Below are 57671 nucleotides of genomic sequence, written 5' to 3'. Positions count from 1 at the left end.
AGGCTGTAGAAGTTGATGCTTTCGTACTTCGAGAGCCGGTGCAGCTGCTCCTCGCTCAGATCGCGCGCGACCTCGGTGCCGTACACGGTGGTCAGCTCGGGGCTCATCCACCACGTGTGCTCCGGGAGCGACTGCGGCCAGTCGAACATCTGGTACGGGTTGTAGTAGTCCTCGATGGACTTGGAACTGAGCCGGTCCAGGACTTCTCGGAGCCGCTCGCTGGTGTCGATGAGCGTGGACGTCATGATCGACATACCCTCCTGGTTCTTGCCGATTCCAGGGCCAGCCGGCCCAGCCGGTCCGTGCGGTCGTCAGTTCTCGTGTACTGGTCGAGTCGGCGGTTGAGCTGTGTGGTCGTGTACGCGAAGGCCAGGTTCTCGCCCGGTACGGCGAAGACCAGTGCGCAGTCCTGCCCGTAATGGCCGAACGAATCGACCGTCAGGCCCGCCTGCGGCAGGTGGGGGTCGGGCAGCATGAAGCCGAGCGCGTACGCGCGCTCCCGGACGAAGACCCGGTCCGGCCCGCGCCGCTGGAGCCGGGTGGCGCGCCGCAGGGTCGGCTCGCTCCAGAGGCGTACGCCGTCGACGGTGCCGATCGTGGCGGCGAAGATCCTGGCGAGCGCGCAGGCGGAGGAGACGGCGTTGCAGGCGGGCACCTCGGCGCGCAGGTACCGCAGGGAGTTCTCCACGCTCATCAGGTTCGGGTTGCGCTGGGAGCGGCTCAACAACGAGGTGCGGTCGCCGAGCAGGGCCAGGATGTCCGCAGCGGTGCCGGTGCCGGTCGGCTGCGTCTGGCGGAACGGCGCGAAGCGGGTCAGGTCGTCGATTCCGACGCGGACCTCGGCGCCGAGCCCCTCGCGGAAGTGCTCCCGGAAGAGCTCGTCCACCCGCTTGCCGGTGGCCCGCCGCAGGAACTCGCCGACGCCCCACCCGAAGGTCAGGTCGTGGTAGCCGTGGTCGGTCCCCGGCTCCCAGTAGGGCCGCTGCGCCGCGAGGGCATCGACGGCCGGATCCCAGTCGAGCACGTCGTCGACGGAGAGCCGACGGTCGACGCCGACCAGACCCGCCTGGTGAGCGAGGAAGGTGGCCAGCGTCAGCGAGGCCTTACCGGCGGCGGCGAACTCCGGCCAGACCTCGGCTACCGGGGCGTCGATGTCGATCACACCCCGCTCGTGCAGCGCGTGCGTGACGACGGCGAGCAGGGCCTTACCGACCGAACGTACGTTCTGCACCTGGTCGTGCGGGCGCTGCGCGGAGCGCAGCCGGACCCGCTCCTCGCCGTCCACGTAGACGCAGAGTTCGCTGTGCGAGTCCAGCCCTTCGCGGTGGATCCGGTCGAACTCCTCAGCCAGCGGGAGAAACTCTTCGGTGTGGGTGCCGACAATGTGCTCCATTCAGGCCACCACCCGGATCTGCCGCTCGATCTCCTCGGCCAGCTCACTGACGGTTGGCTTGTCGAAGCAGATCGAGGGTGGCAGCGGCACCGACAGGCGGCGCTGCAGCCGGTTGCGGATGGTGAGGGCATTGAGTGAGTCCATGCCCGCCCTCGCCAGGTCAAGCCCGCCGATCTCGTCGCCGTCGAAGCCCAGTTCCCGCGCTACGACCTCCGCACAGCAGGCCAACACGTTCTCCCGGGCCGTCGTGGGCGCTTCGGCGGCGAGCGCGGGCGGTGCACCGGTCAGGTCGCCGGTGAGCGGGTTCGAGGCGAGGTGGTGCTCCGGGTCGAGCTCCTTCCAACGGACCGCCAGCAACCCGACCTGTCCCGAGGACCGGCCGGCTATCACGGCGCGCAGCAGCGGGCGCCCCTCGGCGCTGGTGAACGTGCCGAGGCCCTGCTCGTCGAGCTGGCGCAGGAGCTCGGCGTTGCCGGCCAGGTAGCCGACGTCCGACCAGGAGCCCAGGTTGATCGACAGGCCGGGGAGTCCGAGGGCCCGGCGGTGCCCGGCCAACGCATCCAGGTAGGCGCAGGCCACCGCGTGCGACGCCTGCCCGGGATTGCCGAACAGCCCCGTGAAGGAGGACGTCATGACGAACAGGTCGAGGCCGGGCGCGTGCTCGGCGGCGCTGCGGTGCAGGTTCCACGCGCCCTGCGCCTTCGGCGCCAGCACCCCTTCGATGCGGTGCCAGTCCGTCCGGTCGATGATGGCGTCGTCGATGATGCCCGCCGCGTGCACGACGCCCCGGATGCCCGCGTCCGCGCCGCCGTAGCCGGCGAAGAGCCGGTCGACCTGCTGTGCCGAGGTGACGTCCAGCTTCTCGGCCCGGATCTCCGCGCCGAACTCCTCGGCCAGCCGCCGTATCCGCCGGGCCTGCTCCGGGCGGGGTGCCGACCGGCCACCGAGGACCAGCCGCCGGCCACCGAGCTCCAGCAGCGCGTGCGCGCACTCCAGGCCGACGCCGGCGAGCCCGCCGACGACCAGATACCAGCCCTCCGGATCGAGACGGGACGGCCCGGCCGGCTCCGGCACCGGGGCATGCCGGAGCCGGGGCAGCAGCACGCGGTCGCCGCGCAGCGCCAGCTCGGCGTCGCCGGAGCCGGCGGTGAGGGCGCCGAGGACGCCGGCGAGCCGCGGCATCGTCCGGGCCCACTGCTGCTTGGTCGCGGCCGCGTCGAGGTCGACGAGGACGTGCCGGACGGCCGGGAACTCCGTACGCGCGGTCCGGGCCAGACCGACGATCGCGCCCTGCGCGGGGATCACGTCGTCTGAGCTCAGGACGCGGCGGGCGCCGGAGGTCACGGTGCAGACGGCGGCGGGCACGTTCGCCCTTGACAGCGCCTGGAAGATTTGCAGGGTGACGGCTCCCCCGGCCTCGACCACGTCGTCGAGGGCCGAGACCGGGCCGATGGGAAGCGCGCCGAGGTCGGCCTGCCGCTTGCGCAGCACGGGCACGGCGTTGACGACCGTCGCTGGCCGGTGGCTGGTCAGCACCCGCACGGTATCCGCCACCGCGTCGTCCGTGTGCACGTGGACCAGGACCTCGGCACCGAGGCGCTCCAGCTCCCGGGTCAGCTCTGCGGCCGAGCATACGGACGGGGCGACGACAAGGACCCGGCCCGGCGCCTGGGTCAGGGGGGTCGCGGGCGCGTCGGCCCAGGTGACCGCGTAAAGGGCGGGACCGTCCTGAGCCACCTCGTCGGGGCTCTCCGGGAGGTCGTCGTCAAGGCACCCGGCCGCCGTGTCGCCGCCGGTCGGTGCCGCCTCGACCCAGTGCCGCCGGCGCTGGAAGGGGTAGGTGGGCAGGGTGACAGTACGGCCGCCGGGCGAGACGGACGACCAGTCCACCGCCATGCCCGCCGTGTACGCCCCGGCGAGCGCGAGCCGGGTGGAGGCGACGTCGTTGCGGTCCCAGCGCAGCGTCTCAAGGCAGGTCGGCTCGGTCTCCGGGTCGGCGCCGAGGGTGAGCTGGGACAGGCCGGTGAGGGTGTCGGCCAGACCGATCTCGAGCAGGACGCCGGGCATTTCCCCGGCGGCCGCGCGGATCGCGTCGACGAACCGGACCGGCCGGCGCAGCTGCCGCAGCCAGTAGCCGGGCGTCGCGATCTCCGCCGTGGCCGGAGCGCCGGTAAGCGTGGACACGAGCGTATGCACCGGCGGCCGCAGGTCGACGGCGTCCAGCACGGCGGCGTAGTCGTCAAGGATCGCGTCTACCTGCCGGGAGTGCGCGGCGCGGCCGATCCGCAGGGGCTTGCAGACGATGCCGCACCGCTCGGCCTCCGCGGTGGCGGCGCGGACGGCGGCGCCGTCACCGGAGATCACGGTACGGTTCGGCGCGTTGACCGCTGCGACGTCGACCTGATCATGCTCGGTCAGCAGCTCCCGCACCCGCCGCTCGTCGGCGAAGACGGCGGCCATGGCACCGGACTCGGGCAGGGTGCTGAACAGCCGGGCACGCTCGGACACGAGGTGGAGCCCGGTCTCGAAGTCGAAGACGCCCGCACCGTACGCCGCCGCGTACTCACCGAGGCTGTGGCCGACGTACCCGTCCGGCTCGATGCCCCAGTGGTGCCAGAGGGTGAGCAGCGCCGCCTGCAGGGTGTAGACGACCGGCTGGGCCAGCCGGAAGTCGGTGATCGGCATGCCCCGGCGCGCCTCATCCTGATAGAGGAACTCGGAGAGGCGGTGGCCGATGAGCTGCTGGTAGTGCGGGTCGGCACGTTCGATGAAGCTGCGGAACACGGGCTCGGTCAGGTAGAGGTCGCGGCAGGCCTCCAGGTATTCGGCGCCGTGCCCGGAGAAGAGCGCGGTCAGCCGGGGCGCGGTGCCGCGGACGACACCGGAGTGGAGCCCGATCTCGCCGTCGAACCCGTCCGCCGCGTCCGTCTCGCCGTTCGTCACGGCATCCAGCAGCATGGCGAGCGTCTTGCGGTCCGAACCGACAACCGCCGCCCGGCACGGGAAGTGCCGGCGCCCGGTGCCGAGGGTGAAGGCGGCGTCAGCGGCGCTCGGCGCGGCCTCGGCCAGCAGCGCTGCGCCGATCCGCGACGCCAGCTCGCGCACCGCGGGCTCGGACTCGCCGGAGAGGGGAAGCACCTGGATTCCGGCGTCCGCACCGGTCGCGGCGGGGCCGGGTGGCGCCTCCTCCAGGATCGCGTGCGCGTTCGTGCCGCCCAGCCCGAAGGCGCTGACCCCGGCCCGGCGCGGCCCTCCACCGGACTCCCACGCCGCGGTCTCGGACTGGACGAAGAAGGGCGACCCGGCGAAGTCGATGCCCGGATTGGGCTCCCGGTAGTGCAGCGAGGCCGGCAGCGTCCGGTGCCAGAGGGCGAGCGCCGTCTTCATCAGCCCGGCGATGCCGGCGGCCCAGCTCAGATGTCCGATGTTGGTCTTGACCGAGCCCAGGGCACAGGAGCCGGGTGCGACCTCCCCGAACACCTCGGTCAGCGCCGCGGCCTCGATGGGGTCGCCGGTCGGTGTCGCGGTGCCGTGCGCCTCGACGTAGGAGATCGAGCCGGGCTCGACGTCGGCGGCGGCGAGCGCCTGGTGGATCACCGCGGCCTGACCCGACAGGCTCGGCGAGCTGAAGCCCGGCTTGCCGGACCCGTCGTTGTTGATCGCGGTGCTGCGGACTACCGCGTACACCCGGTCGCCGTCGGCCAAGGCCCGGTCGAGCGGCTTGAGCAGGACCGCGCCGACGCCGCTGCCGAAGACCGTTCCGGTGGCCCCCGCGTCGAAGGCCCGGCAGTGCCCGTCCTGGGAAAGCACCAGACCGGGTTCCGGCTGATAGCGATCGATCTGCGGCACCGGTACGTGCGCCGCGCCGGCCAGGGCCATGTCGCACTCGCCCGCCAGCAACGCCTGGCACGCCAGGTGCAGCGCGTACAGGCCGGTGGCACAGGCGGCGTGGACGCTCACGCTGGGACCGTCGAGGTCGAGCTTGTACGACACCCGGCTGGTCAGGAAGTCGCCCCCGGCGGCCATGATCAGCTGTAGGTCCTGCGCCGAGTCGAGGAAGTTCGGCAGCGGCTTGCTCGCCTGCCGCCCGAGGTGGTGCATCAGATAAAGGCTGGTGCCGCAGCCGCCGTACACACCGACGTCCGGAGTGCCCCGCTGACCCGCCGCGCCGCCGTCCTCGAGCGCCTCCCAGCAGACCTCAAGGAAGAGCCGCTGCTGCGGGTCGAGCAGCGCCGCCTCGCGCGGGCTGTAGCCGAAGAATCCAGCGTCGAACCGGTCGATGCCGTCCAGGAGCGCCGAGGCGTGTATCCACCCGGCCGGCCCGTCCGTCACGGTGATCGACTCCACGCCCCCCACCAGGTTCGACCAGAACTGCCCAGGGGTGTCCGCGCCGGGGAACCGGCAGGCCATTCCGATGATCGCCACGCTGTCCTGGTAGCTCACTGACCGAATCCTCCCGTCGGTGGTGCCGCCTCTTCCTCCGTCTACCTCGCTCGCTGCCTACTTCGCCCGCCGGGCCAGACGTCTACGCTCCGCCGCGCTCGACGCGGCACCCGGGCGAACCCGGCCGCCCGCCCGGTGCGGTGCCGGCGCGGGTGTGCGCAGCCGTGCCGCCATCGTGGCGATGGTCGGGTGCCGGTACAGGTCGATCAGCTGCAGGCCCGCCTCGGGGACGGCGCTGACCAGTCGGGTGAAGACCGAGCCGAGCTGTGCCGAGTTGCCGCCGACGTCGAAGAACCGCTCGTCGGTGGCGAACTCCTTATCCGCGCCGAGCACCGCGGCCCAGGCCTCGGTGACAATCTGCTCATAGGAGCGTTCCCCCCGGCGGGGATGCGTTGGCCCGGGGTCGCTGCCGGCGAGCAACCGCTCCACCGCCCGGCGGTCCACCTTGCCGCTCACCGCCAGCGGCAGCGTGGACGTGATCCGCACCGCGTGCGGTACCACGTACCACGGCAGGGACTCGCCGAGCCGGGACCTGACCGTGGCTGCCGTGAGGCCGGGCACGGCGGGTTTCACCGCCGCGACCAGCCCGGTCACCCTGCCGGTGTCATCCCGGACGGGCAGCACGACGGCCTCCCCGACCTCGGCCATCGCGCGGATCGTCGCCTCGATCTCGCCGAGCTCGACCCGATAGCCGCGCACCTTGACCTGACCGTCAATGCGGCCGTGGTACCGGAGGATGGCGTCGGCGTCGGCGCTGACCAGGTCGCCGCTGCGGTACCAGCGCCGCCGGTCCTCTCCGTCGCCGAGGACGGGAAACTTGCGGGCGGTGAGCTCCGGGTCGTTGACGTAGCCCCGGGCGAGGCCGGCACCGGCGATCAGCAGCTCACCTGGTTCGCCCGGCGAGCATTCCCGCCCGGTCTCGTCGACGACGCGGACGGTGAAGCCGCTCAGGGGCCGCCCGATCGGTACGTACCCGACGTCACGGCCGGAGCATTCGTGCACCGTCGTCGCCACGGTGGCCTCGGTCGGGCCGTACGCGTTGTAGAGGTGCTCCACCGAGCTGAGTTGGCCGACCAGTTCGGGCTGGACGATCTCGCCGCCCAGGATCAGCACCCGCAGCCCGCGGATACCGGCGGCGATCGCGCGGTCCTGCAGCATCAGCTGAATCAGCGAGGGCGTCACGAAGAAGTGGGTGACCCGCCCGCTGGTCAGCATGCTGTTAAGGAATTCGGCGCCGTCGCTGCTCTTTCCGGCCAGGGAGTCGGAGGCGGCGAGTATGACGGGAATCCCCCGGGTCAGCGGCCAGAACAATTCCACGACCGACAGATCGAAGCAGATGCTGGCCGCGGCGAGCCAGCATTCTTCCGGCCGGCTGCGGGGGCCCGGCAACACCGCGTCCAACGCCTCGAACAGATTCTCGACACCACCGTGCTCGATGGCGACGCCCTTCGGCTCGCCCGTCGATCCGGAGGTGAAGATGAGGTAGGCCAGATCGCCACTCCCCGGCTCGGCAACAGCGGACCCGTCCTGATCCGGGGCGCATTGCGATAGGTCCAGGAGCCGGTACGGCAGCGCGGCGAAACGCTTCTCGGTTGATTCGTCGACGAGCACGCACCCCGCGTCGGCAGCGTCGGCGATGGAGCGGATCCGGGAGTCGGGGAAGTGCGGGTCGACCGGGACGTACGGCGCGCCGATCCCCATCACGGCCAGCATGGACACCAGCCGACTGACCGTCGGCGCCATGCAGATCGCGATCGGGCGGCCGGGCGCGCAGCCGGCGGCACGCAGCACGGCGGTCGCCGCCTCGACCCGGCGCCAGAGCTCCGCGCAGGAAACGGATTCCGTGGCGTCGACGACGGCCACCGCGTCGGGCGTGTCCACCGCGCGCCGACGGCACTGTTCGACAATCGACCGGCGACCGCTGTCCACAAAAGATGCCGATGGCATAGCGACTCCCCCCGTAGTCGACTAGAAGTCTCAGGCAACGCAAAGATCAACAGCAGCGATTCCCAAAGGCTGTCCCGACGCTAACAAGGGCTACTCTTTCGGTCAACAGCGATCAACTCGTCCGAAAGGATTACGGTCATCATTCTTTGGTAATCCTCGGCCGGCCGGCAGGTCGCCCGCCACGAACACCGCAAAGCCGGTTGGCCCGGCGTTTAGTACGCGGCCGCCAATTGCTAGCTGACCAGGGGGTAGTCCCTATTTCGCCATGTGTCTCGGTGGAACCCAGCGGGCGCGGGTCTGGTGACGGCATCGCCAGGTTGGCCAGTGCGTGTCCTGGCCGGGTGGTCTCGGGTGCTGGAGGTCGGTGGCGAGGATTCGCTTGGCCTCGGGGACGGTCAGCGGGATCAGCCCGGGCCCGGGTGGCGGCGGTTGGTCGGGCGTGTTCGGCGGTGCGGAGCCTCGCCCGTAACTGGTGCAGGCCGAGGTGGTCCTTCATGCCCTCTCCAAGTTCTGACATTGACCGCTGTCGTGGCTGAATCGCAAGCAACCGGCGGCTTGCCGCTGCCTTGCCCTTGAGGTGCCACGTCCGACTGCCACTGCCACTCGTGCGATCCACGTCGCGCTGCGTGGAGTCGCGCCCCGTGAAGGCGTACGCGCGGTCCCGCGTCGCCTCCGCTGGACATTCCCTAATGGAGGCAGGAGGCTGGTGCTGCTGCTTCGTTCCCATCGTCTCGGCGCGAACACGGGGGTCACGACAATGACGCAGGTCGATCGACACAAATTCACGTCGTCAATCGGAGCGCCCGGCGCGGCCCGGGCCGCAGGGCACACGGTGGTCATGGGACTGCTGGAGTCCCGGCCACTGGTTCAGGTGATGTTCCTCAGCCGTTTCCTGGCCGGGGCAGCGCTTACCGGCCAGGCGCGGGCCCACCTCGCCGCGGTCGCCGTCGGAGCCGTGGCGTGGTCCTCGGCTGCTGTCGCCGTCTACATCTTCAACGGGGTCATGGACGTCGCCGAGGACCGCGGCAACGGCTCGCACCGCCCCATCGCGTCGGGGCGGCTGCCCCGGTCGAGCGCGGCGGCGCTGGCAGGTGGGACCGCCGCACTGGCGCTCGGCGCCGGCGCGGTGGCGGGCATCGAGGTCGAAGTGTTGATCTTCCTGGGTCTGGGCTTCGTCTACTCCGGTCCTCCGTTCCCGGCCAAGCGGCAGGGGATGGCTGCCTCGGTCGTCGTCGCCGGCCTGGGCCTGCTGACCTTCCTGGGGGGCATGGGTGCCGCGCAGGGCTTCAGTGCCGCCGCAGTCGTGTTCGGCCTGGTCATGTCCGGGTGGATGGGGCTGGTGGGCGCCCTGGCCAAGGACCTGACGGACGTGCCGGGTGACGCCGTGGCGGGGCGGCGCACGTTCGCGGTGCGGCACGGTGTCGGTCCCGTCGCTCGATACACCGCCGTGCTGGCGGTCGGGGTCGCGGCGACGGGCCTCACGGCGGCCGCCCTGGCGGCACCGATTTTGCTCCCGTCCATGCTGGTGCTCACGGCGGCGGCATTCCGTCTCGCCGTCGACTGCCGCTCGCTCACCGGCAATGCGCTCGCTCAGCCCTACCGCAGCTTCATGGCCGGTCAATATGGGGCCGTCGCCGCGCTTGGACTTTCGCTTGTCGCCCGCAACACGTTCTGACACGACAAGCGGATACCGCGGCATGAGATATCATGGGGCGCTGTCTACAAGATCCCTAGCTGAACTTCATACGAGGCAGAGGGTTACGGGGCACAGGGTGTCGTTGGTCGACAATTTCCGGGCGTATACCGACGAGATCCTCGCCCGCTACGAGCGGGCTCTGCGCGACGCTGACAGCCCCCTCACCACCACGGCTGACCGCTGGCACCAGGCCCGCAGTCAAGCCGAAGAGATCCTGGGCGAGTGCCTGCACCTGCTCGACCCGATCGCCCAGGAACGACCCGACCCGCAAGCCGTCACCCGCGAACTCGGCATCGAACGGGCAAACCAGCAGATCCTCGTCGCCGACTCGATCCGCGCGGGCATCCTGCTGTGGCGTGCGGCGGTCCCCGTCCTGCGCGAGGTGGCGACATCGGAAGACGCCGCCCTCCTGCCCGACATGCTCGACCGCCTGCACGAGGCGATCAGCATCCGGCTCTACATCGGCAGCGTGGCGCACGAGCACGTCCGGCTCGCGAACCGCGCCGCCGTGGCCAAGGACGAGCAGCACAGCGAGCCCGAGGCGGTCACCTGCCCGGACAACATCACGAAGCGCGAGTGGGAGGTCCTCAAGTGCGTGGGCCGCGCCTTCTCCAACCGCGAGATCGCCAAGGAACTCGCGATCAGTGAGCCCACCGTGAAAGCCCATTTGCGCAAGATTTTTCGCAAGCTCACCGCAACCTCGCGCGTGGATGCGATCAACAAGGTGGGCCTCCCGCACCACTACGGATCAGAAGGCTAGGGGTTCGAGTCCCTTCGGATGAGGGTGCGGTCGAGTCGCCCTCGCGCATCACTCAGCGTCCACCACCGCCGGTTCGAGCCGAGCGGACCTGAGGCTGCGCCGACGTTCTGATCTCAGTGATCAAGAGGATGGTTTTCCGAGCGTGTGCAGGGCGTCGTCCATCTCGGCGAGCAGGCGCACGGCGGTGTCCTCGGTCATCCCGTCGGCCCGCCACAGCATGATCAGCGACCACGAACCGTCCGGGCGGGGAAACGCTTCGAACATCAGCTCGACGGCGGTGGTGGGGGGCCGGACCCGGATCCGTTCGACAACGACGTCCGCGCCCATCGTCACCGGTGGCGTCTCCGCCTGGAGCACCGCCCAGACCTGGCAGAAGGGATGCCGGGACCGGTCCGGGCGCAGCTCCCGGACCAACTCGTCGAAGGGGATCCGGGCATGCTCCAGAGCAGCGACCGTGCTGTCGCTGACCGCCCGCAGCAGCGCTCCGGGCTCGCTGTCCGGCACGTCGTACACCGGCACCGCGAGCGGGTTGACGAAGTACCCGATGATCCGCTCGGTCTCGGTGTCGAACCGGCCAGCGGTAACCGTGCCGATATACAGGTCGGGCACCCCGAAAACGGTGGCCACCGCCCTGCCGGCGGCGGTGATCAGGGCCGACACCGGCGGTCCCCCGTTCGCGGTGGCGGCCCGGTGCAGGGCGGCCACCGTCTCCGCCGCCACCTCCAGTTCGAGTTCCCGCCGCGGCGCCTCACCCACGGCCGACGGACGCGGCAGAAACGGGGCTGGCGCACCCTTGAGGTTGTCCCGCCAGAAGGGCAGTTCGGTACGCCGCCAGTGCTCCAGGTTCTCCTGCTCCCACACGGTGAAGTCCCGGTAGGAGACCGGCCCGCCCGGGGCCGGGCTGTCCTCTCCGGCGAGACGGGCCGCGTACGCGTCGGCGAGGTCCGCCAGAAAGACCGATTCGGACCAGCCGTCGAACGCGACATGGTGCACGTGCAGGCAGAGCAGGTGCCGACCCTCGTCGAGCCGGCAGATCCGGGCCCGGACCGGGATCTCGTCCTCCAGCTCGAACGGGCGGCTCCACCAGTCCATGGTCGCCTGCTCGGCGGCCAGCTGGACCGTGGCCGCCGCCGGGAGGACCACCTCCTCGACGCTGAGCACGACGGCGTCGCCGTCCAGCACCTGCTGGATCGGGAGGTCGTCGTCCCAGCCATAGGTGGTGCGCAGCACCGGATTGCGCCGTACGACGTCGGTCAACGCCTGACGCAGCACGTCCAGGTGCGGGGTGCCGGTCATCAGATAGGCCAGCACCAGCATGTTGTCGGCCTGGCCGGGCGCGGTCTGCTCGGCGAGCCAGAACCGGCGTTGCGCGTGGGAGAGCGGGGCCGGGCCGTCGGGGGCCACCGGCACCAGCGGCGTCGCGGCCCGTGGCGCGGTCGTGTCGAGCGCGTCGACGATGCCGGCCAGCGAGCGCCGCCGGTAGATGTCCGCGATCGTGCAACGGACACCGAGGCGGCCGGTCAGCCGGGCGGCGAGCCGGATCGCGTCGAGGGAGGTGGCGCCCGCTGCCAGCAGGTCGTCGGAGGCCGTCACCCCCGGCAGGTCGAGCAGATCGCGTACCTCCGCCACCAGCGGGTCCACGGCGTCGTCGCCGGCCCCGGCCGGGGCCGGCGACACCAGCCGGTGCAGCTCGGCCTGGTCCAGCTTGCCGTTCGGGGTCAGCGGTAGCCGGCTGACCTGGTGGAACCGGGTCGGGATCATCGCGTCGAGCAGGGTGCGCGCGGCGAACTCGCGCAGCGGCGCGAGCTCCACCGGACGCCCGTCGGTGGAGCTGAAGACGCAGGCCAGCTCCGCGTCACCGGCGCGCCGCGTCACCCGCAGCACCGCGCACGAGGCGATCGACGGGTACGACCGCAGCACCGCCTCGACCTCGCCCGGCTCGATCCGCACACCACGGATCTTGAACTGTCGGTCGATCCGGCCCCGGTACCGCAACTCGCCGTCCGGGCCGAGTTCGCCACGATCACCCGTGCGGTAGTAGCGGACACCGTCCCGGTCGAAGAACCGGCGCGCGGTCTCGTCCGGGTCGTTGAGGTAGCCCAGGGCCAACCCGTCACCGGAGAGTGCGATCTCCCCGGTGCCGTCGAGGAGCACCACCCCGGTCTGCGGCACCGGCCGGCCGATGGGCACGTCGTCGGTGCCGTCCACCAGGTCGGCGTGGGTCACCACGTGGGTGGTCGCCGCCATCGAGCACTCGGCTGGCCCGTAGAGGTTCACCAGGTGCAGCTCCGGTGCGGCGTCGAGAATCCGGCGCAGGTGCGGGGCGGACACCCGGTCACCCCCGACGACCAGGACCCGGATGTCGCGGAACAGCTCCGGGCACTCGTCGGCGAAGACGTTGCACAACGAGCTGGTCACCCAGAGGGTGTTCACCCCCCGGGCGATCCCGCCGCGCAGCGCCTCGGCGTCCAGGGCCGGCTGGTCGCGGTCCATCAGCACACAGCGACCGCCGTTGAGCAGGGCCCCCCACAGCTCCAACGAGTGCATGTCCCACGGCACCGGTACGGCCTGCAACAACACGGTGGTCGAATCCAGCGGGATGGTCGGCGAGTTGACCAGGACCCGGCAGGTGCCGCGGTGCGGGGAGAGAACGCCCTTGGGCCGGCCGGTCGAGCCCGAGGTGTAGAAGACGCTGGCCGGGGCGGCACCGTCGAGCCCGGGCCGACCGGTCGGCGCGTCGGGCACCACCGGCCGGGGTGACCCGGTGAACACTTCCGGCGAGAGGCTGACCAGGCCGGTCCCGGCGAAGCGCTGCTCGTCGTCGGTAACGACCAGGGACACGCCGCTGCGTGCCACCACCCCGTCGACGCGGTCCCTGGGCCACCGGGGATCCAGGGGCAGGTACGCGGCCCCGGCCAGCAGCACGCCGAGAAAGGCCGCCACCCGCTCCGGGGTGCGTTCCATGTGCACGGCGACGACGTCACCGGCCGATCCGCCGCCGGCTCGGACGGCCTCCCGGGCTGTGCACGCCTGCGCCCACAGCTCGCCGTAGCTGACCCGGCGTTCCCCCTGCTGGACCGCCGTCGCGTCGGGTCGCTGGCGGACGCGGGTCGCGACGACCTGTTCGATCCGGTCACCGAGGGCGTACGGGCTGTCCATCGGTCTCACTCTCCTGGTGGCGGGGCAGGGCAGCGGAACAGCGGCGGGATCGCCCGACTCGGACGACCCCCACCCGTCATCCCGGCTCGCCCTCCGCCACGGACTGGTCGATCAGGGCCGCGAGGTCGGCCAGGACGGTGTTGGACAGCATCGCCTGGAACGGCAGCTTCACCCCGAGGTCCCGACTGATCCGCCGGTGCATCTGGAACGCCTGGAGGGAATGGCCACCCAACGCGAAGAAGTTCTCGTTGCGGCCGACGTTCTCCACCCCGAGCAGCCGCTCCCACAACTCGACGAGGTACCGCTCGGTGTCCGTACCCGGCGGCAGGTAGCTGTCCCGGCGCTGGCGGTGCGCGTCCAGCAGTTCGCGCAGCGCCGCCATGTCCCGCTTGCCGTGGTCGGTGGCCGGGATCTGCGGCACCACGATGAAGTGACTGGGCACCATGAAGTCCGGCAGGTCGCGTTCCGCCTGCGCCCGCAGCTCCGCGACGCTGGGCGTGCCGTCGACCACCACGACGGCGATCAGCCGCCGGTCGTCGGCCGTACCGTCGGGCAGGACGGCCGCCTCCTGCACCTGCCGCTGGCGGCGCAGGCCCCGTTCCACCTCGCCCGGTTCCACCCGGTAACCCCGGATCCTCACCTGGTCGTCGGCCCGGCCGACAAACTCCAGTACGCCATCGGGCCGGCGACGGACCAGGTCACCGGTCCGGTAGGCCCGGACCGGACCACCGTCGTCGCCAGTGATCGTGCGGAACCGCTCCTCGGTCAGCCCCGGTTGGTCCTGGTAGCCACGGGCCACCCCCGGCCCCGCTACGAACAGCTCGCCGATCTCCCCGTCGGCGGTGGGCCGCAGGTCCGGCGAGAGCACGTGGGCGGTCACCCCGGACAGCGGCCGACCGATGGGGATCAGGTCGCTCTCGGCGTCGGCCATCGTCACCAGGTGCGAGGTGCAGGCCGTGGTGATCTCGGCCGGTCCGTACATGTTGTACAGCTCACCGGAGAACCGGCCGCCGAGCAGGTCGCGGCAGGCGGACGGCTGGAGCACGTCCCCGCCGACCCGGACAAGGCGTAGCGGGGCGAACGCGTCGCGGTCCGCCCGAACCACCTGGTTGACCACCATCGTCGGGACCACCATCACCGTGACCCCGTACCGCCTGAGCTGCCGCTGGAAGTCGGCCGCCAGCAGGTCCGGTACGTCGGGCAGCACGACCACCTCGGCGCCGACGGCCAGCGCCGTCCAGAGCTCCATGTTGAAGGCGTCGAACGACACGCTGGAGATCTGCCCGGACCGGTCGGCCGGGGTGAGCTGGGGCAGTCCCGGGTTGAGCGCGAGCGAGACCAGGTTCCGGTGTTCCAGGACGATCGCCTTCGGCTGCCCCGACGAGCCGGAGGTGAACAGGACGTTCGCCGCGCTGGCGGGTTCGACGGCCGGCATCGGCGCCGGCTCCGACCGGGTCACCTCGGCCAGGGTGACCACGTCGGCGGGGAACTCCCGCAGCCGGTCGAGCCAGCCCGGCGCGCAGATGATCAGTTTGGCGCCGCTGGTGTGCAGCATGAGGTCGCGCCGGGCGTCCGGGTAGCGGCTGTCCACCGCGACGTAGGCGGCGCCCGCCTTGAGGATGCCGAGGACCGCCACGAGCAGGTCGACGGACCGTTCGGCGTAGAGCCCGACCCGGTCCTCGACGGCCACGCCCCGGGCCCGTAGCCCGGAGGCCACGGCGTCGGACTCCCGGTCGAGTTCCGCATACGTCAGTCGGCGGTCGCCGTCGCTGACCGCGGGGCGGTCCGGATGCGCCCGTACCGCCGCCCGGAACAGCCCGGGCAACGTGTCGACGACCACCGGCGCATCCGCTGAACCCGTCACAGTGTCTCTCCCCTCATCGCCGGCGAACCTGAGCCGTTCCCGCCGTCCTCGGCCGCCGCGAGCGTCCGCACCAGCTCACACAGTCCGGCGATCGTCGGCGCCTGGACGAACTGCGGCAGGCGGAGCCGCACGCCGAGCCGGCGGCGCAGGTCCGCCAGCACGCGCACCGCGCCGAGCGAGTCGCCGCCGAGGCGGAAGAAGCTGTCCGTCCGGCCGAAGCCGTCATGGCCGAGCACCCGGGCCCAGGCGTCCCGCACCGCCGCCTCCAGCGGGTCGGCCGGCTGCGCGGCGCGGCCCCGCCGGGCCTGCACGTGTTCGAGCACCAGCCGCCGTGCGCGGTTCCGGTCGGCCTTGCCGCTGGGCAACCGTGGCAGCGCCGGCACCGTGACGATCACGTGGGGCACCAGGTAGGGCGGCAGGATCCGGCGCAGCCGCTCGATCGCGTCCTCCGGATCGAACCCGGCTGCGGGGGACCGCCGTGGCTCGCTGACCAGTGGTCGGCCCGGATCCACCGTGGCCTGCGCGGCGTCCCACTCCGCGTACCGCCGGGCGGCTGTGGCGGACCGGTCGAGGTAGGCGCAGAGCAGAGTGGCGTCCTGCGGGTCGACGCGGAGCACAGCGACGCAGCCGTGGGCGCGGGCGAGATCCACCAGCGCCGCCGGGGTCACCGGCACCCGGGGCTCCGGGGCCGGGAGCCACGCCGCGTTCTGGGCGTTCGGAATCCCCCGGACCACCGCCGGGTCGAGGCCGTCGCCCACCCGGGCACAGATCCCCTCGAACGACTCCGGGGTCTGCCAGGCGTGTTCACCGGGGGTACGGTCGGGCGCGGTCGGCGCCCCGGCCCTGGTCAACACCGCGTCGAACCGGAACGCGGACATCTCGCTCCACTCGCCCAGGTGCTTGGGCCGCAGGGAGACCCGCAGGTCACCCCGGGACCCGGCGAGCCGGTACAGGTACCCCGGGTCGACGAGCAGTTCCCGTTCAGCGTCGGCGAGTTGGTCGGCCGCTGCAGCCAGTCGCGGCCCGTCCGCGTCCGGATGGTGTGCCTCTGCCATCGCCCGGTAGTGTGCCCGCGCCAGCGGCCACGAGCGGAGATCACCGAGGAAGATCCGGCCACCGGGCGACAGGTGGTCCAGACACGCGCCCAGCACCTGGTCGAGGTACTCCCGGCTCGGGAAGTACTGGATCACCGAGTTGAGCACGATGAGGTCGAACCGGTCCGGCAGGCCGTCCCATTCGTCGGCCGACCTCAGCAGCGCCGCGAAACCGGGGCCCAGCGTCTCCCGGTCCGCGTTCAGCGCGTCCACCGACCGGGCCGAGATGTCGGTGGCCAGCCAGGTCGCGGCCTTCCGCGCGAGCGGCCGGGTCACGATGCCCGACCCCGCGCCGATCTCCAGCACATGCTCGAACCCGAGGCGGGTGAGCGCGTCGAGTGTGTGGCCGGCCCACTCCCGCATCACCCCGTCCGGGTACCGTTCGCGGGTCAGGCTGCTCGTCCAGCCACTGAACTCCGACCGGTCGAGGTCGGTGTAGACCTCTTCCCACTGGGTGCGCCAGTCATCGACGGCGCCGCCCGCCCCGTCGCGCTCGGTGGGCACCACAAGGGCCGCGAGGCTACGGTTGTCGTCGACCTCGACCGCGACGACCGTGGAACCGTTCACCCCCGGCAGCCGGTTGATCGCGCTCTCCACCTCGCCCGGCTCGATCCGGTAGCCGCGCAGCTTCAACTGGTCGTCCACCCGGCCGCGTAGCTGGTACTGGCCGTCGCGGGTACGCCGGGCCCGGTCGCCGGTGCGGTAGCCGCGTCCGACCCCGTCGATCGTCTTGAACGCCTCGGCGGTCAGCTCGGGTCGGTTCAGGTAGCCGCGCGACAGCGCCGGACCACTGATCCACAGGTCGCCCCAGGTGCCGGCGGGGGCCGGGCGGCCCCACCGGTCCCGCACGAGGAACCGGTTGGTGCGCAGCGGCACGCCGACGGATATCTCCCCGGGGGTCATCTCCCAGGCCGACGAATAGACGGTGGCCTCGGTCGGGCCGTACCCGTTGAACGCCTGTCCGGCCAGGCCCAGCAGCGCGTCGCGGACCTCCACGGTCAGCGGTTCGCCGCCGCAGATCGCCACCCGTACCCCGCTGTCGAGGTGTTCGGCCAGGATGCGCCACACGCTCGGCGTCGCCTGCACCACGGTCACGCCACGGTCCCGGACGAGTTCGGCGAGCCGGACCGGATCGGCCGCGATTTCGGAGTCCGCGACCACACATTCGATGCCAGTGGTCAGCGGCAGCAGCAGTTCCACCAGCGAGATGTCGAAGGTGACCGTGGTCGACGCGACCATCCGGTCGGCGGCGTTCGGCCGGATCAGCCGCTCCATCTCCGCGATCAGCCCGGCCAGGCTGCCGTGCTCCACCAGCACACCCTTCGGGCGGCCGGTGGAACCGGAGGTGTACATGACGTACGCCGGTGACCCGGGGTCGGTCAGGAACTCCCCGACGGTCGGACCGGTGTCGCCGTCCTCCCCCAGCAGCACCGCGCTGCGCCGACCCAGCTCGGGGACCGCCCGGTCGGCGACCAGCACCCCGATCCCCGCGTCGTCGAGGATGAACAGGTTGCGCGGCAGCGGGTTCTGCGGGTCCAACGGCACGTACACCCCGCCCGCCGCCCAGATGCCCAGCACGGACACCACGAGACCGACACCCCGGGGAAGGTACGAGCCGACCGGCACCCCCTCGGTGACACCGGCGGCGCGTAGCCGGGCGGCGAGCCGGAGAGCGGCCCGCCACAGCTCACGCCGGGTGAGCCGGACCTCTCCACAGGTCACCGCGACCGCGTCGGGCGCGGTCCGGGCTGCGTCCGCGACCAGGGCGAGCAACGGTGGCGGCACGGCCGTCACCGGCTCCGACCCGTCGGGCCGCTCGGCGACCTGTTCCGCGGGGAGCAGGTCGATCTCGCCCACCCGGACCCCGGGGTCGGCGATACAGCGTCGCAGAACCTCGACGTACGAGCCGACGGCCTCGGCAATCGACCGGTCGTCGAACAGGGCCGTGCGGTACTCGAACCGCACGTTCAGCCCTTCGCTGTGGGGCGCCAGATCGATCAGCAGGTCGAACTTCGCGCCGGCCGGGTAGACCGGACGGGCGTGCGCCCGGGTCGACCCGAGCCGCAGGTGGATCTCCGGCACGTTCTGGTACGTCATCATGACCTGGAACAGCGGATGCGTCCCGGGGGTCCGGTCCAGCTCCAGCGACCGGATGATGAGGTCCAGCGGGGCCTCGCGGTGCAGCAGCGCCTCGAACGCGCGGGCCTGGGTACGGCCGATCACCTCGTCGAACGACGGGTCGCCGCTGAGATCCAGTCTGATCGGCAGCGTGTTGACGAAGAAGCCCACCGCCCGCTCGGTCGTCTCGTCGCGGTCGTCGGCGACCGGTACGCCGATCACCAGGTCCACCACGTTGCACCATCTGGCGAGGAAGACTCCGAGCACCGACATCGCCACCACGAACGGGGTGGTGCGACGCTCGGCGGCCAGCTTCCTGAGTGCCTGCGACGTCGACCGGTCCAGCTTGTGGGTACGGATGCCACCACGCCAGTCGAGCAGATCGGGGCGGCGGGCCCGGTCGACCGGAAGGTCGAGTTCGGCGGGTGCTCCCTGGAGCGTCTCCCGCCAGTGGCTGACCGCCTCCTGCTGCGTCTGCTCGGTGCGTTCCCGCCGTTGCAGGGCGGCCAGTTCGGCCAGCCCCGGAACCGGCGGCAGTTCCGTGCCGGCCGGCTCGGCACCGGCCAGCCCCGCGTAGAGAGTGGAGAGGTCCTCGGCCAGGTTGGCGACCGACCAGCCGTCCACCACGGCGTGATGCAGAACCAAGGCGAGCAGCGCCTCCTGCTCGGGCAGCGTCCAGAGCGCCGCCCGGAACACCTCACCCCGCTGCAGGCTCAACGGCCGGTCGAGGAATGCGGCCAGCTCGGCTTCGGCCTGCGCGGCCGTCTGCCCGGTCGACACCCGCAGGTTGCCGCCGGCCGGCTCGTCGACCAGCATGTGCACCTGGTCGCCGTCGTCCATGAACGCGCAGCGCAGCGCCTCGTGCCGGGCCACCAGCGCGTCCACCGCCGCTTCGAGGGCCGCCACGTCCAGCTCGCCGTACACCTGCCAGACCAGTGGCACGGTGTAGGCGGTGCCTCCCTCCTCGTGCCGGTCGACCAGCCACAGTCGACGCTGTTCAGGGCTGGCGGGCACCGTCCGGCTCATCGGGTCGCTCCCTCGGGTTGCGCCGTCGGCACCGGTTCGTCCGCGACGCTGCCGATGGGGGAGGGGACCGGCTCGGGGCTGCTGCCGGCGGGGGTGTACCGGCCGCGGGTGCGCTGTGCCCACCCGACGACGGGCCCGGTCGCGGCGGCGAACAGCAGGAAGATGACGACCAGGGCGAGCCAGCCCACGTCGGTCCAGACGCCCAGGAGGTAGGTCACCAGGACCGGACCACAGATCGACCGGGTCGTCGATCCGAGGGAGTGGATGGCCCCGTACTCGCCCTGGGCGTCCGGGTGGGCCAGCTCGAACCGGAGGGACCAGTCGGCGGCTGCGGCGCGCAGCTCACCGGCGGTCAGCAGCAGGACGCCGGCGGACAGGACGGCCCCGGCCAGCACGGCGGTGTCGGTCCAGGCGGTGACGCCGAAGATGGCGCAGGCGAGCGCGGCGGCCAGGCTGCCCTGGATGAGGGCCCGGCGCGCGTCGGGCACCGATTCGACGTTGCGTGCGGCGCGGACCTGGAAAAGGACGATGAGCAGGGTGTTGGTGATCATCAGGCCGGCGAAGATCGTGGCCGGCGCGTTGGTGTGGTGGGCGATCCAAAGCGGCAGACCGATCACCAGCACCGTGTCGTAGATCGAGACGAGGCCGGACAGGATGGACACCGCGAGGAACGGCGGATCGCGGAAGACGCCTCTGGGTCCGGTCCGGACGGTTTCCCGCCGGCCGGGCACCCGGGGATACTGGAGGCTGATCGCGCTGACCCCCAGGGTGAGCGCCGCGTAGGTGACCAGTAGCACGACGAACGCCGTCCGGGTGTTCACCGCGAGCGCGACGCCGGCCAGGGCGGTGCCCACCGAGAGGCCGATGTTCGCGATGCTCCGGCTCCGGGCGGCGGTGACCACCCGGCGCTTGTCGTCGACGAGCTGCGCCAGGAGTGCCTCCCGGCTGACGCTCGCGCCACGTTCGGCGATGCCGAGGATGCACATCAGGATCAGGAACGACGCGACGCCGTTGATCAGCGGCAGGCAGGCGAGCAGGAGTCCCTGCACCGCACCGGCTCCGATGGTCATCTCGCGTGGTCCGATCCGGTCGACCAGCCGACCGACCGGACTGGCCGCGAAGATCCAGACAGAGGCGGTGAGGGAGAAGCCGAGCCCCACCTGCACCACCGACACGTCGGCGAAGGTGGAAAAGTAGATCACGCTGACCGCGGTGTAGAGACCGAACCCGACGCACCCGACGAGGGTGTTGACGAGCAGGATCGCTTCTACCTTCGGCAGGTCGCGGACGCTGGCCCACCAGCGCGATGGCCAACCAGCAACGCCTCTGAAGCTTGCCACCTGACTGATCGTCCTTCCGCCTCGATGCTTCGCCGGACCGCGGTGCGCTGGCCGCACCGACCCGATGGTGCTGGCGCTTCAGCCGCGCCGACGGGCAGATCCGGCTCACCTACGGCCACCGGCCGGACCGGGCCACCGGGTGGGCGGGGCCGACGGGGGTGGGTGTTGGCGACCCGAATGGGCCTTGAGCAGGGGAAACCCGCCGGTCGACCCGGCCGGGTCACGATTACGGTCGGGGGTGTGGCATCCGATCGGACGATGCCGGTCGTTACTGGTCGACCGGTCCGCCGGGGGCGTGACTCAGAGGATGCCGCCTGACGACATGCCGATCGGGAGACGGTCGGTCATACCCGTGTGCGTCCACCAATTGTCACATCGCCACATCTCCCGTGGTCACTATCTGTAGCCACAATTAGCACATGCAACACAGTTGATGTCTGATGCGGCCCCGACGCTAGCAGGAGTCGGTCGGGTGATCAAGGGCACCCAGAGTGCCGTGCCGACCCCGGCGGCCGGTCGCCGGCACCGATCCGAACTGCACAGCCATCGCTACGCCGAGTGACCGCGGCCCGGAGCCGTCACGTCGCCACCATGGCTGCGACCACCTGTCCCCCGAGGGCTACGATGGCCGGCGCGACCAGCGGGACGGGTCCGCCGCCCGAAGGGCCGGCCAGCATCGGACGCCGCGTCGCTGCCAGGCGAATCTTGCGCCTGAGGTGCGCTGTCCATCGTTCGAGAGGACCAGGATGCAGGAAAGCGAGACGGACGAACGGCTCGGCCACGAGTCCCCGCGTCGACACCTTCCGGTCGAGTCGCAGCCGGTCGACCCCGGCAGTCCGCTCCTGGCCGACATGCTCGCTCTCTGGCGGGAACTGCTCAGCCAGCCCGAGCTGCCGGTGGACGCCGACTTCTTCGTCTCCGGCGGCCAGTCGCTGCTGGCGATCCAGCTTCTCCAACGGGTACGCCGGACGCTCGGCATCCCGGTTCCACTGGACACGCTCATCTCGGCGCCCACCCCGCGCCGGTTCGCCGAACGGCTGACCGTCCTGCGCGCCGAGTACCGCCGGGACGAGCCGGCGGACCGGCCGGCATCCAGGTCGACGACCGGTGGGCTGGACCGGGCGATCGCCGAGGCGATCGGGGAGGTCCGACACCTCGGCATCCAGCTCTACGTCTCGATCGCCGGCAAGCCGGTGCACGACCGGGTGGCCGGCCACCGCGAGGACGGCACGCCGTTGGGGCCCGACGACGCCCTGCCCTGGTTCAGCGGTGGCAAGCCGCTACTCGCGGCGGCCCTGTGTGAGTTGTGGCGTCGCGGGTCACTCGACCCGAACGAGCCGGTGGCGACCTACCTGCCGGCGTTCGGCACCGACGGCAAGGCCGCGATCACCCTCCGGCACCTGCTCACCCACTCCTCGGGGCGACTGCTCACCGACGACCCGCGCAGCGCCGACCCTTACTCCGTGGGCTACACGCGGGCGGTCCAGGGAGCTCTCGCGGCCCGGCTGCACCCGGACGACGTGCCCGGCCAGCAGCCGTCGTACCTCTCCTCGGCCATCGGCTGGCTGGTGCTGTCCGAGGTGGTCCGGCAGCTGGACGGCCGGGACTTCGACAGGTTCGTGACCGACGAGATCGCCGGTCCGCTCGGCACGACGTACCACTTTGGTTTCTCGACCGACGAGCTGCGGGCGCTCGGCGGCCAGGTGGGCACCTACCACCGGCACAGGGCGGCGGAGCTCAGCAGCCCGCAGGAGGTGGAGACCGCTGCCAACACCCGGCGGTTGCTGGCCAGCGGCCTGGTCCACACGACCCGGCATCCGGGTGAGGGGCTGTGGGCCAGCGCCCGCAGCATGGCCCGGTTCTACGAGCTGCTCTGCCACCATGCGGTCGGCGACGCGTGGAGTGCCGGGCATGATGGCCTGCTGGACGCACCGACCGTCCAGCAGATGATCCGACCGCAGCGACCGAGCTTCTTCGGGGAGGCCCCCCTCATCGACTTCGGGTTGGGCCTGACGCTGGAAAGCAGACGGCACGGGGAGGAGCACGCGTACTACGGGTCACACACCAGCCCCCGCACGTTCGGTCACCAGGGCCACGGGTCGTCGCCGATGGCATACGTCGACCCGGAACACGAGCTGGTGGTGGCCTTCAACGGCAACGGACTGCCCGGCTTCGTGGCGGGCAGATCCATCTGGCACCGGGTCAGTGACGCTATCTACCGGGAACTGGGGCTGGCGTCACCGACCGCCCGGTGATGAACTCCGCCAACAGCCGACCGGCTCTGGCGTCCGCGAGCAGGTCGGTGCGGGGAACGTCGAACCGGACCCGGCGGTCGCCGACCGCCGGGAAGACGTCCTCGGGGTGCGTGGCGGACATGACGGTCAGCACCGGGAGCCGCGGCGCGGTGGCCGGCGTCGGCAGCTCGGCGAGAGCGGCCACCACCAGGTACGACAGGTAGCGCTGGAACCGGACGGCGAGGTCGTCGACGAGTTCGTCGTCCAGGTCCAACTCCCGGCCGACCTGGCCGAGGGTCCGGACGTAGCTGTCACCGAGACGCCGGGCCAGGCCCACCAGGGCGGCCCCTCCCGGCACCGGGCCGGACACCTCATCGCCGCTGGCCGGCGGCTGGTCGAGCGCCGCCACCAGCGATTCGATCGAGCTGCGGTACGCCTCCAGGAGCAGTTCGTGGGTCGCCACCGCAGGATCGACCAGCACCAGGCTGACCGGGTGTCCGTGGGCGGTGAAGTCGTGCGCCAGACGGGTGGCCACGGTCGCGCCGGAGCAGTATCCGATCACCGCCGAGATCCGCGCACCGGTGGCGATGGCCGCGTCCCGCCAGGCGTCGACCTGCCGAACGGCGTCGACCGGGTCGTCGATGACGCGGTCCGGCGGCCGGGTGGCCAGCACGGTGCAGCCGGACGGCAGCCGGGCGGCCAGGTCCACGAACCCGGCCTCCGGCCTGGCCCCGCCGAAGTCGACGGTGAGTACGAGGTCCTGCCCGCCATCACCTTCCCGGAGCAGGCTCCACATCTCCGTGTCCAAGAGGTCTCCTCAGTTCAGGGTTGGGTACGACGGCCGTCCGAGCGGGATGGCCGCGTCCATGATCTTCTGGCGCGACAATGCCTATCTCGATCATGGCCGCTCACACCCACCAGCACCACCGAACAAGTCAGTCGATAGCTACCGGTCAAATCAGTGATCATGGTTGGTGCGACTCGTGATCACCAGATCGCCGGCGACCTCGCCGAGTTGACGGAGATCATCGGACTAGGCCCGTCCGCCTCCGCCGGCCGGGAGGTCAGCGCGGCGGCCCGCAAGGATGGGTGCGGGTCAGCGTCGGCCCGTCTCTGCCCGGATCGCCGACAGCATGACGTCACGGGCCGGCACGGGTGAGTCCTCGGTGATGCGGGTGAGCCCGGCGAGCCCGACCCCAAGCATGAGGATCCGCCAGGCGGCCGTTCGCGCATGCGCGGCGTCGGAGTCCCCGGCCAGGACCGAGGCGAGGACGTCGGTCAGCCGGGTGAGCGTCTCGACGTAGCTCCTCGCGACGAGGGGACGCTGCTGCGCGTGCGCGTTCGCCTCGGCCCACCGCGCAAGCGCGTGCCCGTCCCCGTCGGTGCTGACGAGGTCGGCGAAGAAGAGCACGAGCGCGTCGTACGCGTCGAGGCCGTCGACCTCGTGCTCGTACTCATCGATCTGCTGCGCGGCGTAGTGCCGCCAGGCCTCCCCGGCGAGCTCGTCGGTCGACGCGAAGTGATGGTGGATCTGGCCCTGCGATCCGCCAAGCTCGTCCGCCACGATTCTGGCCGTCACCGCGCTCAGGCCGTCGCGCTCGACCACGGCGGCCGCCGCCTCCACGATCGAGCGGCGCCGCTCGGCACGCGCCAGGTACGCCATCATCCCCTCCCTCGTACGCTTCGCGGAGTGCTCGACACCGAGCGTAGGAACGAGACGGTACGCGCCCGCAGCCCCTCCCTGCGCGCCTGAATGATCTCGTCGATCGGTGGGTCGAGCGGCCCGAGCAGGGGCGCGCTGTGCACCTTCGTAGCGCAGTCGAGGTCGGTGCATACGAGGATGCCGAGCGTGCTCAGCCGCTGGCGCTTGTCCGCAGAGGGGCGCGGCGCGGCGAAGAGGGCGACCTCGTTGAAGCGGCGCATGAAGTGGCACAGCGAGCACATGACCGCCCGCCCGCCGAGCTCAGCCCGGGTCGGATTCTGGCGGAGCATTGCGCCCGACGCCGTGCCGTCGATGTCGGTGACCAGGTAGGCGCGCAGTGGCGCTCGGGGATCTCGCCACCCGAGGTAGTCGAGCTTGTCCCACGCGACCTCGTCGAACCAGGCCGGCAGACGCACCTTGCTCCCGGCCGCGTCCAGGTTCGCGATCGCACCCCGCACCTCGTCCCGGCTCATGGCCCGCACGGCGTCACCTCCTGGTCTAACCTGTACGAGAATACAAATTGTAAGTCGATACAAGTTCCTCGTCCAACGATTTCCGGTGCGGCCCACCGTCGTCCGAAGACGGGGCCTACGTCGGAATCAACGGGTTTGGCGGTACGTCTACCGGGCCGCCGACCAGTACGGGCAGGTCATCGACGTACTCGTCTCGGCACGTCGGGACGCCGCTGCGGCCCGGCGGTTCTTCCACCGAGCCCGCACCACGCGGTGCAGCAGGGGGTCAGGGAATGAGTCCGTGGCGACGGGCCGTGGTGACGGCGGCGGTCCGGTGGGCGGCGCCGAGTTTGCGGTAGATGGCGCGGGTCTGGGTCTTGATGGTGTTGAGGCTGACGTGCCGGTGCGCCGCGATCTGCGGCAGGGTCATCGGTGCGGGTAGCAGCCGTAGCAGGGCGTGTTCCTGGGCGGTGAGCGTGGTGGGTTGGCGGGTGGCCTGCTGTGCCGGGCGGGGGTACCGGTCGAGTCGGTCGAGGAGTTCGAGCAGGGGGCTGTGCGGGTCGGGAAACTCGTCGATCAAGGCGCGGGCCTCGGTGATGCACGCGGTGGCACTCAGGTGATCGCCGGTGTTCAGGTACAGCTCGGCCAATTGGGTCAGACCGCAGAGGGTGGGCCAAGGGCTCATCCCGGGAGTGCGCCGCCGTGGTGCGAGGGTCATCTCGAGCAGGGTTTGTGCGCGGTCGTGCTCGCCCCGATGGATGGCGACGACGGCTTGGGCGATGTAGGCCATGTTGGCCTGCGGCGCCTGTTGCAGGCCGAAGTGCTCGGCCAGCTCTCCCGCGGCGGCGGCGGTGGCCGCAGCCTTCTCGTGCTGGCCCAGATGGTGTTGCGCGAGCGCGAGCACTCCGGCGGCGAGGGTACGCACCATGGGGGCGGCGGCTTGGCTGCCCGTCGCACAGCGGAGGGGTTCGAGGGCTGCGTGCGACTTGTCGCCGAGGTAGTGAGCGCAGCCGAGGGCGGTGCGGGCCATGGCGTACCAAGGGCTGGTGGGGTCGGTTTCCTGCTCGACGGCGGTGTGCGCGGCTTCGGTCATCGGTTTGAGTCCGTCGAAACCGAAGATGGCCCGGAGCAGGGCGGCGGCGGAGGTGTGGGGGGCGGGATTGATGGTCGCCGGTTACGCCCACGCCACCTGCCTTCACTGCCGCCGCGTACGACCCATGACAGCGTACCCCCCGGGTATCCATTCCCGCCGCGCGAAGGCGAACCGCCCCCGGTCGCGTGATGGCGTCCGGGGGCGGTCGGTGGGTTGGCTCAAATGATGACTTTGTACATGTTCCAGCCGGTGCCGGCCTGGACGCGGGCGGCGAAGGAACCATTGCCGAGGCCGGCGTAGTGCCAGAGCACCCCGTTGGCGTCCCGGGCGACCACGTCGTTGCGGCCGTCCTCGTTGAGGTCGCCGATCGGGATCACCGCGTTGTAGGTGCTCCAGCCGGAGCCGAGCATGACCCGTCCGCTCCAGCCCGTCCTGCCGTTGCTGAAGTACCGGTACATGGTTCCGGTGCTGTCGATGCCGAGCAGGTCGCCGTGGCCGTCACCGTTGAGGTCGCCGGCGCCGATGGCCCGGGTGTAGATGTTCCAGCCGGAGCCCACCTGGACGCGGGGGTTGATGCCGCCCTTGCCGGTGGTCGTGTAGAGCCACAGCTTGCCGTCGGCGTCGACGCCGAGGATGTCGTCGTGCCCGTCGCTGTTCAGGTCGCCCGGCGCGAGGATGGACTTGTACATCATCCACCCGGCACCGAGACTCTTGGTGGCCCGGCCGCCGAAGTGCAACTGGCCGATGCCGAGGTGCGCCTTCAGGGTGCCGTTGCCGTCGCGGACCAGCAGGTCGGGCAGCGCGTCGCCGTCGAAGTCGCCGAACGGCACCAGTGCCGAGGTACGTGCCGATCCGCAGTCCAGACACCAGTCGTCGGTGTACCCGTTGTCGTAGAGCCGGCCGGGGACGGTGCCGTCCTGGCGTGTGCCGTACCAGTGGCCCCTGCCGTCGGCCTTGACGCCGAGCAGCCCGGGGCCGCCGTAGCAGTCGTAACCCCGGAACGGGAAGGTGCCGCAGCCGACAAAGAACGCGCCGGAGCCGAGCGTCGCCGGGGCGGTGCCGTCGGCGGTGCCGGTGAGGGTCCACAGGTAAGGCCCGTTCAGCGCCGGCTTGCCCGGGGCGAGGTTGCCGTCCCAGGAGGTCGTGATGTGCTCCCGGGTGAGGCCGCCGGCCCGCCGGTTGACCACTTCACCGTTCCACTTGCGGGTGACGGTCAGCTCCCAGCCGGTGAGGGGCCGGGTCAGTCCGAAGGACCCGTACCACGGGACTCCCCCCGACCGGGGGTTCACGACGTTGTTCGTCTCCAGGGTGCCCACCTGCGGTGGGTTGGCCGGCACGCCGGTGTCGAGGACGTGCACGGCATTGCCCGCGTCGACGTAGGCGACCCCGGAGCCGTGCCGGTCGACCGCCCAGGAGACCCGACGGCCGTCGGCCGGGACGCCTGCCGGCAGGCCGGCGAGCTTCACCGGCGCCCGCACCGTGCCGTCGTGGAAGTCGGTGAGCTGGAGCGCCTCGTTCTCATGTCGGACCAGGAAGCCGTCGCCCACCATCACGGGCCCGGCCGGCACGCTGAGGTTCCGGTCGTCCTGGAGGTCGTAGACCCCGGCCGGCCCGGCGGCCCCGCACGACCAGTAGAGCCAACGGGTGCTGGTCTGCAACTCGGTCGGCACACATCCGGCGCCGGTGGAGATCGTCCTGGCGGTGTCGGTCCGCATGTCGGTCGCCTTGATCTGGCCAGCCGTGTCGGTGGCCCGCCACAGGGTGTCGAACCAGAGGGCGGCACCGGTGATCGCCCCGAGCCGGGTCTTCTGTGCGTGGGCGCGGTCGACGAGGTACTGGTCGTTCGCCGCGCCGTCGTTCACCAGGATGTAGCGGTTGCCGACGTCGACGACCCGGCCGTTGTGGGTGGACAGCTCCTCGGGGCTGTCGCTGGAGGGAAACTCCCGGAAGTTGTGCAGGGTGTCCGGCCGGCCGTCGGTGCCCGGAGTTAGGTAGAAGACACCCTCCGGGCTGTCCTCCGCCAGGTGCACGCACGCGGTGTTCGGCGCGCAGGCCACGGGGGTGTACCGGAAGGCGACTCCGCCGGCCCTGACCGAGCCGTCGTCGACGATCGGGTAGTTGTGGATCGCGTACTGCATCGCCCCGGTGCCACCGACGATTTCGCTCTGCACGTGCCGGACCAGCCCCTGGTGGTAGAGCAGGCCGGCGTTCTTTCCCGGGTCCCGAACCGGGAGCAGGGGCGTGGTGGTGGGCGTCTGTCCCGGCTGTGCGGTGATCCGCCGCACCGCCCAGTCCCGGGCGCCCGTGCCGCCGACCACCAGGGCGGTGCCGTCCGGGGCCTGGACCAGCGCGGTGTTCTCCGAGTCGATCCGCGGCAGCACGTTCGTCCGGGCGCCGCCGTCGGCGGGCACGGCGATCGCCGGGTAGCGGTTGGCGCCCCACCCGCTGGCGCGTTCCGAGGTGACCAGGCCCTCGCCGACGATCACCGACCGCTCGACGGTGTCGTAGGGGACGGAGATCTTCCGGGGCTGGGTGTTCGTGCCGTCGGTCAGGCCGCTTCGCGAGTGCAGCCAGTAGGTGCCGCCGTTGGTCGAGTAGGACGCCCATCCGAGCGTGTCGCCGGTGAGTCGCCAGACGATGCTGCCGAGATTGCTGGCCGGGGCCCCGGGGATCGGGACGATCCGGGCGCTGGCGAAGTCGAGTAGGCCGGAAGAGGACTCGTACCCGATGACGGCGGATGTCAGGTCACCGGCGACGGCGAGGCTCACGCTGCCGGGGCGAGCGCCGTCGGGCACGGCGACCGGAGTGCTGCTGGCGATGGTGCCGTCGGCGGCGAAGGTGAGCAACTCGGGCCCGACCGGCCCGCCGCCCGCCCACTTGCTCGCGATAGCGGTGTGGCCGTAGAGGCCGAGCACGGTATAGCCGTTCATGCCGCCGGGTACGGCCCACTGCTGCCAGCTCTGGTCCGACAGGTCGAGCACGCTCACCCTGCCGGGCGCCGGCTTCGCCGGCACCTGGGACCGGGTGGAGACGAAGTCGCCACCGGCCGGCTTCAGCGCCGACGGGGCGAGGCCCGCCAGGTCGTTGACCACTACCGTCTCGCCCGTGTCGTAGCGGGTCCAGAGGTATTGGGTGGAGATGTTGTGGCGGTGCAGGAAGCCGGTGACCCCGGCGAAGATGACCGCCTCGTGCGCCGGGACGGTCGCCTCGCCCTCCGGGAACACGGCGATCTCACGTGGTGCGGTGCCGGTTTCGGCGGTGGCCGGGGCGGCCGGGGCGACCAGCAGGCCCAGGATGAGCGCCGTCACCAGGGCGCCGGCGGGAAGACTGCGGCCCACAGCGGACCTCCTGAGGGTGGGTGCGGCGCGGAAAGCGCCCAGATGCGGGCAGCCTAGCTCGATGATCTTCGACGGATTCGCCGCCGAACGGTTGATTCCGTTACACGGGCGGGTGGACGCCAGCAGGTGCAGCACCCGCGCGATGAGGTGCGGTCCTTCGGCCCTTTCTGGTACTCGCCAAGGAATCCCGAGTCATCCGATCCGCGCCGTCCTCATCCGCCCTACCGAACGAGCCTGACAGCGCAGCGAGCGATTGCCGGGTCAGGTTTCCGACTCATCGATGGCCGGCACGGAATCGGCGGTCGCCGTCAGCGGACACGGCGGATCGACGGCTACCCGTCGAATGAGATCGACCCGGACCGTGCCCACCCTGCCGGAACGCGGCACACCCCGGCCCGGTCGACCTAGCACCGACGATTCCCCCGTGCCGGGAGCAATCGACGGGGCTGATTCGACATCTCCGAAAATCAGGCACCCGTCAGTTCCTGGACAGCGCGCGGGGCTTCCTGCGCGGTGCCACCGGTCGCTAGGGTTCGGGGGCCGTAAGCGCCTGCCCGCCGGTCGCGCCGCGCGGTATTCCCACGTCATCCCGCATCCCAGAACCCGAACGGAGTGGTATGGGGTCGGCACTGCTTGTCCCGATTCACCTCGATGCGCTGCATCTCACCGGAGATCTCGCGGTCACCGAGGGCGTGGCAGATTTCTCAAAACTGCCCTATTTCGACGGAACCCGCGACATCAATCCCGAGGTCGCCTATTTGAGCGAATCGATTGTCGCGACGCCGTTCCACGATCAGAATCTCATTCTGAAGGCCGGCGTGCATCTGCACTGGGCACTGCCGGACGCCTTGACGAGGGGGGAACACACGGCGGACGGCACCGCCTTCCCTGCCGTGCCGACCCGCTGGCTGGTGACCCGCAGCAGGCTTGCCGCCAGCGGAGACAGCGTGGTCGAGCGGCGCTGGGTGGTGGAGAGCGACTACCTGCACCCAGCCGGTGAGGGAGCACTGTCGGGCGCCATAGCCTTCCCGGTGCCTGCCCATCTGGACGATTCCGAAATCCACCCCTTCCGGTTCCTGGGGCGGTCCATGCCGCTGGCCCAGTGGCTCGATCCGGGCCGCGACGCTGGGCGGGTGCCGGAATATCTCGACGAGCTGACCGCAGCCGGATACGGCCACCCGGCCTTTGCCGCCATCTATCCGAACTGCCGCAGCGTGTTCGGTTTCCATGATCCCGAGCCGGGACCGCTCGGCCCGGATCTGCAGTATGACGTGATCGGCTGGTACCGGGCGTCCGGTAACGACTGTATGGGGCGACTGGTCCGCCAACTCAGCACCGAACTCGAACCGGCCTCGCCGGCTGTGGTCGCGCCCGGTCCGCTGCTTCAGAGATTGGCCGAGGAATACGGCTGGACCCCCCGGGTCACCGTCACCAAGGACCAATTGCGTGCAATATCCACGGATCCCGATCAACTCTGGCGGGAGCTGTTGGCCCGGGACTGGCTGGCACCGGTGGACGACCGGACGGCGCTGGCCACGATCACCAGCTGGCGCGCGGGACGGTTGCTGAGCACGCCGTTCCAGGGCGCGGCGGAGCGGGTCGGGCAACTGCTGGACGACGCCGCCGCCACCGCCCTCGGCAACATCCCGCCCGAGCGGGTCGCCTGTCACGCCCGGCTGCGGTTCGCCCCGACCAACACCACCGAGGCTCCCGGCCTGACCCTCGCGGTCGGCAACAGCGGTGCCGAGGCGCTCGCCGCGTACCTGGCGGACGCGGACGCGACCGGGCCGGACCAGGCCGCCGCCGTCGAGCGGCAACTCGCCGCCCTGCTGGAGCTGACCGGGGCGCAGCAGCGGGTGCTGGACACCAACGCGAAGCTCGCCGAGGCGTACCACGAGCGGACCTTCCGGCCGGTCGACGGCGAGTCCCGCTGGACGGTCAGCTCGCAGCTCGCGACCGGCACCGCCGACGCCACGGCCGAGCAGGACCTCGCCGACCTGCCGCCTGACGTCTCCACCGCGCTCGCCGAGCTGAACCACCTCCAGGACGCGTACGACCGGACCCGGCAGCGGATCGAGTCGACCCGCCGCCAGATTTTCTCCGACTGGTACAAGTACCTGCTGTGCAGCTACCCGCCGCACGACGAGGTGGACGACTATCCGGACGCCGACACGGTCCGGGTGCTGATCGAGTCGGACCTCGCGACCCTGGACGAGCAGGTGGTCGCCGCCGCCCGGCTCGACCAGCAGCGGCACCAGGCCGCCGAACAGATCCGCCGGAGCCTGGCCGAGCGGGCCACCGACACGGACCGGGCCGGCTACACGCTGCGCAAGGTGGCCGGCCCGCGCTACTACCAGCCCACCGAACCGGTGCTGCTGCTGGCCGGTGACGTGGTACGCCCCTCCACCCGCTACGGCCAGGACCACCGGCTGCGGCCGGACGACATGCTCGACACCCGCCTGCTGCCCGAGGTGGACTTCGCCAGACCGGAGGCGCTCTGGCAGGCCGTCGACGCGGTGTGGCGGGAACTCGCCGGTGCGGTGGCCGCCGGGCGCGAGACGGTCGGCTTCACGCTCTGGCGGCGGCAACCCTGGCACCCGGTGCTGCTGGACTGGGAGGTGGAGTTCTTCCCCCGGGCCGAGCAGGCCAACCGCGACGGCGCCTACGACCCGGACTACATCAACACCAACTACCACCTGGACGGCAACTCGGTCGAGCTGGCCCTGCGCGACGACCGGCAGCACCTCGCGGTCGGCGCCCGGTTCTACAGCGGCAGCAGCATCCTCACCTCGTTCGCCGCCGAGCAGATGCGTACGGTCATCGGCCGGTACCTGGTCGACCTGGTGCTGCACCGCGATCACGAGCAGTTCTTCGCGGCGGTGCAGATCGCCGAGGAGGACCGGACCGCCGACTTCCTGCTCCAGGACATCGACCAGGTGGTCACCTGGTACGCCCAGCGGTACCGCCCGGCCGGGCCGGACGACCCGGTCGCCAACGTGGTGGCCGCGTACCGGCGGCTCGGCCCCGACTTCGCCGCGCTGTCGCAGGCGCTGAGCGGGTTCAACGAGGCGCTGCTGGCCCACCGGCAGACCATGCAGCTACCGGTCGCCGACCCGCTGGCCTTCGCCGACGACGCGGACTTCACCCGGCGGGTACGGGCGGCGGTGCAGCGCGGCAACCACAGCGCGCCGATGCCGATGGACGACTTCAACCCGATCCGGGCCGGCGCGCTACAGATCCGCCGGCTGCGCCTGGTGGACAGCTTCGGGCAGGTACGTGACCTCTCCTGGGACCGGCTGGTCCGGCCGGAGCCGCTGGCCGAGCCGGACAACACCACCTGGATCGGACTGCCGCCCCGGCTGGTCCAGCCGGCCCGGCTGAACCTGCGCTGGCTGGCCGCCGACGCCGACCACGTCGAGGCCGGCGCGCACGCGGTCAGCACCCCGATCTGCGGCTGGATCCTGCCCAACCATCTCGACGACAGCCTGATGTTCTACGACCGGAGCGGCGTGGCCCTGGGGCAGGTGGACCAGTCCGCGAGCTGGGAGCCGGCGCCGGGCGCGACCGCCCCGGTGAGCCCCGCCCAGGTCCACGACCCGGCCTTCGCCGGAATGAACCCGCACCTGCGCCGGGTCGCCGCCCAGCTCACCCGAAAGCCGGGCGCTCCGGACACCGGGCAGGCGGCCTTCATGGCGAAGTTCCTGGACGTGATCGAGTCGGCGCTGGACACCGTCGCGCCGGAGAACGCCGCCCAGCAGCAGGGCCTCGGGCTGCTGTTCGGTCGCCCGGTCGCGGTGGTCCGGGCGAGGGTGAACCTGGAGCTGTGCGGGCTGCCGGCGGTCAGCCAGAGCTGGCCCTCCTTCGACCAGGACCTGCGCCGGGGCACCCGGGACTCGCAGGGTTTCACCCGGGTCCGGTTCCCGGTCCGGATCGGCGCCCGGGACCAGTTCGACGACGGCCTGCTGGGCTTCTGGAAGGAGACCGGGGGCGGGTACGCCGACAACACGTTCTACGCCGCGCTGGACGAGCCGTCCGACCATGCCCGGATCGTGTCGTACGACAGCCCGGCCGCCCTGGTCGGGCAGGCGGTCGACGACCCGCCCGAGGAGCTGACCCTGCTGGTCGATCCCCGGGGCAAGGTGCACGCGAGCAGCGGCGTGCTGCCCACCAAGGTGATCGACATCCCGCCGGACCAGTTCACCGCCGCGCTGGCCGCGATCGAGGTCACCTTCCTGACCGCGCCGCTGCTCACCCCGCGTGACCAGGTCCGGATCTCGCTCGGCGAGGAGCCGGGGTACCGCTGGTCCTGGCTGGCGACCGAGCCGGCGCCGAACGGGCCGGTGTGGGTCGAGACCGAGGCTGACGCCACCATCACCCGGACCGCCTTCCTGGCCCACTTCCCCACCGCGGCGGCGGTGTGGACCGAACTGCTCGACCCGCGGACCCGGTGGCTGGTGCCGGCCGACGCGGGTGGTGCGACCGTGCTGGCGCCGGCGCAGCGTAGGAGCGCCACCCTGCCCGGTGACCTCGCCGGCCTGGAGCAGTGGGCCGACGCGGTGCTCGGCATCGACCCGGCGACCGGTGCGGCGCCGGCCGCCCCGGTCACCCCGGCCCGGCTCGGCGCGGCGCTGCCGGCGGCGGCGGACGTCTGGGCGCACCTGGTCCGGCCGGAGACCGGTTGGCTGACGCCGCTGGACGGCGAGCCGATCCGGGCCAGGATCGTGCCGGCCGACCAGCGACCGGGCGCGGTGGTGGACGCCCCGGCCGAGAACCGGGCCGCGCCGCCGGAACTGGACGGACCGTTCGCCGGGCTCGCCGCCCGGATCGGGCTGATCTTCGACCTGTACCAGTCGGGCATCGCCGCGATGCGCGCCGACGCCCTGTTCACCGGCCCCCAGGAAATCCGGGAAGGCTGGCTCACCCTCCGCCCGGCGCGGGCGGGCAGCGACGATGCGAGGACACGATGACCGCTCTGGACCGCGGGCTGGCCCTGCACCTGACCCTCACCCAGGACGACAGGCGCACGGTCGTCGACAGCTCCGGCAACGGCAACAACGGTACGGCCCGGGGCAGTTCGCAGCCGGTGGCCGATCCGACCCTGGGCCGGTGCTACCAGTTCAACGGGACCACCGACTACGTGGAGATCCCGCCGTTGGGCCGCACCGACTCGGTGACCGTCCAGCTGTGGGTCCGCGCCGACGTGCTGGACCGGACCCGCACGGTGCTCGCCTGCGCCGACTGGCCGACCGGCAACCTCCTGATCGAGTTCGTCGGCACCAGGTTGAAGGTGAACCTGACCGGCGGCGAGCCGGGGGACCAGATCTTCGGGTACGCGTTCACGGCGAACCGCTGGTATCACCTGGCGGTCAGCTACAGCCGCCGGGACCAGCGGATCTCCCTGTACGTCGACGGCAAGCTCACCGAGACCCGGCAGTACGCGAAGACGGCCGAGGTCAACCTGACCGGTGCGTGGATCGGCGGCCGGAAGACCGGCACCTACTTCCAGGGCCGGATCGGTTCGCTGCGGATCCACCGGCGGGCGCTGACCGAGGACCAGATCCGCCAGACCATGCAGGTCGACCTGGCGAAACTCGTACTGCACCTGCCGTTGGACGAGCTGCGCGACAACGCGGCGGTGGACGCCGCAGGCTCCACCCTCGCCGCCCGCGCGACCGGCACCCCCTCGACCGTGCTCGACGAGGTCTTCGGACGTTCCCTGCGGTTCGACGGGACGAACGAGATGCTGACCATGCCCGAGGCCGAGGCGTTGCGGCTCGGTGCGTACACCGTGTCGATCTGGCTCAAGCCGGACGGCCCGGCGGCCACCCCCTGGCAGGGCATCGTCGGCAAGCCCGGCCGCAACTTCAACATCTGGCTGAACCACGCCGGTCACATCCACCACCGGTTCAATGCCGGCGGCAACTGGAACACCGGCGCCCCGGACACCCCGCCGGGCAGCATCGCCTGGAACGCGTGGAACCACGTCGCGATCACCAACGACGGTACGACCGCGACCACGTACATCAACGGCGTGCTCGCCGCGACCGGTCCGACCGGTGGCGCCCCGGTGGTCAGCATCTCCCCGCTGCTGCTCGCCGGCGACCTCGACGGTGCGGCGTCCGGCTACCGGTTCAAGGGCAGCCTGGCCCACCTGCGGATCTTCCGGGCGGCGTTGCCCGCCGAGGCGATCCAGCGCGGCATGGCGGCGGACCAGTCCGCCGTCACCTCGGTCCGGCGCAGCCACCCGCTCGTCTTCGACCTGCTCGACGGCGACGACGAGACGGTACTGCCGATCGACAGCGACCCGACCGGCCACCAACTCTTCCTGGAGATCACCAACAGCGCCGACCAGCCGGTCCTGCTGGATCCGATCACCACCGCGCCGACCGCGACCAACCACCACCTGGCGCTGCGGTTCCGGGCCGGCACGCTGGCCGCGCCCTGCCTCGATCCGGCCAAGCCGCAACAACTGGTCCGGGTCGCCGCCGACGGGTGGCAGATCAGCAAGCCGGTGTCCGAGAACCAGACCGTCGTCTTCTACCTGGCCAGCACCAAGGGCCGCACCCTGGAGCAGGGCCGGGCCTGGCACCTCACCCTCGAACACGCGATCGCGGACGTGGCCGGCGGCACCCGCGCCACCCGGGTCGAGTTGCACTACCGGCAGTTGCGGTACGCCGGCCAGACCACCGCGTTGGAGGGCCACCGCCGGCGCACCCTGAAGATCGTCAACCGGCTCGGCAAGCCGGAGATCCCGCTGCACGCCGGCTTCACCGGCGGCAACTCCGTGCTCAACGACAGCCGCTCCGAGTCGATGCTGGTGCTGCACGTGGCCAACCTCGCCTCCGACGGGCCGATCCCGCTCGCCCCGCGCGACACCAGCCAGAGCCCGACCCGGTTGCGCATCGCCTTCGACCACGAGCCGACCACCCGGGCCACCCTGGACCGGCCGTGGGCGCTGGGCACCGGGAACGACCTGAAGGACGTCGACATCCCGGCGAACGCCGCGATACGCACGGGCTGGCAGGTGGAACGGACCTCGGTCGAGGGCGAGGCGACCGAGCTGGTCCTGACCCCGATCAGCAAGACCAGCCTGGACCTGCGGGAGATCGTGGAGATCCCGCTGGCCCGGATCCGCTCCTCCCTGCCCTCCGGGCCGGCCAACCTCTACCTGCGCTACGAGAACGTTCCCGGCTACCAGGACGGCCAGTTCATCTGCCCGGTGGTCAAGGGCCCGCTGGTGGCCAACGGCTCGTACGTCGGCGTGGGCACCAGCAGCCCGGCCGCCCCGCTGCACGTGCAGGAGACGACCGGCACCGGGCACGGCCCGAACAGCGGCTCGTTGCTGATCGACCACGACAACGGCGGCGGCGCCAGCAGCATCGTGTTCCGCAGCCGGGTCAACCGGGGCAGCGACTACGGCTTCATCCAGTACCAGGACGCTGCGGCGGCCGGCGGTGCCGGCGAGAGCGCCCGGCTGATCGTCGGGACCAGCAACGACCCGGACGACCACGTGATCCTGCAACCGGCCGGCAACGTCGGGGTCGGCGCCCCGAACCCGAAGGCCAAGCTGCACGTGGACGGCGGCTACTACGGGCACGGCGACGTCCGGCTCTACTCCTACGACGGCGACGGCCGCGACGGTACGGCGTTCGTGCAGGCCCGGGACGACTCGGGCCGGACGTCGCTGGGCATGCGCCTGCGCACCCAGACCCAGGGGAGGATCGTCGACGCGATCCACGTGAACCCGGACGGCAACATGGCGCTCGGGCACGCCGACCCGCGTTCCCGGCTGACCGTGCACGGCTCGACGAACATCAGCGCGGACGGCGCACCGGTCGGCCTGATGACGATGCTGTTCAACGGCCGGATGAACGACGGCGAGAGCCGCAGCCACCAGCTCTACAACCTGACCAACCACTGCACGTCGTGGCTGGAGCTGACCGTGCTGATACACGACACCAACTCGAACACCCACCGGCTGCTGACCCGGGTCGAGTACGTCGTCTACCGGGAGTGGACCGAGGCCCCGAAGGTCGAGGTGCTGGCCCAGCCGTACCGCAAGACCGGCGCGCGGAGCATCTACAACGCCGGCGTCGCCGTCGTCGGCAACGACATCCAGGCCCAGGTCAGCCAGAGCGGCTTCGCCACCAACAGCGTCTACAAGGTGCTCGCCCGCTACCTGATCGGCAAGTCGTGAGCCGCGTGGGACACCGGAGGGAGTGGCACCGATGACCTGGAGCCTGGAGATCCACCACATCGATCTGATCGGATCGGGCGACTCGACCCTGATCGTCGCCCGCGACGACGGCGTCGGCGGCGGGCACGCCGCGCAGATCCGGACCGTGCTGATCGACGGCGGCCGGCTCGGCCACGCCGCGCGGATAGACGCCTACCTGACCGCCGCCGTGCCCGAGTTCGCGGCCGGCACCGATGATCTCGACGTGATGGTGGTGACCCACTACGACGCGGACCACATGGGCGGTGTCAGGGGGCTGCTGGCGCGGCGCAACACGCAGCTCTACGACAACGTGCTCATCTTCGACCAGGGCGAGCCGGCCAACGCCGACGAGGATCCCTACCTGCTCTACGTCAACGCGATCGCGAGGCAGGCGGGCCGTACCCGGGTGACCCGCAACGTGGCCAGCGACACCACACCGGTGCACAAACAGCGTGCGGCACAGTGGTTGTTCGCCGGGCCGGTGCCCGGCGTGCGGACCCCACCGGTCATGTTCGGCGGGGGCGTGCCGGTCCCGTTGGGGGGGAACGCGGCGATCGCACCGCCACCGGCCCTGGTCGCGCCGGGCGGAGCCGTGATCGCCCCGTTCACCCTCGCGAACTGGTGGCACCCGTACTGGCTGGTCGGCCGGGAGATCCTCTGGACCGACGCGGCCGGCGAGCCGCTCAACTCGCCCACGCCGGGCGCGCCGCCACCGACCATCACCTGCCTCGCGGCGAACCGGTTCGTCCGCAACGGCGCCGCGACCGCCACCTACCGCAGCGGCGGCATGCTCACCCCGCCCGAGCAGGCCAAGAACGAGAAGAGCCTCGCCTTCGAGGTGCGGTTCGGCAACTTCCGGTACTACATCGGCGGGGACATCGAGTCGATGCAGGAGCAGAACGTCTCGGCGTACCTCAACCCGGCGGACTCGGTCGCCCAGCGGGTGCACATCGTCAAGGCCAGCCATCACGGGGCCAACACCGCGACCAGCCGCGCCTTCGTGGACCGGATGCGACCGGAGGTCGTGATGATCTCCTGCGGCACCAGGAACCAGTTCTCCCACCCGGCCGACCGGACCGTCGGCATCCTGGAGGGGTACGCCGGGGCCACCCCGGCGCCGCCGGCACCTGCGCCGCCCGGGCGGGCGGTGCCGAGCTACCTGACCGGCTACCAGGTCCCGGGCACGCTCCTGGTGCCGCCGCAGTCACGCGGCGGGCCGACCTCGCACACCGCAGGCAGACCGGTCCCGCCAGTCCGGGGCAACCTCCGGGTCGACGTCTCCCAGGTGCAGGCCGACCGGGACGCCCGAGGGCTGTGGGCCGTCACGCTGGCGGAAACGATCCTCGCCACGGCGAACGCGACCGGGCTCGCCGTGCCTGCGCCGCTGGTGGCCAACGCGATGCACCGGCTGGTCGCGACCGGCCCGCGCGCCGCCCTGGTCACCACCGTCATCACCGGCGTGCTCGGTGGGCTCGGCGCCGCAGGGGCCGCCGCCCCGGCCGTGGCCGCCGGTACCGCCGTCGCCACGCTGGCCGGCGGCATGGCCGCGGTTATTCCGGCGGTCTACGCCGCGGCCACCGGTGCCGGCGCCGCCGCGGCCCCCGCCGCGGTCGCCGCCGCGGCCGGCGGGCTCGCCTGCGACCTGGCGCTGGCCGCCGCGGCGATGGCGCCGGCCCTGGCCCAGACCGCCACCCAGGCGGCGGCGACCCTGGCCGGTGTCGGGGGCGGACCCGCCGCCGCTGCCGGTGCCGCCGCCAACGCGGCGGTGGTCGCGGCGGTGCCGGGCGGCGGCCGGTTCACGGTCACCTTCTACGACCGCAACGGCCCGGCCGGGCCGGGCATACGAGTCATCACTCACCACTGAGGGGCCACGGATGGACATCACCAGCCTTTCGCTGGCCGAGCTGAAGACCCGACTGGAATCCCAGGTCGACCAGGGCAAGCTGGCCCTCGCGCCGGACCTGCTGGGCGATCCGACGCTGGCCGGCTTCCTGGCCGGCCTGCCCGGTGGGCGGGCCGTGCTCGCCGGGCCACGGTTCGACCTGGCGGGCACGGCCTGGCCGCAGCGCCTGACCGTCACCGGCCAGGTCGGAACCGCCTGGCCGGTGAGCGCCTTCGCCGCCGACGCCTTCCAGGCCGGCGCGTTCGTGCTGACCGTCACCCGGGCCGCCGAGGGCCGCCCGGCGCAGGTCGGCGTCACCGTCGACGCCACCCTGCGGGTCGGCGCGCTGGCGCTGCCGGTCACCGGCTCGCTCACCCCGGACGGCGCGCTCGCCAGCACGCTCCGACCCGGCGACCACCCGCCGCAGGATCTCGCCGACCTGCTCACCCTGGTCAGCGGGTCGGCCGGCACCACCGGCCTGCCAGCGGGCACCCCGTTCGCCACCGGCCTCACGATCAACGACCTCGCACTGCGCACCCGGCTCGGCGAGGCCCCGCTGACCTCGCTCGTGCTGACCCTGGACAGCACGGTCGACTGGCCGGTGGTCGCCGACCGGTTCGTGTTGCGGTCCATCGGCGTGACCCTGGTCGCCACCCACGCCGCCGTCCCGAACAGCTTCTCCCAGGTCGGGTTCGGCGCATCGCTGCACGCCACCCTGCTCATCGGTCGCGAGTTCACGGTCAGCCTGGGCTTCGGCTCCGGCGGCCCGTGGGAACTCGACATCGTCCCGGCCGACGGCGTCCTGCCGAGCCTGGCCGACCTCGCCGGGCTGATCGGCGGGCAGAGCCTGCAGGACTCGGTGCGCACCGGCCTGGCCGCCGTCGGTCTCGGCGAGATCGGCATCGACGGGGTCCAGATCGGCTTCGACCCGCACGCCGGGGCCCTGCGGCACATCGCGGTCGCCGGTCACCTCGTGCTGGCCGGGGTCCGGTTCGACCTGACCGCCCAGCTACCCGGATTCCAGTTCGGCGGGCACCTCGGCGACGGCGAGACGATCGGGCTCAAGCGGCTGTTCGAGCACTTCTTCGGCACCGCCGAAGGATTCCCGGACGTGGTGGTCACCGAACTCGGCCTCACCGCGTACCCGCAGGAGGGCTCGTACGAGCTGGAGCTGACCGTGGAGGACGACGAGTTCGTCCTCGGGCCGGTCGCCTTCGGGCAGCTCAGCGCCACCATCGCCAAGGACGCCAGCGGGTACACCGGGTCGATCAGGGCCGGCCTCACGCTCGGCGGCGCGCAACTGCTGATCGAGGCGAGCCGGCCGGACAGCGGTGGCGTCTGGGTCTTCACCGGCACCACCGGGCCGGGGCAGCAGCTTCGGGTGTCGGACCTGCACGCCGATCTGGGCACCAGATTCGACGCCTTCACCCTGCCCGCCGCCGTGCGGGACCTGCTGATCGACGAGCTGCTGATCCGCTTCGACACCCGGGGCAACTTCACCTTCACCTGTCACACCCGGTTCCCGGTCAGCGACACCGGCAACCTCGACCTGACCCTGGTCATCGACGTGGCCACCCGGGACAGCGGTCCGTCGGAGATCCGGTCCCGGGCCACGGCGGTGATCGGGGATCTGCACTTCGAGGTCGACTTCGCCCGCACCCAGGGCGCGCTGTCCCTGCTGGCCGCGTACACCGCACAGCCGAGACGGACCGCCCAGAAGATCACCACCCTGCTCGCGCCGGTACTCGACGCCTGTCCGGCCCTCGCCCCGCTGATACCGGACAGCCTGGAGATCGAGCTGAAGGACGCGTTCGTCTTTCTGGACCAGGCCCGCCCGGCGACCGAGGGCAGCCCCGCCCGGCCGGGCAGGGTGCTGTTCGGCCTGGACCTCGGCGCGTCGCTCGACCTCGCGCAACTGCCGCTGGTCGGCCGCGAACTGCCCGACGGCCAACGGGCCGGAGTGGACGACCTTCAGATCATCGTCGCCGCCACGGCGTTCACCGCCGCCGACGTGGCCGCGGTCAACGCCCTGCTGCCGGCCGGGATCACCCGGCTGCCTGGCACCGCCGCCGACGGGTCGGCCCTGCCCGCCGGGATCACCGTCGGCGCGAAGCTCAACCTCGGCGGCGACCCGTACCCCCTCGCCCTGCCGGTGTCACCGGCGCCGGGCGGCAACCCGCCGGCCGCCCCGCCCGCACCGGTCGGCGGCCAGCCCGTGGTCACCGCAGGCAACACGCAGTGGCTCACCCTCCAGCGCACCTTCGGGCCGCTGCACCTCAACCGGGTGGGTTTCCAGTACGAACGCCAGAAGCTCTGGTTCCTGCTCGACGCGAGCATCTCCCTGGGCGGCCTGACCTTCGCCCTGGACGGGCTGGCGGTCGGCTCGCCGCTGAACGACTTCGCGCCCGAGTTCGACCTGCACGGGCTCGGGCTGGACTACCGCAACGGCCCGCTCGCGGTCAGCGCCGGCCTGCTCCGCGTCCCGCTCACCGGTGCCGACGGCCAGCCGTACGACGAGTACGAGGGCTCGGCCCTGCTGACCATCCGAGAGCTGACCGTCTCCGCGCTCGGCGCGTACGCCTACGTCGGCGGCTACCCCTCGCTGTTCGTGTACGCGTTCCTGGACTACCCGATCGGCGGCCCGGCCTTCTTCCAGGTCACCGGAGTCGCCGCCGGATTCGGCTACAACCGCCGGCTACGCGTCCCGGCGATCGACCAGATCGCCCAGTTCCCGCTGGTCAGCAAGGTGATGTCGGAAAGCTCCGGCCCGGCGCCGGCGCCGGACCCGATCACCGAGTTGAGCACCCTGCGCCCGTACCTCACCCCGTCCGAGGGCGACCAGTTCCTCGCGGTCGGGATCAGGTTCACCTCGTTCAAGCAGATCGACTCGTTCGCGCTGCTCACCCTCATGTTCGGCCAGCGCTTCGAGATCGACATCCTCGGACTGTCGACCATGAAGGTGCCGGCCGCGCCGGACGTGCCGCCGATCGCCGAGATCCAGATGGCGGTCAAGGCCAGCTTCATCCCGGACGAGGGCTTTCTCGGCGTGGCCGCCCAGCTCACCTCGGCCTCGTACCTGTTCTCCCGCGACTGTCATCTCAGCGGCGGCTTCGCCTTCTACAGCTGGTTCAGCGGTACGCACGGCGGCGACTTCGTGGTGACCGTCGGCGGCTACCGCCCCGGCTTCGTCCCGCCGGCCCACTATCCGGTGGTGCCCCGGCTGGGCTTCAACTGGCAGATCGACAGTGCGGTGTCGGTCAAGGGGGACGCCTACTTCGCGCTCACCCCGTCGGTGCTGATGGCCGGCGGGCACCTGGCGGCCACCTGGAACAGCGGCAACCTCAGCGCCTGGTTCACCGCCGGGGTGGACTTCCTGATCGGCTGGCAGCCGTACCACTACGAGGCGAGCCTGTACGTCGGCATCGGGGTGCGGTACACGTACCACTTCTTCGGCACCCACACCCTCTCCGTCGACGTCGGCGCCGACCTCTCCATCTGGGGGCCGGAGTTCTCCGGCCGGGCCCGGGTGCACCTGTCCGTCATCAGCTTCGAGGTCTCGTTCGGCGCCGGCGCCGACCAACGCCCGGCACCGATCGACTGGCCGGCGTTCCAGGCCGCGTTCCTGCCCGCCGACTCCGCCGAGCAGCCGATCTGCACCCTCGCGGTGCGGGACGGGCTGGTCCGCGCCGGGGACGGAGACGTCGACTGGGTGCTCAGCCCGCGCAGGTTCACCCTGGTCACCGATTCCGTGGTGCCGGCCAAGACGTACGACGTCGGGGCCGGTCGGATCGACGGCGCGGTACCGGCCGCCACCTTCGGAATCGCGCCGATGGACGTACCCGCGACCCAGTTCGGCTCGACCCACGCCGTCACCATCACCCGGGACAGCACCGACGTGACGAACCTGTTCGCCTTCGAGCCTGTGCCCAAGCGGGTTCCCCGCGCGCTGTGGGGGGAGTCGGTCACCACCCGGGCCGACCCCGACCCGCTGATCGCGGACAGCCTCGCCGGCTTCGCGATCACGCCGATCGCCCCGGTGCTACCCGCCGTGGACCCGCCGCAGAGCATCCCGGACAGCCAGGCCGGATACAGCACGGAACAGATCGACCAGGCCTTCGGCCTGGTGGACGAGAAGGTCTTCCGGCCCGCCGCGGAACAGGGCCGGGACGCCGTCGGCCGCGCACTCGGCAGCACCGGACGCGACACCCTGCTGGCCGACCTCGACATCGACGAGCAGCTCACGGTCGGCGGCCCTACCGCCGCTGCCTTCCTCGTCGCGCCGCTGGTCGGCAATCTGATCGGGCAGTGAAGGGAAACGGCATGACCAACGAGACCCGCTTCGTCTCCACCCACCGGCCCGCGCCGCAACTGCGCGACGGCACCTACACCGTGACGGTCCGGCAGGACCTGACCATCCGTGGCCAGGCCAGAGGGGTGCGGGCCGTCAGCAGGCGGTTCGTCGTCGCGGGCGACCACCGGGCCCTGGCCCCGGAGGACGTGGTGTCGGTCTTCCCACCGGAGGGCAGCCTGGGCGACCACGCGAACGTGCTGCCGCACGTGCTGCTGGGCCGGGGCACGCTGCCCTGGGAACAGACCGGCGGCGACGACACCTCCGATCTGCCCTGGCTGGCGCTGCTGCTCTTCGACGAGGACGACCAGGTCGACACGAGGGTGCTCACCCTGGCCGAGATCGCCGCGCTGCCCGGGTTCGGCGACGAACCGCCGATGGTCGGGCAGCGCGACGACGACCGTGCGGTGGTGCTCGGCGTGCCGCGCGACCGGCTGGCGGAACTGATCCCGACCGCCGCCGAACTGTCCCTGCTCACCCATGTACGGCAGAAGGTGGTGGCCGGCCGTGCCGAGGGTGCCGAGTTGGCGGCGGTGCTGAGTGCCCGGTTGCCGACGGCGGGGCGGACCAGCACCGCGCATCTCGTGTCGGTGGCCGGCCGTTACCGCGACGGCGGGTTCGCCCTCGGCACCGGTGACGTGGTCCACCTGATCTCCTTGAAGAGTTGGCGGTTCGCCTGCGTCCAGGACGGCCCCGGCTTCGCCGGCTTCGCCGAATCGCTGGACCGCACCCCGGCCACGGTGAGCCTGCCCGCCCGTGGGCGGCCCTCCGTCGATCCGTACCTCACCCGGGGGTTCGTCCCGCTCCCGCACCGCCTGCGCCAGGCCGAGCGCACCGTGTCCTGGTACCACGGGCCGCTCAGCCCGCAGCGCTCCGCCGGCCCAGGCCCGACCGACCTGCTGCCGGTCCGGGCCGCCGACGCGCTGCTGCGGGTCGACCCGGACAACGGCATGATCGACGTTTCGTACGCCTCGGCGTGGCAGCTCGGACGGCTGCTCGCGCTGCGCAGCAAGCGGTTCTCGACCGGGTACGGGAACTGGCGGCAGGCCCGGCGGCGGGCGCACCACGCCGACGGGCAGGTCACCCCGGTACCCGTGCTGAGCGCCACCGGCGCCGCCGACCCGGCCCCGCCCGAGGTCGTCGACACCTGGCTCGCCGACCTCAACCGCCTCACCGACGTACCGTTCAACTACCTGGTACCCGATGAGCGGATGCTGCCGGCGGAGTCGCTGCGCTTCTTCCACCTCGACCCGTGGTGGATCAGGTGCCTGCTCGACGGCGCGCTCAGCCTCGGCCGGGTCACCGCGGGGGACGTCGCCTACGACCGGGAACACCTCGCCGACCTGGGCGCTCCGCGCTATCCGATGGTCAGCGGTTTCCTGATCCGCTCCGCCCTGGTCTCCGGCTTTCCCGGCATGCTGATCGACGGGTACGACGTGCCGGTGCCGGAGAACGGCGACCTGACCGGCCTGACCCCGATGACCGCGTTGCCCGCCCGGCGGTTGAGCGAGACCGTGCTGCTCTGCCTGTTCCTGGGGGACGTCAGCACGCTGCACCTGCACCTGCGACCGGAGACCCTGCACTTCGGCGTCGACCACGACCCGCACGCCCCGACCGGCTGGCGCAAGCTGCTGCGCGACGACACGGGCAAGCTGAAGAAGGGACGTGGTGTCCCCGTGGGGTGGCGCCGGATCACCCGCGCCGGGACCGCCCGGCCGGTCGAGCAGGTCGTGGACGTGGCCGCGCTGGCCGGCGACATCGGTGGCCCGATGAACCCGGCCCGGTTCGCCAAGGAGATGATCGAGGGCGTGCCCAGCGTGCTGTTCCGCCGCTCCTGAACGGTCCGCTCCACCGCATGGCCCGACGACGGTGGTGGCGGCCGACTCCCGCGCACCGCAACCGGATCACAACCGCCGGTTGGTTCACTCCGCGACACCGGCGGCGGACCGCCGGGGTGAGAGAGCTGGAGGCTGAATTGTCCGAGAAACTGCGCAGGATCGCCCTCGGTGCCGGCCTGTCACTGACGGTGGGTGTGGTGCACCTGCTCTGGGCCGTCGCCCCGGCCCACGCCTCGGGCGGCACGGTGCAGGTGAGCGGATCGACGGTGTCCTACGTCGCCCCGACGGGTGTCGCCAACGACGTGACGGCGGAGTCGGTCGACGGCGGTGTCGCGATCACCGACACCGGGTCGCCGGTGGTGCCGGGCGTCGGCTGCGTGTCGGTCACCAGCAACCGGGTGACCTGCCAGGTGACCGGGGCGGTGACCGTCGCGATCTGGACCGGGGACCTGGCCGACGAGGTGCACGTCACGGCCGCCGTGATGCTCGCCAGGATCAACCTTGGGGCCGGCGACGACCTGGTCGAGCTGCAGGGGGTTCGCGGCACGGCGGTCTACGGGATGGACGGCGACGACGTCGTGTACGGCAGCGAAGCCGGCGACACCATCGACGGCGGCAGCGGCGACGACCGGCTCTACGGTCTCGGCAACGCCGACATCCTGCTCGGCGGAGCGGGGGCCGACCTGATGTCCGGCGGCACCGGCACCGACACCGTCACCTACGCCGACCACGCGGTGTCGGTCAGCGCCGACGCGGACGGCGTGGCCGGGGACGACGGTGCGGCACTGGAGGGTGACACCATCCGCGCCGACGTCGAGAAGATCGTCGGCGGCGGCGGTGCCGACCTGCTCGTCGGCACCGGAGGGTCGGACGTCCTGGTCGGTGGCGCGGGGGACGACACGCTCGTCGGCGGCGGTGGGGACGACCTCATCCTCGGTGAGGCCGGGGCCGACACTGTCTTCGGCGACCAGTCGCCCCGCGTGCTCGGCCCGGTCGGGCGGGACGTCTGCGAACTCGGTCCGGGTGGCGGCACCGCCTCCGGCTGCGAGGTCGTCCGCTGATCGGGGGAGCAGCCCACGGCTGACTGCCCGGCGCAGCGGTCGACGTCGGACGGATTTCGGACGGCCGCTTTGCCCGCGGCGTCCCGTCGTGCTCTCCTCCTCCCCGGGGGAGGGGGCGCGATGGCCGCAGAGGTTGGGCCGACGGTGTTGGCAGAGGTCCGGTTGCTCGGACCGCTGGAGGTGACCACGGGTGCCGGTGGCCGGGTCGGGCTGGGCGGGCCCCGGCAGCGGACCCTGCTCGGGCTGCTGGCCCTGCGCGCCCCGGACGTCGTCTCCCGGGCCCAGTTGATCGATGGGATCTGGGACGAGGAACCGCCCGCCTCGGCGACCAAGACGCTGCACGCCCACGTGGCCCATCTGCGCCGGGCGCTGACCGCCGCAGGCCTGCCCGAGCTGATCACCACCCGACCACCCGGGTACGCCCTGGCCGCAGGCGAGACCGACGCTCGGCGCTTCGAGGCACTGGCCCGACGGGGCAACCGGGCCCTGCGCTCCGGCACGACCACCGAGGCGGCCGAACTGCTCCGGGCCGGCCTGCGGTTGTGGCGGGGCGACGTCCTGGCCGACTGCCCGATCGGCGAGTGGGCCCGGGCCGAGGCGGCCACCCTGCACGAGGCCCGGTGGAACGCCGTGGAGGATCTCTGCGCCGCTGAGCTGGTGCTCGGCGAGCACGCCCGGGTCGCCGCCGAGCTGGAGACCCTGGTCACCCGGGAGCCCCTGCGGGAACGACTCTGGGAACTGCTGATGACCGCGCTGCACCTGGCCGGTCGACGGGCCGACGCACTGGCCGCGTACCGGCGGGCCCGGGGTGTCCTGGTGGCGCAGCTCGGCATCGAGCCGGGCCGGCGGCTACGCGAGGTGGAGGCCGCCGTTCTGGCCGGGGAGAGCATCGCGCCCGTCGGGCCGGCCCCCGACCGACCGGCCGGCGGCGGCGCGGGCCGGGCGGCGGCGGATCCGGCACCGGACGAAGCCGGCCCGTCCGGCCGGCCGAACGTCGCCGGCCCGCCGCTGCCGGCACCACTGACCCGACTGATCGGTCGCCGAGCCGAGGTGGCCGAGATCGGCGTGCTCCTCGCCGACCACCGGCTGGTCACCCTCACCGGTATCGGGGGGTGCGGCAAGACCCGGTTGGCCCTCGCGGTCGCCGCGGAACTCAGCGCCGGGGACGACCCGGTGGTCCGGTTCGTGGAACTCGCCGGGCTCGTTGACCCGGACCGGCTGGCGGGCACCGTGGGCAACGCCCTCGGCCTGCCGGACCAGGGCGATCCGTCGCCCGTCGACGCGATGGCGCGGCAGCTACGCCGGGCCCGGCTGCTGCTGGTGCTCGACAACTGTGAACACCTCGCCACCGCCTGCGCGGCGCTGGTCGGCACCCTGCTGAGCCGCTGCCCGGGGCTGCGGGTGCTGGCGACCAGCCGGGAGACCCTCGGCCTGCCGGGGGAGCGGGCGTTCCCGGTGGCTCCGCTGGCGGTACCGACCGGCCCGTTCACCGGAGACCTCGCCGAGGCCCGCCGCTACGACGCGGTCCGGCTCTTTCTCGACCGGGCGGCCGTGCCGGTCGTGCGCGATCTGCGGGACGCCGACGCGGACGCGCTGGTGGCGATCTGTGCCGGGCTCGACGGTCTGCCACTGGCGATCGAGCTGGCGGCCACCCGCACGTCGGTGCTCACGCCCAGGGAGATCGCCGACCGGCTGCGTGAACCCGGGCTGCTCCGCACCGGCCCGGGTGGGGCCGGCCGGCCGTCAGCCCTCGACGCCGCCATGGCCTGGAGCTACCACCTGCTCAGTCCGGCCCGGCAGCGGTGGTTCCGCCGGCTCGCGGTGTTCCGGGGCGGCGGCACCCTCGACGCGGTCGAGGCGGTGGCGCCCGGTCCGGCCGAGGAGGCCATCGACGTGCTCGGTGACTTGGTCGCCAGGTCGCTGGTGGTGACCGACCGGCGCCGGGACCGGGCACGCTACCGGCTGCTGGAGACGATCCGGCACTACGCCACCGAGCGGCTCGCCGAATCCGCCGTGGAGTCCGCCGAGGCGTACCGGTGCCACGCCGTGCACTACCGGCGGCTGGCCGAGGAGGTCGACCGGCAACTGCACGGCCCGGAACTGGAGGCGCTGCTGGACCGGCTCGCGGTGGAGCACGACAACCTGGTCGCCGCGCAGGAGTGGCACCGGCGGCACGGCTCCCGCTCCGAACAGCTCCGGCTCGCCGCCGGCCTGGGGCGGTACTGCCATCTGCGCGGCCGGTACCGGGAGGGCCGGCGGTGGCTCGCCGACGCGCTCACCGGCACCGACGACGTGCCCGCGCCCGAGCTGGCCAGGGCCTGCCTCTCCGCGGCGTACCTGGCCCTCTTCGAATGCGACTACGTCGCCGCCACCGGGCACGGTGAGCGGGCGCTGGAGGTGCACCGGCAGCTCGCCGACGACAGCGGGTCCGCCCGGGCGCTGAGCCTGCTCGGCTCGGTCGATCGGGAACAGGGCCGGCTGGACCGGTCGCTGGCCCGGTACGCCGAGGCGCTGACCGTCCACCGGCTCGTCGACAACCGGCGCGGGATCGCGGACACGTTGCTGATGACCGGCTTCACCGCCTGGCTCGGCGCCGACCTGGACCGGGCCGAACCGCTCATCGAGGCGGCCCTGGCGGAGTTCCACCAGCTCGCTGACCCCGAGGGGATCGCGTCCGCCCGGGTCCACCTGGCCGCCGTGGCGTATCACCGGAGGCAGGACGCCCGCGCCCGCTGGCTGGCCGAGGACGCGTTGTCCCGGTTCCGGGAGTTCGACTTCCAGGAGGGCATCGCCTGGGCACTGAACATCGTCGGCCTGGTCGAGGCGCGCGACGGCGATCGGCTGCGGGCGGCCGAACTGCTCCGGGGCAGCCTGGAGTTGCACTGCGCGGTCGGTGACCGGTGGCGTGGCGCCAGCCTGCTGGAGTCGCTCGCCGCCGTCCTCGCCGCCGACGACCGGCATCCGGCGGCGGTCGAGTTGCTCGGCGCGGCCAGCGCCATCCGCGCCGCGATCGGGGCGCCGGTGCCGGCGCAGGAACACGCCGCGCACGCGGCCACCCTCGACCGGGTCCGTCTGGCGCTGACCGAGCGGGCCTTCTACGCCGCCTGGGCGCGTGGCGAGTCGTACCGGCTGGAGGAACTGCCGGCCCGCCTCCGCGAGCTGGTGCCCACCGGGCGGCGACCCGTGCCCAGTCGCTGACGGGCCGGGCCCCGGCGGCTGGCCGGGGCCCGGTCGGGTGCTCGGTCAGTTGCTGACCCAGGAGAGGTAGACGTCGCCGTCGCAGGTGTAGGAACCGACGTTCTTGACCGTCCAGTAGATCTCGAGCTCGCGGGTGTTGTCGGCGTTCCAGTTCTGCTTGCGCCACTGCCGGGTCACCTCGAGCTGGCAGCTCTGGGTCACGGTGGTGGCGACCGGCCGGACGTCCACGTTGTAGTACCGGGAGGTGGGCGTGTTGTTCCACCCTCCGGAGGTGCTCGAACCCGGCGCCAGCGCGGTCACGTCAGCGATCTTGTAGGCACCCGCGGAACCGACCTCGGCGTCGACGCCGGCGGCGGCGGGCGCCGGACCCGCCGCCGCGCCGAGCGCCGCCACCGCTGCGGCGGCCCCCAGCATCGCCCCGATCCGGCGGGCCTTCGTGGTCTTCAACATGTCGTTCTCCTTTGCACCGGTCCCGGGAACTTCCCGTGGGGGACTGACCCATTTCTAGGCACCGGCGGCTGCGGACCGGTTGTGATCGGGTTGCGGTCGTCCGGTCCGTCGTCGCACACGACCAGGGCCAGGAGTGGCCACCTCCTGCGGGGACCCCTCTGGCCGTCCCCGGTCAGGCCGACCACGCCCGAGCAGGACCCGGGTCATCGAGCAGCGGTCACGGACGGCTGTGCGGGCCTGCCGGGCGGCGACAGCGTGTCGGCGCCGCCGACCAGCCACTCCGGGCAGGACCGGCCGCTCGAATGGCGGTGCGTGGACCGCCGGTCCTGGCGGCTGCCCTGTCCTGCGGCACCAGTGGCACGCCGACGGCTTCACGCGAGGGCGACGCTGTCAGTCGTGTTGCCTCGTCCCACGGTGCTCCCGCGTCTCGTTATGCCGCAGGGCTTCCTCGAGTTGGTCTTCGAGGATGATGATCCGACAGGCGGCCTCCAGGGCGGTGCCCTGGTCGACCATCTCGCGGGCCCGGGCGGCCAGGCGTAGCTGGTATCGGGAGTATCGGCGGTGCCCGCCGGCGGAGCGGTGCGGGTCGATCAGTTTCGCTTCGCCCAATCGGCGCAGGAAGTCCTGCGAGGTGCCGAGCATCTCCGCGGCCCGACCAATGGTGTAGGCGGGGTAGTCCTCGTCACCGAACATGTCATCGGGGTTTTGCCCCATGTCACCTCCACGTCGAGGGCCCCGGCGCTCACGCGCCGGGGCCCAGGGTTACGGGTCAGAACACCATCTGCCGACATGACTGCCGGCTCCTCGTATCCGCACCAGCCGCAAGTGAGGGCTTTGGGTGCGAGGATCGCATAAGCGTGACCGGAGACCACCTCTCTTCGATGGACGCTGCGGTGTCCGCCCGGCCTGGGTTGACGGCCGACGGCGGGCGATCCAACGGTGTACGGCCCTCCCTTTCCTCTGTTTCCTCTTTCCCTTGCTGACGTGCGGTTCGCCGGTGTCGGAGCCCACGCGACTTCATGGCCCCGTACAAGGTGCGGCGAACATCAGCTGAAGCCCTGAGACTGCCTGGCCCCACCTGCGGTGCCCCGTCGCTCACCTTCACGTCAGGGCTGGCGTGCTTCTATCGGTGTTCGTGCGGAACGGTGAAACCGCTCCCGTTCCTCGCTGCCCGTCGTGGCACCACGGCCGGGCGGTCCGTCTGCGTCTTTGGTGATTCTTTGCTCTCGACGGGAGTAAGGCTATCCCGCACCACTAGGAATGTCTAGCTGGTTCGACATAGATTTTCTCCCCGGACATCGGCAGGCTCGGCGGCTGGGCAGGGCTGTGCGGCAGGGCTGTCAGGGAAGGCCGGTGGGTGGCGCGGTCGGTGCACGGCGGGTCAACATCTCGCGACGAAGAGTGCGCAGAATGGCTGAGGCCCTGGCGGACCTGGCGCTACGGGGTCGCGGTGAGAACCTTCGTGACCGATTCCAGAAAGCGGACCGCCTTCGTGCGCGACTTCGTCGCGGCGTGGGTCAAGGGGATGAAACCTCGACCGGTTCGACCTCGCCTGATCCTGACGTTCCGGGGCGGCCGGCACGCGCCGGCCGACCCGACGTCCTCGGTTCGCCGATCCGAGCGCAGAACCCGGTTCCTGTCAGCGGTGCAGGAGCGTGTGGCCGACGGTGTACGCCTTGAGGTCCGAGCCGGTCCACCGGGCGACCGGCCTCAGGCCGGTGGCCGCAGATCCGGCGGCGGGACGTCGCGCGCCGTAGTAAAGATCCAGTTCGACCACCAGCCCGCCGTCGCCGTCGCGGGCGGTCCCGGTGAGCATGTCGAGAGGGCCGGTGCCGTCGAGATTGAGGATCGCGGTCGCCTCACCGAAGTAGTCATTCGCCGCTACCGGGCCGAGATCGGTCACCCGCTTGAGTCGCCACGACGGAGCCTGCGTCAGCATGACCGAGCCGGCACCCGTCAGCCCCTCGGCGGTACCAGGAAGGAGGAAAACCGCTCCCGCGTCCCTCACTCCGCCCACGTCGTAACCTGTCGCCCCGGTGAGCACATCGGCACGCCCGTCGCCGGTCACGTCCCCGGTCGACAGGGCACCGCCGAAGTGCGCGTGCGGCGAGTCGCCCTCGACGTGGACGTTCGGATCGCCGGGGACCCCCGGGGTCTCCATGCTGATCCTTCTGGCTCGCGCGACGTCCAGGCCCGCTGGGGTGCCCGGAACATAGACGATGTAGCCCACCCAGCTACGGGGGGCACCCGCGACCAGATCGCCGTCCCCGTCGCCGTCGATGTCGGCGATGGACAGTACGTCGCCCAGAGCGCCGACGCCCAGGCCGGCCCCGGTGAAGGAGGTCACTGCGGTGGTCGTGATCCCGCTGGGACCGCCCGGCAGCAGCATGACGAGGCCGCCCTCGATCGGTCCGCCGGACCCACCCTCCTCCGGCGCACCGACAGCGAGGTCGTCGTACCCGTCCCCGGTCACGTCGCCGACGGCGACCGCAGAGCCGAACGTGTCGATCGACTCGGCGTCGCTCGGGACGCCGGGGGTGTCCTGGGTGAACAGTTGGGCGCCGGCGGTCGTGAGCCCCGTCGGGCTGCCGTGCAGAACGGTGACAGAGCCCGTTGACGCCGCCCCGTTGACCGTCTCACCCGGGGATCCGACGGCGAGGTCGTCCAGGCCGTCGCCGTTGACGTCCCCGGTGGCGAGCGCGGCCCCGAACTTGTCGTACCCGGCCATGTCGCCCGGTACGCCGTCGGTGTCCTGGGTGAGGTGCTGCGGCTGGTCGAGACGGAGGCCGGTGGCGCCGCCGTAGAAGATCCAGACCCCACCGCCGAAGGCGACGCCGGAGGGCGCCACCTCGCCGCGGTTGCCGATCACGAGGTCGGCGTAACCGTCACCGTTGAAGTCGCCGGACGTCAACGTGTCGCCGAAGTTCGGCCGGGTGGGGGACGTGACCGGTGCGGCGATGTAGTCACGTTGCGGCAGGCCGGAGTAGGTGACGACGACCCCGTAGCCACCCTGGTAAAGGTAGGCCCCCACGACCATCTCGTCCTTGCCGTCGCGGTCGAGGTCCATGGGTGACGTCGCGGCGTTGGCGGCGAGTTTCGTGGCCACCTTGCCCGGCGTGCCGACGCGCTGGACGACCACTCCGGCGCTGTCCCGGGTGACCTTGGCCGGGCGTGGCTTGGGCGGCGCTGCGGCGGCGGCTGCGGACAGCGGTCCCACGAGCGCCGCGACGCAGACGGACACCGCGCACCAGCGCATTCGAACGCCCATGACCTTCTCCCCCCGTTGTCCAGCGGGGAACATGATGCCAGGACCGTTACCCGGGCGGCTCCCCTGTCCGGTGGATGTCCGATGCGCCGCGGTGTCCCTGCGGAGGCGGAGCTGACTCGGTGCCCCCACTCCGGCCGCCGCGATTGTGCCGTAGCGGCGAACCCAGGCGAGCAGTTCCGCGGTGGCCGTACCCGCGCCGGGCGGCATGGTGACAGTGCTTCATAGACCGACTAGCCTCGTCTCCCCAACCACCCTGACATGGGAAATGCGTGAAGATCACACGAGGAATCAGTGGCGCCGTCGTAGGAGTTCTGTCGCTGCTGAGCATGGCCGCCGCCTCAGCGAGCGCAGCCAGCGAGTCGAATCCTCAGTCCGAGCCGGTTCGATCACCACGGGCTGCTGACGTCCTCGTCGCAACGGACACCCGGAACCAACCTCGCGAGCATCCGCCGGCGGCGAGGGCGGCGAGGGCGAAGGCGGCGACCGAGGCTGCGTCACGAAGGACCACCCTCGGACAGGTCAAGGCGGCCGTGCCGCCGGTCACGGCGCCCGCCGCCGGCCGTGCGAAGCCCAGGTTCGACCTGGACGGTGACGGCAGGGACGAGCTGGTCGTAGGCGGCTCCGCGAGTCCGGGCGGGTTCGTCCTGCACGTTCGGTATTCCGGTCTCGCCCGCCGGGAGGTTCTGACCGCGCCCGCCATCGCGGAGCCCAGGCACTATCTGGTGCCCAGTTTCACTGCTGGTGACTTCAACGGTGACGGCTTCCAGGACCTCGCAGTGGCGAGCTCCCGGATGCTCGGCCAAGGCGTCTTCGAACATGGGATCTTCGTCTACGACGGCGGCTCCGACGGGCTTGATCGCAGCAATGTCAGGTATCTGCCGGATCTGCACGTCGGTGCCATCGCCTCGGGTGACCTCAACAACGACGGCAGAGACGAACTCGCCGTCAGCGATGGTGGCGCGACTCTGGACCGCGACGGCCCGTTCCGGGGCTCGGTGACCGTGCTGCCGGGCACCGAGGACGGTCCCACCAAGGACGGCTCGGTGGAGGTCCGTCAGGTGGTGGCCCGCTGGCAGGGCCTGGCGGAGGAGGATTTCGGCAACCAGTTGGCTATCGGTGACTTCACCGGCGACGGATACGACGATCTCGTCGTGAGCGGATTCCGGCGCGGCACGCACGAATTCGATTCGCACGGCATGGTGACGCTCTTCCCCGGCTCGGTACGCGGGCCGAGCGTTGTCGACGTCACGAAGATCGAGGGCCAGCTCGACACCCCCGGCGATACCCTTCCGGTCGATGTAATGGTGATGTCGGATCTGGACCAGGACGGCCGTGCGGACCTCGTCCTCGGCCTTCCCCGCACCTCGGGCGGCAAGGTCGTCCATCTTCGCGGTGCCAGCTCCGGGCTCACCTGGGCAGGGCACCGGACGATCGACCAGGACACCCCGGGGGTGCCCGGTCAACCGGACGACGACCCGACCGGCGGCAGCTTCGGCTACTCGCTCGCCACCGGCGACGCCACCGGCGACGGCATACCGGACCTGCTGGTCGGCGCGATGACGATGACCGTGGGAACGGTGGTGGACGCCGGCTCGGTGACGCTGATTCCCGGCACGGCGTCAGGCCCGACCGGGGCAGGCTCGTTCGTCTACACCCAGAACGCCATGGGCTCGCTCCGCCGGGTCGCCCCGCGAGCCCGGTCCGCCGACGCGGCCAGCGCCGTCAATGATCGACCGGAACCCAACGACTACCTCGGGTCGTCCGTGGCGATTCTCGATCTGGACGGCACCGGCCCGCTCGAGATGCTCGCCGAGTCGAAGTACGAGGACATGTGGGAGCAGGCCCCCGGCGAGCCCTATGGCCTCATCACGACTCTGCGACTCGTAGGCCCCAGGAATTTCCGCGGCGTTCCGTCGCCGGACCGGCTTCGCCTGGTGTCGGTGCAGCAACAGCGGCCGGCGGACTTCGCGGATGCCGATGTGCGGACCATCCACTTCGGGTATCGCCTGCTGGGCGGTTGAGCGGCGGAGAGGGCTGGGCCAGCCGGCGCCGGGGCGCCGGCTGGCCCGGTCAGTCTGCAGAGGAACCGAGCTGTCGTGCCTCGGCGATGGCCGCCTCGACGGACTGGCGGGTGACGCCGGTGCGTTGGACGACCAGCGTCAGGACCTGCCGGATGCTCTCCAAAGCCGACAGCAGCGGACCGGGTTGCCCGCCCTGGAGCACCATGGTGGCGAGTTGCCGGGTCTCGCCGAGCTGACCGATGGTCCTGGTCGTGGTGTCGCGGACACCGTCGACGGCGTTCCGCACGGGGGTGAGCCCGGCGATGGTCTCCTGCGGGGTGGCCCGGTGGGGGACCGCCGCCGTGGTCTTCGTCGCCTCGCCCAGGGATGTGGCCAGCCCGTTCAGGACACCCTGGATTTCCGAGACCGCGGCCTGTACCCGGGTCATGCCGGCCGCGACGGCGGCGAAGCCGGCGCCGGCGGCACGCAGGGCCACCTCCTGCGCCTGCTTGTGGGCGGCGGCGGCCAGCCCTTGTGCACGCTCGACGCCGGTGGTCAGCGCCCGCAGCTCACCGGTGATCTTTTCGACGTGCGACACGGCGGGCTTCTCTCGATCGGGGGCGGCGAAGAGGTCGGTACCTCGACCGTACCGATCAGCCGCCGCCCCCGCTGTCCGCCGGAGGACCCCCCGGGTGCTGATGCTGGACGTCAGCGGCGGTAGAGGTCAATCCGGTCAGCCGGGCCGGGCCGCCCGTGGCAACGCCGGAATCAGCGCGGAACTCCGGACGGACCGAGGTTCCCGACCGGGCGGACCGGTGGCTCGACCGTGGGTCCCCGGCCCCTGACCTGCCGCGCGGCGCATCCCCGTACCCGATCCCGCTGGCATACTCGCCAGCCATGGTGCTGTCACGTGGCTGGGCCCTCTTCCTTGTCGGGGTCGGCGTCTGGACCTGGGTGATCTGGCCCCGGTTCGCCGTCGCCATCTGGCACGACCCGCGCTCCTGGGCGGGCGGAACGGTGGGTGAGGGGACACCGACCGGCTTCCTGTGGGTGCACGCACTGCTGATCGCGGCGTCACTGGCGATCGGCACCACCGTGGGCTTCCTGGGCGTACGGGGCTGGCGAGCGGCCCGCCGTCGGACCAATCGCCCGTGAGCTGCCCGTATTCCCGATCGCAGATGGTGTGACGCGGGACGCCGACGGCGGATTTGACGATCAAACCCCGGACGCGTAACTTTCTCTCTGTCAGCGCGGAACGGACGAAACAGGGCGAAAGACCTGTAGGCCGGAGCGGGACAGGCAGCCGGCGCCGAGGGACCACGGTCCCCTGGAGCCGAGCCGGGCGGGGCCCAACGAGTTTGCCGCGAGGCGGATTTGGAGCGGCGGAACCGACCGGCTAAGGTTGACGACCGGCAGGGAACTGGGCGGGACCGCGGGAGATCGCGACGGCCAGCCTGCCAAATCCGATGATCACGAGCAGTGGTTCGCCGCTGCGCGGGAACACTCGGTGCGATACCCGTACGAAGCACGACAGACCGGGATACACGGTTTGACACGGCAGAGACGGTGAGGTAACGTAGTAAAAGTGCCCGGCGCGAGAGCGGCGGGTGCGGGTACGGAAATGCCCCGGACGGGGCCCTCCTGGTGGGGTGTTCGGATGGTGTGTGGTTGTTCTTTGAGAACTCAACAGGGTGCTTGATAAGCCAGTGCCAATTATGATTTATACCCGGGCTGGTTGGGGCTTTAGGG

At 71.7% G+C, this 57671-nt stretch carries 29 protein-coding genes and 1 pseudogene (1 of these 30 running past the window's edge); 13 read left to right on the top strand and 17 right to left on the bottom strand.

The window, feature by feature from the left end:
* The 4 genes in view from ABT023_RS19270 to ABT023_RS19255 are tightly spaced (at most 57 nt apart) and all read right to left on the bottom strand, a layout consistent with a single transcriptional unit that may run on beyond the window.
* A protein-coding gene (locus tag ABT023_RS19270; RefSeq protein ID WP_350887405.1) for a diiron oxygenase crosses the window boundary here: on the bottom strand, positions 1-245 show its 5' end (the start). It extends 655 nt beyond the left edge of the window; 245 of the gene's 900 nt are visible here — the first part of the coding sequence; the start codon lies at positions 243-245; its stop codon lies beyond the left edge, outside the window.
* A complete protein-coding gene (locus ABT023_RS19265; RefSeq protein WP_350887403.1) occupies positions 242-1393 on the bottom strand; it encodes a serine hydrolase domain-containing protein in 1152 nt (383 codons plus the stop codon). The genes ABT023_RS19270 and ABT023_RS19265 overlap by 4 nt, the downstream gene beginning before the upstream one ends.
* The gene (locus tag ABT023_RS19260) at positions 1394-5836 is read right to left on the bottom strand and encodes a type I polyketide synthase (RefSeq protein WP_350887400.1); all 4443 of its coding nucleotides are present in this window, start codon (positions 5834-5836) and stop codon (positions 1394-1396) included.
* A 57-nt stretch (positions 5837-5893) separates the two neighbouring features.
* Complete coding sequence (locus ABT023_RS19255) at positions 5894-7717, bottom strand: non-ribosomal peptide synthetase (RefSeq protein WP_350887398.1); 1824 nt, start codon at positions 7715-7717, stop codon at positions 5894-5896.
* 772 nt (positions 7718-8489) lie between these two features.
* Between ABT023_RS19255 and ABT023_RS19250 the strand changes: the two genes are divergently transcribed.
* Positions 8490-9458, top strand: a complete 969-nt coding sequence (locus tag ABT023_RS19250) for a UbiA family prenyltransferase (RefSeq protein WP_350887396.1) — start codon at positions 8490-8492, stop codon at positions 9456-9458.
* A gap of 97 nt (positions 9459-9555) precedes the next feature.
* Positions 9556-10239 (top strand): helix-turn-helix transcriptional regulator, encoded by a 684-nt coding sequence (locus ABT023_RS19245; RefSeq protein WP_350887394.1) that lies wholly within the window; start codon positions 9556-9558, stop codon positions 10237-10239.
* Positions 10240-10359: 120 nt separating this feature from the next.
* On the opposite strand, the gene ABT023_RS19240 is transcribed toward ABT023_RS19245, so the two are convergent.
* The 4 genes from ABT023_RS19240 to ABT023_RS19225 form a co-directional block, all read right to left on the bottom strand.
* The gene (locus ABT023_RS19240; protein WP_350887392.1) at positions 10360-13398 is read right to left on the bottom strand and encodes an AMP-binding protein; all 3039 of its coding nucleotides are present in this window, start codon (positions 13396-13398) and stop codon (positions 10360-10362) included.
* Between the two features lie 76 nt (positions 13399-13474).
* The gene (locus ABT023_RS19235) at positions 13475-15262 is read right to left on the bottom strand and encodes a non-ribosomal peptide synthetase (RefSeq protein ID WP_350887389.1); all 1788 of its coding nucleotides are present in this window, start codon (positions 15260-15262) and stop codon (positions 13475-13477) included.
* The gene (locus tag ABT023_RS19230) at positions 15259-19500 is read right to left on the bottom strand and encodes a non-ribosomal peptide synthetase (RefSeq protein ID WP_350887386.1); all 4242 of its coding nucleotides are present in this window, start codon (positions 19498-19500) and stop codon (positions 15259-15261) included. Before ABT023_RS19230 ends, ABT023_RS19235 begins: the two co-directional genes overlap by 4 nt.
* Positions 19497-20840: an MFS transporter gene (locus ABT023_RS19225; RefSeq protein ID WP_350887384.1), complete on the bottom strand. Its 1344-nt coding sequence runs from the start codon at positions 20838-20840 to the stop codon at positions 19497-19499. The genes ABT023_RS19230 and ABT023_RS19225 overlap by 4 nt, the downstream gene beginning before the upstream one ends.
* 746 nt (positions 20841-21586) lie before the next feature.
* Between ABT023_RS19225 and ABT023_RS19220 the strand changes: the two genes are divergently transcribed.
* The gene (locus ABT023_RS19220; protein WP_350887381.1) at positions 21587-23095 is read left to right on the top strand and encodes a serine hydrolase domain-containing protein; all 1509 of its coding nucleotides are present in this window, start codon (positions 21587-21589) and stop codon (positions 23093-23095) included.
* Here the strand turns inward: ABT023_RS19220 and ABT023_RS19215 are convergent.
* The 3 genes from ABT023_RS19215 to ABT023_RS19205 all read right to left on the bottom strand — a co-directional run bounded on the left by ABT023_RS19215 (position 23052) and on the right by ABT023_RS19205 (position 25249).
* Complete coding sequence (locus ABT023_RS19215; protein ID WP_350887379.1) at positions 23052-23882, bottom strand: hypothetical protein; 831 nt, start codon at positions 23880-23882, stop codon at positions 23052-23054. The two genes, ABT023_RS19220 and ABT023_RS19215, sit on opposite strands and share 44 nt — an antisense overlap.
* Before the next feature lie 288 nt (positions 23883-24170).
* Entirely contained in the window at positions 24171-24737 is a 567-nt protein-coding gene (locus ABT023_RS19210) for a TetR family transcriptional regulator (protein WP_350887376.1), read from the bottom strand.
* Positions 24737-25249 (bottom strand): FBP domain-containing protein, encoded by a 513-nt coding sequence (locus ABT023_RS19205; protein WP_350887483.1) that lies wholly within the window; start codon positions 25247-25249, stop codon positions 24737-24739. Before ABT023_RS19205 ends, ABT023_RS19210 begins: the two co-directional genes overlap by 1 nt.
* A gap of 136 nt (positions 25250-25385) precedes the next feature.
* Here ABT023_RS19205 and ABT023_RS19200 point away from each other — a divergent pair.
* A pseudogene (locus tag ABT023_RS19200) lies at positions 25386-25490 on the top strand (DDE-type integrase/transposase/recombinase); the annotation flags it as partial.
* A gap of 24 nt (positions 25491-25514) precedes the next feature.
* Here the strand turns inward: ABT023_RS19200 and ABT023_RS19195 are convergent.
* Entirely contained in the window at positions 25515-26321 is an 807-nt protein-coding gene (locus ABT023_RS19195; protein WP_350887374.1) for a helix-turn-helix transcriptional regulator, read from the bottom strand.
* A gap of 218 nt (positions 26322-26539) precedes the next feature.
* The gene (locus tag ABT023_RS19190; protein ID WP_350887371.1) at positions 26540-29659 is read right to left on the bottom strand and encodes an FG-GAP repeat domain-containing protein; all 3120 of its coding nucleotides are present in this window, start codon (positions 29657-29659) and stop codon (positions 26540-26542) included.
* 758 nt (positions 29660-30417) lie between these two features.
* Here ABT023_RS19190 and ABT023_RS19185 point away from each other — a divergent pair.
* From ABT023_RS19185 to ABT023_RS19155, 7 genes are all read left to right on the top strand, one after another.
* Positions 30418-34626 (top strand): hypothetical protein, encoded by a 4209-nt coding sequence (locus tag ABT023_RS19185; protein ID WP_350887368.1) that lies wholly within the window; start codon positions 30418-30420, stop codon positions 34624-34626.
* Positions 34623-37856, top strand: a complete 3234-nt coding sequence (locus ABT023_RS19180) for a LamG domain-containing protein (protein WP_350887365.1) — start codon at positions 34623-34625, stop codon at positions 37854-37856. The genes ABT023_RS19185 and ABT023_RS19180 overlap by 4 nt, the downstream gene beginning before the upstream one ends.
* 31 nt (positions 37857-37887) lie before the next feature.
* Complete coding sequence (locus ABT023_RS19175; RefSeq protein ID WP_350887362.1) at positions 37888-39741, top strand: ComEC/Rec2 family competence protein; 1854 nt, start codon at positions 37888-37890, stop codon at positions 39739-39741.
* A gap of 10 nt (positions 39742-39751) precedes the next feature.
* Entirely contained in the window at positions 39752-44068 is a 4317-nt protein-coding gene (locus ABT023_RS19170; RefSeq protein WP_350887360.1) for a DUF6603 domain-containing protein, read from the top strand.
* A gap of 11 nt (positions 44069-44079) precedes the next feature.
* Positions 44080-45945 carry a hypothetical protein gene (locus ABT023_RS19165; protein WP_350887357.1) on the top strand — a complete coding sequence of 622 codons (1866 nt, stop codon included), beginning with the start codon at positions 44080-44082 and terminating at the stop codon, positions 45943-45945.
* A gap of 137 nt (positions 45946-46082) precedes the next feature.
* Positions 46083-47006, top strand: a complete 924-nt coding sequence (locus ABT023_RS19160) for a calcium-binding protein (RefSeq protein ID WP_350887354.1) — start codon at positions 46083-46085, stop codon at positions 47004-47006.
* Between the two features lie 120 nt (positions 47007-47126).
* Positions 47127-50204, top strand: coding sequence for an AfsR/SARP family transcriptional regulator (locus ABT023_RS19155; RefSeq protein ID WP_350887351.1), 3078 nt, complete (start codon positions 47127-47129; stop codon positions 50202-50204).
* Positions 50205-50249: 45 nt separating this feature from the next.
* Here the strand turns inward: ABT023_RS19155 and ABT023_RS19150 are convergent, their stop codons facing one another.
* The 3 genes from ABT023_RS19150 to ABT023_RS19140 form a co-directional block, all read right to left on the bottom strand.
* Positions 50250-50654 (bottom strand): hypothetical protein, encoded by a 405-nt coding sequence (locus ABT023_RS19150; protein WP_350887348.1) that lies wholly within the window; start codon positions 50652-50654, stop codon positions 50250-50252.
* A gap of 390 nt (positions 50655-51044) precedes the next feature.
* Complete coding sequence (locus ABT023_RS19145) at positions 51045-51368, bottom strand: helix-turn-helix domain-containing protein (protein ID WP_350887345.1); 324 nt, start codon at positions 51366-51368, stop codon at positions 51045-51047.
* Between the two features lie 925 nt (positions 51369-52293).
* Complete coding sequence (locus ABT023_RS19140; protein WP_350887343.1) at positions 52294-53922, bottom strand: FG-GAP and VCBS repeat-containing protein; 1629 nt, start codon at positions 53920-53922, stop codon at positions 52294-52296.
* Between the two features lie 530 nt (positions 53923-54452).
* Between ABT023_RS19140 and ABT023_RS19135 the strand changes: the two genes are divergently transcribed.
* Positions 54453-55943 carry an FG-GAP and VCBS repeat-containing protein gene (locus ABT023_RS19135; RefSeq protein ID WP_350887341.1) on the top strand — a complete coding sequence of 497 codons (1491 nt, stop codon included), beginning with the start codon at positions 54453-54455 and terminating at the stop codon, positions 55941-55943.
* Between the two features lie 49 nt (positions 55944-55992).
* On the opposite strand, the gene ABT023_RS19130 is transcribed toward ABT023_RS19135, so the two are convergent.
* Positions 55993-56520, bottom strand: a complete 528-nt coding sequence (locus ABT023_RS19130; protein WP_350887338.1) for a DUF6244 family protein — start codon at positions 56518-56520, stop codon at positions 55993-55995.
* A gap of 299 nt (positions 56521-56819) precedes the next feature.
* On the opposite strand from ABT023_RS19130, the gene ABT023_RS19125 reads away from it, so the two are divergent.
* Positions 56820-57077, top strand: coding sequence for an SCO4848 family membrane protein (locus ABT023_RS19125; RefSeq protein ID WP_350887335.1), 258 nt, complete (start codon positions 56820-56822; stop codon positions 57075-57077).
* Positions 57078-57671 lie beyond the last annotated feature (594 nt).

The sequence above is a fragment of the Micromonospora sp. NPDC002296 genome, assembly GCF_040296145.1.
Lineage (GTDB): Bacteria > Actinomycetota > Actinomycetes > Mycobacteriales > Micromonosporaceae > Micromonospora.
This window is presented reverse-complemented; position numbering and strand designations above follow the sequence as displayed.

Coding starts and splice junctions, on each gene's coding strand:
- ABT023_RS19265 (WP_350887403.1), bottom strand. CDS start 1,393: ATGGAGCACATTGTCGGCACCCACACCGAAGAGTTTCTCCCGCTGGCT.
- ABT023_RS19240 (WP_350887392.1), bottom strand. CDS start 13,398: ATGGACAGCCCGTACGCCCTCGGTGACCGGATCGAACAGGTCGTCGCG.
- ABT023_RS19230 (WP_350887386.1), bottom strand. CDS start 19,500: ATGAGCCGGACGGTGCCCGCCAGCCCTGAACAGCGTCGACTGTGGCTG.
- ABT023_RS19220 (WP_350887381.1), top strand. CDS start 21,587: ATGCAGGAAAGCGAGACGGACGAACGGCTCGGCCACGAGTCCCCGCGT.
- ABT023_RS19210 (WP_350887376.1), bottom strand. CDS start 24,737: ATGGCGTACCTGGCGCGTGCCGAGCGGCGCCGCTCGATCGTGGAGGCG.
- ABT023_RS19205 (WP_350887483.1), bottom strand. CDS start 25,249: ATGAGCCGGGACGAGGTGCGGGGTGCGATCGCGAACCTGGACGCGGCC.
- ABT023_RS19195 (WP_350887374.1), bottom strand. CDS start 26,321: ATGACCGAAGCCGCGCACACCGCCGTCGAGCAGGAAACCGACCCCACC.
- ABT023_RS19180 (WP_350887365.1), top strand. CDS start 34,623: ATGACCGCTCTGGACCGCGGGCTGGCCCTGCACCTGACCCTCACCCAG.
- ABT023_RS19175 (WP_350887362.1), top strand. CDS start 37,888: ATGACCTGGAGCCTGGAGATCCACCACATCGATCTGATCGGATCGGGC.
- ABT023_RS19170 (WP_350887360.1), top strand. CDS start 39,752: ATGGACATCACCAGCCTTTCGCTGGCCGAGCTGAAGACCCGACTGGAA.
- ABT023_RS19165 (WP_350887357.1), top strand. CDS start 44,080: ATGACCAACGAGACCCGCTTCGTCTCCACCCACCGGCCCGCGCCGCAA.
- ABT023_RS19155 (WP_350887351.1), top strand. CDS start 47,127: ATGGCCGCAGAGGTTGGGCCGACGGTGTTGGCAGAGGTCCGGTTGCTC.
- ABT023_RS19150 (WP_350887348.1), bottom strand. CDS start 50,654: ATGTTGAAGACCACGAAGGCCCGCCGGATCGGGGCGATGCTGGGGGCC.
- ABT023_RS19145 (WP_350887345.1), bottom strand. CDS start 51,368: ATGGGGCAAAACCCCGATGACATGTTCGGTGACGAGGACTACCCCGCC.
- ABT023_RS19140 (WP_350887343.1), bottom strand. CDS start 53,922: ATGGGCGTTCGAATGCGCTGGTGCGCGGTGTCCGTCTGCGTCGCGGCG.
- ABT023_RS19125 (WP_350887335.1), top strand. CDS start 56,820: ATGGTGCTGTCACGTGGCTGGGCCCTCTTCCTTGTCGGGGTCGGCGTC.